The sequence below is a fragment of the Pseudomonas sp. B28(2017) genome (assembly GCF_002113025.1).
In the GTDB taxonomy this organism is placed as follows: domain Bacteria; phylum Pseudomonadota; class Gammaproteobacteria; order Pseudomonadales; family Pseudomonadaceae; genus Aquipseudomonas.
In genome coordinates this window covers 801794-859464 of sequence record NZ_NEJH01000001.1, presented here as the reverse complement: position 1 = coordinate 859464, position 57671 = coordinate 801794, and the positions used below count along the sequence as shown (strand labels likewise).

General features: G+C 58.0%; 46 protein-coding genes and 4 pseudogenes (2 of these 50 running past the window's edge). 21 read left to right on the top strand and 29 right to left on the bottom strand.

Translation table 11 applies throughout. The annotated features are described in order from the left end of the window. Both CAF65_RS03940 and CAF65_RS03935 read left to right on the top strand, forming a co-directional pair. Positions 1–1251: the 3' portion of an MFS transporter gene (locus CAF65_RS03940; protein WP_085715104.1), read on the top strand. 87 nt of this gene lie to the left of the window's left edge; 1251 of the gene's 1338 nt are visible here — the last part of the coding sequence; its start codon lies beyond the left edge, outside the window; the stop codon is at positions 1249–1251. Positions 1252–1353: 102 nt separating this feature from the next. Beyond that, positions 1354–3054, top strand: a complete 1701-nt coding sequence (locus CAF65_RS03935) for an aspartate:alanine exchanger family transporter (RefSeq protein WP_085715103.1) — start codon at positions 1354–1356, stop codon at positions 3052–3054. Positions 3055–3102: 48 nt separating this feature from the next. Here the strand turns inward: CAF65_RS03935 and CAF65_RS03930 are convergent, their stop codons facing one another. The 4 genes from CAF65_RS03930 to CAF65_RS03915 all read right to left on the bottom strand — a co-directional run bounded on the left by CAF65_RS03930 (position 3103) and on the right by CAF65_RS03915 (position 7413). After that, positions 3103–4008: an amino acid ABC transporter substrate-binding protein gene (locus tag CAF65_RS03930; RefSeq protein ID WP_085715102.1), complete on the bottom strand. Its 906-nt coding sequence runs from the start codon at positions 4006–4008 to the stop codon at positions 3103–3105. Positions 4009–4056: 48 nt separating this feature from the next. Beyond that, the gene (potE, locus tag CAF65_RS03925) at positions 4057–5397 is read right to left on the bottom strand and encodes a putrescine-ornithine antiporter (protein ID WP_085715101.1); all 1341 of its coding nucleotides are present in this window, start codon (positions 5395–5397) and stop codon (positions 4057–4059) included. A gap of 480 nt (positions 5398–5877) precedes the next feature. Beyond that, a complete protein-coding gene (locus CAF65_RS03920; RefSeq protein ID WP_085715100.1) occupies positions 5878–6750 on the bottom strand; it encodes a DNA/RNA non-specific endonuclease in 873 nt (290 codons plus the stop codon). A 225-nt stretch (positions 6751–6975) separates the two neighbouring features. Next, positions 6976–7413 (bottom strand): GFA family protein, encoded by a 438-nt coding sequence (locus CAF65_RS03915; RefSeq protein ID WP_085715099.1) that lies wholly within the window; start codon positions 7411–7413, stop codon positions 6976–6978. A gap of 291 nt (positions 7414–7704) precedes the next feature. Between CAF65_RS03915 and CAF65_RS03910 the strand changes: the two genes are divergently transcribed. From CAF65_RS03910 to CAF65_RS03895, 4 genes are all read left to right on the top strand, one after another. Continuing rightward, positions 7705–9213, top strand: a complete 1509-nt coding sequence (locus CAF65_RS03910) for a PLP-dependent aminotransferase family protein (RefSeq protein ID WP_085715098.1) — start codon at positions 7705–7707, stop codon at positions 9211–9213. 112 nt (positions 9214–9325) lie between these two features. Then, positions 9326–10396, top strand: a complete 1071-nt coding sequence (locus tag CAF65_RS03905; RefSeq protein WP_085715097.1) for a sugar phosphate isomerase/epimerase — start codon at positions 9326–9328, stop codon at positions 10394–10396. 51 nt (positions 10397–10447) lie between these two features. Then, the gene (locus CAF65_RS03900; RefSeq protein WP_085715096.1) at positions 10448–11713 is read left to right on the top strand and encodes a nitrate/nitrite transporter; all 1266 of its coding nucleotides are present in this window, start codon (positions 10448–10450) and stop codon (positions 11711–11713) included. 182 nt (positions 11714–11895) lie between these two features. Then, a complete protein-coding gene (locus tag CAF65_RS03895) occupies positions 11896–13383 on the top strand; it encodes a sensor histidine kinase (protein WP_085715095.1) in 1488 nt (495 codons plus the stop codon). Here the strand turns inward: CAF65_RS03895 and CAF65_RS03890 are convergent, their stop codons facing one another. Then, the gene (locus CAF65_RS03890) at positions 13384–14082 is read right to left on the bottom strand and encodes a response regulator transcription factor (protein WP_085715094.1); all 699 of its coding nucleotides are present in this window, start codon (positions 14080–14082) and stop codon (positions 13384–13386) included. It lies immediately after the preceding gene. Between the two features lie 593 nt (positions 14083–14675). Here CAF65_RS03890 and CAF65_RS03885 point away from each other — a divergent pair. Further along, positions 14676–14954: a DUF2790 domain-containing protein gene (locus CAF65_RS03885; protein WP_085715093.1), complete on the top strand. Its 279-nt coding sequence runs from the start codon at positions 14676–14678 to the stop codon at positions 14952–14954. 239 nt (positions 14955–15193) lie between these two features. Here the strand turns inward: CAF65_RS03885 and CAF65_RS03880 are convergent, their stop codons facing one another. The 7 genes from CAF65_RS03880 to CAF65_RS03850 all read right to left on the bottom strand — a co-directional run bounded on the left by CAF65_RS03880 (position 15194) and on the right by CAF65_RS03850 (position 22340). Further along, a complete protein-coding gene (locus CAF65_RS03880) occupies positions 15194–16792 on the bottom strand; it encodes a multiheme c-type cytochrome (protein WP_085715092.1) in 1599 nt (532 codons plus the stop codon). 345 nt (positions 16793–17137) lie between these two features. Next, positions 17138–17596 (bottom strand): MarR family winged helix-turn-helix transcriptional regulator, encoded by a 459-nt coding sequence (locus CAF65_RS03875; RefSeq protein ID WP_008019187.1) that lies wholly within the window; start codon positions 17594–17596, stop codon positions 17138–17140. 127 nt (positions 17597–17723) lie between these two features. Further along, positions 17724–18176 carry an Ohr family peroxiredoxin gene (locus CAF65_RS03870; RefSeq protein ID WP_085715091.1) on the bottom strand — a complete coding sequence of 151 codons (453 nt, stop codon included), beginning with the start codon at positions 18174–18176 and terminating at the stop codon, positions 17724–17726. 77 nt (positions 18177–18253) lie between these two features. Further along, positions 18254–18694 carry an Ohr family peroxiredoxin gene (locus CAF65_RS03865; RefSeq protein WP_085715090.1) on the bottom strand — a complete coding sequence of 147 codons (441 nt, stop codon included), beginning with the start codon at positions 18692–18694 and terminating at the stop codon, positions 18254–18256. A gap of 503 nt (positions 18695–19197) precedes the next feature. Further along, positions 19198–19815 (bottom strand): hypothetical protein, encoded by a 618-nt coding sequence (locus CAF65_RS03860; RefSeq protein WP_085715247.1) that lies wholly within the window; start codon positions 19813–19815, stop codon positions 19198–19200. 661 nt (positions 19816–20476) lie between these two features. Continuing rightward, a complete protein-coding gene (locus CAF65_RS03855) occupies positions 20477–21313 on the bottom strand; it encodes an alpha/beta fold hydrolase (protein ID WP_085715246.1) in 837 nt (278 codons plus the stop codon). Between the two features lie 235 nt (positions 21314–21548). Continuing rightward, entirely contained in the window at positions 21549–22340 is a 792-nt protein-coding gene (locus CAF65_RS03850) for a cysteine hydrolase (protein WP_178076651.1), read from the bottom strand. Between the two features lie 183 nt (positions 22341–22523). Here CAF65_RS03850 and CAF65_RS03845 point away from each other — a divergent pair, with 183 nt between their 5' ends. After that, complete coding sequence (locus CAF65_RS03845; protein ID WP_085715089.1) at positions 22524–23516, top strand: GlxA family transcriptional regulator; 993 nt, start codon at positions 22524–22526, stop codon at positions 23514–23516. A gap of 28 nt (positions 23517–23544) precedes the next feature. On the opposite strand, the gene CAF65_RS03840 is transcribed toward CAF65_RS03845, so the two are convergent. Together CAF65_RS03840 and CAF65_RS03835 are read right to left on the bottom strand one after the other, a co-directional pair. Beyond that, positions 23545–24240 carry a tRNA (adenine(22)-N(1))-methyltransferase TrmK gene (locus tag CAF65_RS03840; RefSeq protein WP_305880153.1) on the bottom strand — a complete coding sequence of 232 codons (696 nt, stop codon included), beginning with the start codon at positions 24238–24240 and terminating at the stop codon, positions 23545–23547. A 60-nt stretch (positions 24241–24300) separates the two neighbouring features. Beyond that, positions 24301–25257 carry a threonine dehydratase gene (locus CAF65_RS03835; protein WP_085715087.1) on the bottom strand — a complete coding sequence of 319 codons (957 nt, stop codon included), beginning with the start codon at positions 25255–25257 and terminating at the stop codon, positions 24301–24303. Positions 25258–25353: 96 nt separating this feature from the next. Here CAF65_RS03835 and CAF65_RS03830 point away from each other — a divergent pair, with 96 nt between their 5' ends. Next, a complete protein-coding gene (locus CAF65_RS03830; RefSeq protein WP_085715086.1) occupies positions 25354–26172 on the top strand; it encodes an AraC family transcriptional regulator in 819 nt (272 codons plus the stop codon). On the opposite strand, the gene ctlX is transcribed toward CAF65_RS03830, so the two are convergent. The 6 genes from ctlX to CAF65_RS03795 form a co-directional block, all read right to left on the bottom strand. Continuing rightward, positions 26117–27091 (bottom strand): citrulline utilization hydrolase CtlX, encoded by a 975-nt coding sequence (gene ctlX / locus CAF65_RS03825; RefSeq protein WP_085715085.1) that lies wholly within the window; start codon positions 27089–27091, stop codon positions 26117–26119. The genes CAF65_RS03830 and ctlX overlap by 56 nt on opposite strands. A gap of 924 nt (positions 27092–28015) precedes the next feature. Further along, a complete protein-coding gene (locus CAF65_RS03815; protein WP_007974731.1) occupies positions 28016–28495 on the bottom strand; it encodes an Lrp/AsnC family transcriptional regulator in 480 nt (159 codons plus the stop codon). Positions 28496–28507: 12 nt separating this feature from the next. Continuing rightward, a complete protein-coding gene (locus CAF65_RS03810) occupies positions 28508–29269 on the bottom strand; it encodes an ABC transporter ATP-binding protein (RefSeq protein WP_085715083.1) in 762 nt (253 codons plus the stop codon). 56 nt (positions 29270–29325) lie between these two features. Next, entirely contained in the window at positions 29326–30036 is a 711-nt protein-coding gene (locus CAF65_RS03805) for an ABC transporter permease (protein ID WP_085715082.1), read from the bottom strand. Then, positions 30033–30758, bottom strand: a complete 726-nt coding sequence (locus CAF65_RS03800; RefSeq protein WP_085715081.1) for an ABC transporter permease — start codon at positions 30756–30758, stop codon at positions 30033–30035. The genes CAF65_RS03805 and CAF65_RS03800 overlap by 4 nt, the downstream gene beginning before the upstream one ends. 59 nt (positions 30759–30817) lie before the next feature. Beyond that, positions 30818–31597: a transporter substrate-binding domain-containing protein gene (locus CAF65_RS03795; RefSeq protein ID WP_085715080.1), complete on the bottom strand. Its 780-nt coding sequence runs from the start codon at positions 31595–31597 to the stop codon at positions 30818–30820. 586 nt (positions 31598–32183) lie between these two features. On the opposite strand from CAF65_RS03795, the gene CAF65_RS03790 reads away from it, so the two are divergent. Continuing rightward, positions 32184–33257, top strand: coding sequence for an ornithine cyclodeaminase (locus CAF65_RS03790; RefSeq protein ID WP_085715079.1), 1074 nt, complete (start codon positions 32184–32186; stop codon positions 33255–33257). 7 nt (positions 33258–33264) lie between these two features. Beyond that, positions 33265–33463: pseudogene (locus tag CAF65_RS28645) on the top strand (NAD(P)/FAD-dependent oxidoreductase); the annotation flags it as partial. Positions 33464–33620: 157 nt separating this feature from the next. On the opposite strand, the gene nirD reads toward CAF65_RS28645, so the two are convergent. Both nirD and nirB read right to left on the bottom strand, forming a co-directional pair. Beyond that, positions 33621–33998 (bottom strand): nitrite reductase small subunit NirD, encoded by a 378-nt coding sequence (nirD, locus tag CAF65_RS03785; RefSeq protein ID WP_085715078.1) that lies wholly within the window; start codon positions 33996–33998, stop codon positions 33621–33623. Next, the gene (nirB, locus tag CAF65_RS03780) at positions 33998–36559 is read right to left on the bottom strand and encodes a nitrite reductase large subunit NirB (protein ID WP_085715077.1); all 2562 of its coding nucleotides are present in this window, start codon (positions 36557–36559) and stop codon (positions 33998–34000) included. Before nirB ends, nirD begins: the two co-directional genes overlap by 1 nt. Positions 36560–37134: 575 nt before the next feature. Between nirB and CAF65_RS03775 the strand changes: the two are divergent. Beyond that, a pseudogene (locus tag CAF65_RS03775) lies at positions 37135–37569 on the top strand (molybdopterin-dependent oxidoreductase); the annotation flags it as partial. 60 nt (positions 37570–37629) lie between these two features. Here the strand turns inward: CAF65_RS03775 and CAF65_RS03770 are convergent. Together CAF65_RS03770 and CAF65_RS03765 are read right to left on the bottom strand one after the other, a co-directional pair. Further along, the gene (locus CAF65_RS03770; RefSeq protein ID WP_085715076.1) at positions 37630–37983 is read right to left on the bottom strand and encodes a gamma-glutamylcyclotransferase family protein; all 354 of its coding nucleotides are present in this window, start codon (positions 37981–37983) and stop codon (positions 37630–37632) included. A gap of 23 nt (positions 37984–38006) precedes the next feature. Beyond that, on the bottom strand, positions 38007–38672 hold the full coding sequence (locus CAF65_RS03765) for a M24 family metallopeptidase (RefSeq protein ID WP_085715075.1): 666 nt from the start codon (positions 38670–38672) through the stop codon (positions 38007–38009). 333 nt (positions 38673–39005) lie between these two features. Between CAF65_RS03765 and CAF65_RS03760 the strand changes: the two are divergent. The 3 genes and pseudogenes from CAF65_RS03760 to CAF65_RS03750 all read left to right on the top strand — a co-directional run. After that, positions 39006–39279, top strand: a pseudogene (locus tag CAF65_RS03760) (bestrophin family ion channel); the annotation flags it as partial. Between the two features lie 598 nt (positions 39280–39877). Continuing rightward, positions 39878–40684: a lytic transglycosylase domain-containing protein gene (locus CAF65_RS03755; RefSeq protein ID WP_085715074.1), complete on the top strand. Its 807-nt coding sequence runs from the start codon at positions 39878–39880 to the stop codon at positions 40682–40684. Between the two features lie 89 nt (positions 40685–40773). Beyond that, a pseudogene (locus tag CAF65_RS03750) lies at positions 40774–41523 on the top strand (IS5 family transposase). Positions 41524–41548: 25 nt separating this feature from the next. Here the strand turns inward: CAF65_RS03750 and CAF65_RS03745 are convergent. After that, a complete protein-coding gene (locus CAF65_RS03745; protein ID WP_085715244.1) occupies positions 41549–42439 on the bottom strand; it encodes an N-acyl homoserine lactonase family protein in 891 nt (296 codons plus the stop codon). Positions 42440–42874: 435 nt separating this feature from the next. Next, positions 42875–44527, bottom strand: coding sequence for a gamma-glutamyltransferase family protein (locus CAF65_RS03740; RefSeq protein ID WP_085715073.1), 1653 nt, complete (start codon positions 44525–44527; stop codon positions 42875–42877). A gap of 905 nt (positions 44528–45432) precedes the next feature. On the opposite strand from CAF65_RS03740, the gene CAF65_RS03735 reads away from it, so the two are divergent. After that, positions 45433–45909: a RidA family protein gene (locus tag CAF65_RS03735; protein ID WP_085715243.1), complete on the top strand. Its 477-nt coding sequence runs from the start codon at positions 45433–45435 to the stop codon at positions 45907–45909. Between the two features lie 283 nt (positions 45910–46192). Here the strand turns inward: CAF65_RS03735 and CAF65_RS03730 are convergent, their stop codons facing one another. Continuing rightward, positions 46193–46492 carry a hypothetical protein gene (locus tag CAF65_RS03730; protein WP_085715072.1) on the bottom strand — a complete coding sequence of 100 codons (300 nt, stop codon included), beginning with the start codon at positions 46490–46492 and terminating at the stop codon, positions 46193–46195. Positions 46493–46701: 209 nt separating this feature from the next. Next, the gene (locus tag CAF65_RS03725; protein WP_085715071.1) at positions 46702–47343 is read right to left on the bottom strand and encodes a response regulator transcription factor; all 642 of its coding nucleotides are present in this window, start codon (positions 47341–47343) and stop codon (positions 46702–46704) included. 384 nt (positions 47344–47727) lie between these two features. On the opposite strand from CAF65_RS03725, the gene CAF65_RS03720 reads away from it, so the two are divergent. Continuing rightward, positions 47728–52590 carry a response regulator gene (locus tag CAF65_RS03720; protein WP_085715070.1) on the top strand — a complete coding sequence of 1621 codons (4863 nt, stop codon included), beginning with the start codon at positions 47728–47730 and terminating at the stop codon, positions 52588–52590. A 105-nt stretch (positions 52591–52695) separates the two neighbouring features. Beyond that, on the top strand, positions 52696–53829 hold the full coding sequence (locus tag CAF65_RS03715; protein ID WP_085715069.1) for a response regulator: 1134 nt from the start codon (positions 52696–52698) through the stop codon (positions 53827–53829). Positions 53830–54221: 392 nt separating this feature from the next. Here the strand turns inward: CAF65_RS03715 and CAF65_RS03710 are convergent, their stop codons facing one another. Next, the gene (locus CAF65_RS03710) at positions 54222–54920 is read right to left on the bottom strand and encodes an ion channel (RefSeq protein ID WP_085715068.1); all 699 of its coding nucleotides are present in this window, start codon (positions 54918–54920) and stop codon (positions 54222–54224) included. Between the two features lie 542 nt (positions 54921–55462). On the opposite strand from CAF65_RS03710, the gene CAF65_RS03705 reads away from it, so the two are divergent. The 3 genes in view from CAF65_RS03705 to CAF65_RS03695 are tightly spaced (at most 46 nt apart) and all read left to right on the top strand, a layout consistent with a single transcriptional unit that may run on beyond the window. After that, positions 55463–56314, top strand: coding sequence for a sugar phosphate isomerase/epimerase (locus CAF65_RS03705; RefSeq protein WP_085715067.1), 852 nt, complete (start codon positions 55463–55465; stop codon positions 56312–56314). A gap of 14 nt (positions 56315–56328) precedes the next feature. Next, the gene (locus tag CAF65_RS03700) at positions 56329–57399 is read left to right on the top strand and encodes an isopenicillin N synthase family oxygenase (RefSeq protein ID WP_085715066.1); all 1071 of its coding nucleotides are present in this window, start codon (positions 56329–56331) and stop codon (positions 57397–57399) included. A gap of 46 nt (positions 57400–57445) precedes the next feature. Continuing rightward, positions 57446–57671, top strand: the 5' end (the start) of a protein-coding gene (locus tag CAF65_RS03695) for an ABC transporter substrate-binding protein (protein ID WP_085715065.1). Its footprint extends 569 nt past the window's final position; 226 of the gene's 795 nt are visible here — the first part of the coding sequence; it begins with the start codon at positions 57446–57448; its stop codon lies beyond the right edge, outside the window.

Below are 57671 nucleotides of genomic sequence, written 5' to 3'. Positions count from 1 at the left end.
TTCGACTTCGCCGTCTATGGCTTTTTGGCCACGACCATTGCCCAGCAATTTTTCCCCAGTGGCGATGCCAGCGCCGCGCTGCTCAAGACCTTTGCGGTATTCGCCGTGGCCTTTGCGTTTCGGCCCCTTGGCGGGATTTTCTTCGGCATGCTCGGCGACCGGATCGGCCGCAAGCGAACCCTGGCGATAACCATACTGCTGATGGCCGGGGCGACGACCTTGATCGGTTTGCTGCCCACTTATGCGGCGATCGGAGTCATGGCGCCGGTTCTTCTGTCCCTGATCCGCTGCGCCCAGGGCTTTTCCGCCGGTGGAGAATACGCCGGTGCCTGTGCCTACCTGATGGAGCACGCACCGAGTGACAAACGCGCCTGGTACGGCAGCTTCATTCCGGTGTCGACATTTTCCGCCTTTGCCGCGGCAGCCGTGGTGGCCTACGCACTCGAGGCGTCACTGTCGGCCGAGGCAATGGGCAGTTGGGGATGGCGTCTGCCGTTCCTGATTGCCGCGCCTCTGGGCCTGGTAGGTCTTTACTTGCGCTGGAAGCTCGATGAGACACCGGCATTCCAGGCAGTGACCCAGGAACACGCAGTCGCACACTCCCCACTCAAGGAAACCTTGCGCAACCATGGTGCGGCTATCTGCTGCCTGGGCGCTTTTGTGTCACTGACAGCACTGTCGTTTTATATGTTCACCACCTATTTCGCGACCTACCTGCAAGTCGCCGGTGGCCTGAGTCGCGCCACGGCGTTGCTGGTGTCACTGATCGCATTGCTGTTCGCTGCAGCGATCTGCCCGTTGGCCGGGCTGTATTCGGACCGGGTCGGGCGTCGAATGACGGTGATGACGGCTTGCGCGCTGTTGATCGTCGCCGTGTATCCATCGTTCCTGATGGCCAGTTCCGGCTCGTTCGCAGCGTCCATCGTCGGCGTCATGCTGCTGGCGATTGGCGCGGTGTTGTGTGGCGTGGTGACGGCGGCACTGCTCTCGGAAACCTTCCCTACCCGTACCCGCTACACCGCCTCGGCGATCACTTACAACATGGCGTATACCATCTTCGGCGGCACTGCTCCGCTGGTGGCGACATGGCTGATCAGCACCACCGGCAGCAATCTGTCGCCGGCGTTCTACCTGATCGCTGTTGCATTGCTCGCGCTGGCGGGCGGGCTGGCATTACCGGAGACTTCAAGGATTTCCCTGCATGACGTTACGTCGCAAGAGAAAGACGCAAGTGTGAGCGCTGCTGCCTGAAAATGGCGTTGCGGGTCAACCACCCCGGATTCACACGCTACGCTACTGCCTGAGGTTTCCGGACATCAGGCATAAACGTAGCGAAAAAGGGGGAATCAACCGGTGCAGGCACTCTTTGCGTTTCTCAATGCCAACCCCTACATGCTGCTGTTCCTGGTGGTGAGCCTGGCGGTGCTGATTGGCCGTTTCACCATCAAGGGTTATGGGTTGGGTACGGTCGGCGGCGCCATCGTGGTTGGCTGTGGCGTGGCCATTGCCGCGTCCCTCTATGGCATCACGCTCAAGCTCGACACGTTCACCATGAACCTCTTCTACTACCTGTTCATGTATGGAGTCGGCTTGCGCGTCGGTCCCTCATTCCTCAATAGCCTGAAAGATGATGGGCTGAAGTTCACCCTCCTGGCGGTCATTTGCAGTGTGTTCAGTCTGGCCGTGGTGGTAGTGGGCACTCGTCTTTTGAACTTGCCGACAGGCGCGGCCGGCGGAATCCTCGCCGGGGCCACGACCATGTCCTCCGCCATCGGCTCGGCCGAACAGGCGGTGGCCTCAGGTGCCGTCCGCCTCGCACCGGGCGACACGGTCGAGGGGGTGTCCGCGATGATAACCCTGTCCTACGGCATTACTTACATCTGGGGCACCGTCGGCATCGTACTGATGTGCAAATACATGCCGCGCTGGTGGGGTGTCGATGCAAAGGCGGCAGCCCGTCGTTATGAGGAACAGCATGGGATGCATGATCTCGAGGACGATGGCCTCACTGCTGACAAGGCCTTCGGGTTGCGCGCCTATCGCCTGGATAACCGCACGACTGCCGGCCTCACCATCCGCGAGTTGCTCACCCGATTCCCTGAATACCGTGTCGTCAATGTGCATCGTGGCAATGAGTCGATAGGGGCAGATCCTGATATCCGGTTGCAGTTGGGGGATGTGATTACCCTTGGAGGCACACGTACGGGCCTCACCGCCAACATCGGCCTGATCGGCCCGGAGGTCGATCACGCCAGGGCGCTCGCGGTAACACTGGATCATGCGGAGATCCTGGTGACTGAGAAAGCCGTCATCGGCAAGAAACTCAGGGAGTTCCGCGGACTCGACCTGGCCGGACAGGTTCAGCTGACTCGCATCCAGCGCGGCGGTGTACCACTGCCCGCAGGGCCGGAGACCACGTTGCAACGCCGCGACGTGCTTTTCGTCACCGGCCTGTCCAGCGCAGTGCAACGCGCGGGCGAGTTGTTCGGCGTCATCGCCCGGCCCAGCAGCCTGACCGATTTGTTGACGCTGTTTGCCGGAATGAGCCTGGGGCTGCTGATCGGTTTTATCCAGTTCCCCGCCTTTGGCGCTTCTGTCGGCCTGGGTAGCGCTGGCGGTCTGATGGTATCGGGGATCATCGTCTCGTCACTGTCCTCGCGCCTGCGGTTCTTCGGTAATACGCCAAACGCTGCGCGTAACATCCTTGAGGACATGGGCCTGCTGGTGTTCGTTGCCATTGTCGGGATCAATGCCGGCGCCACCCTGCTCGCTCAACTGACGGGTACGCTCGCCGTGCAGATATTCCTGGTGGGCTTCGTCGCCTGCATGTTGCCGCCGTTCGCCGTCTGGGTGGTTGGTTATCACTTGATGAAAATCAATCCGGCGGTATTGATGGGCGGTATGGCCGGCGCCCGCAGTCATTCCGGACCGTGCCTGGAGGCCGCGGCGGAGATTGGCAGCAACGTGCCGTGGGTCGGTTTTCCCGTAGCCTTTGCAGTCTCGGGAATCCTGCTGACGGTCCTCGGCTACTTCGCCATGGTCTTCGCCAATTGACGCTGCTCACCTGTAGGAGCGAGCTAGCCCGCTCCTACAGAAAATCCATCAGGGCAACGCATACACCCTGAACAGTTTCTTCACGGTCGCGTTGGTCCCACCCAGATACTGGTCGTAGGCTTTTTCCACGAAGCCCGAGTAATAGGCCTCACTCAAGGCCGTATCGACCAGCAAGCGGAAGTCTTCGTCGTTGCGATCCACGATCATCGCCACCGGCGAGTACTCGAAGATACGGTCCAGGATCATCAGGTTCCTGGCCGCGCCTTCCTTCGCGATTTCGTTGCGAAGCAGCATGCGTTCGGAGAAGAAGGCGTCGGCCTTGCCGTCGGCGACCAGCTTGATGCCCTCGTCGATGTTGGCCACGGTCACCAGCGAAGCGATCACGTTGAGCAGGCGCATCTGCTCGCGAATCCAGTCTTCGGTCACCCCGCCCTCGAGCGTCGCGTAGGTATGATTGGCCAGACCATTGTTGATGCTGGCACGCCAGGTCGGGCCAGTATTGGCGACCTTGCCATTGAGCACATTGAGCAACGGTTCGGCAGCATCGTTGCGCACCACGACCGAGAGGCCTGCGGTGTAGATCGGTATGGAGTAGCTGATCATCTTGCGCCGTTCCAGGGTGGGCGGAGTCGGCGTGCAGAGGATATCCACCTTGCCCTGGCTCACGGCACTGACCTCGTCCGAAATCTTTACAGATTGGTAGTGCACTTGCAGGTCGGGCAGACCCAGTTCGCTCTTGAGCTTGTCCGCGACTTTCAGGCACAGGTCGATGGCATAACCGCTGGCCTTGTCCCCTTCCTGCTTGCTGAAGGGGGCCAGGTCAGGCAAGTAGCCCAGGGTAAAAGTGTGGCTGCTGCGCACACGTTCAAGGGTGTTGGCGCCGGCCACTAGCGGCAGCGTCAAGAGTGTGAAGGCAAGCAACAGTCTGGTGGTTGTGGCAAATGGTACGTTCATGTCCGGTTTCCCCGTATGCAGATGTCTGTGCAGTCCTGATGGCCACGCCTAAGGGTTGCCGGCCCTGGCCTGATTGGCCGATGGCGCATCGGTGAAGCGTTTGGCGAGGAATCCATAGAGCAGGTAGCCGACAGCGAGCACCAGGGTACCGCCCATCACTGCGTCCTTGCCGCAGGCATACAGGGCGTACAAGGCATACGTCATTGCAATCAGCAACACCACCACGTTACGCGAGTGTATGGCCGACGAGACCCCGGCCTTGTGCATGATCACCAGCAGGCCCGTGAGCGCAGTGATATAGGGGATCAGGTTGGTGACCGCTGCCAGGCTGACCAGCTTGCTGAACTGGGCGGCGGCGTCGGGCGAGATGGTCGACAGGGCCATGATTGTCTGCAGCACGCCGCAGACAATCATGCCGACGACGGGCGCATTCATCGAGTTGACCTTGCTGAACAGCTTGAGGAACAGGTTCTGGTCAGCCGTCATCTTCGCCGTTTGCGCCAGGGTGAATTGCCAGCCCAGCAGCGAACCGACGCAGGCCATGACCGCCAGGGCCATGACGATATGGCCGACCATCGGGCTGAATATCGTGGCGTAGACCAGCGCGAAGGGCGCCGTGGATTTGGCCAGGTCAGCATTGGGAATGATGCCCTGGATGACGGTGGTCGACAGCACATAGACCACGGCGGCGCCCAGGGTGCCGAACAGGCAGGCCAACGGCACGTTGCGCTTGGGGTCTTCCACGGCATCGGTGGCCTGGGCCGCCGATTCCATGCCCAGGAAGGCCCACAGGGTCAAGGGAATGGCTTTGGCGATGGCTTCGGAAATCGGCAGGCTGTTCGGGTTCCAGGCAGCGGCCAGCACATCGGGCTTGAACCAGAACCAGCCGATGATGCTCAGGCCCGCTACCGGGATGATCACGCCCCACACCGTGAATGCGCCGATCTTGCCGGTGATGCCCGGGCCACCGAAGTTGGCGAAGGTGGTCAGCCAGATCAGCGCGATCGTGCCGATGCACAGCGGAATGGCTCCCGTGCCCAGCCATGGCACGAAGGCCGTCATGTAGCCCACCGCCGAAATGGCCACAGCCACGTTGGCGATGGCCAGTGACAGGAAGTACAGGTACGAGCAGAGGAAAAAACCCGACTTTGAGTGGGCTTCTTCGGTATAGGCGGACAAGCCACCGGAGCGCGGACAGAAGACCCCACACTGGGCAAAGCAGTAGGCGATGGCCATCGAGCCGATCGCGGTGAAGATCCATGACAGCAGCGAGACGGCGCCCAGTTGCGCCATATTGGTGGGCAACATGATAATGCCCGAGCCCATCATGTTGACCGTGACCAGCGTCGTGAGCCCCATCAGGCCCATTTTCTTGCTTGAATCAGCCATCGCAAACTCCTTGCCTTGTTCAGAGTTTTGAACCTGGGCCCGGCGACATGCAGTACGCGGCCGGACAGGGGCTAATGCTCACTGCCTGACCAGGTAAACCTTGCTGGTTGGGTGCTGCGCAGGGGCATGCTGTCGTCGTGTTCCTGAGTCATGGACCCAAACAGGACGAAGAAGCGCTGCACCAAACAGGAAAATTACACGGGTGTCACGAAAGCAATCCCGGACCGCATCGCCGGCCGCGATTTTCAAAGCGTTCATAACCAGAATCTCTCGGTCTGCTTGACGTTGAAGTTCCTGGGACGAGTATCTGTGGAGGCATCATGTCCCGGGGTCAGGAGCGATTGCCCTATTGGGTATAGTTCAAAATTACAAACTGTTACTTCTTGCCGGATTTATTTTCCGGAACTTTTTGGCGTGGTTCATGGCGATGAAACACCCCATCGGTTGCATCCAACCTTTGGGGTGTTGCTCATCCAGCCATCAGGTGCGCCCTGCGGACCCCGTGACCGGCAGATCCCCCAGCAGCTTGAGCCCGGTACTCTTCACGAAAGTCTCATAGTCCATCGGCCTCTCGATACGGGTTTCGCCGTTAGGCAGCACGTAGGCCCAGGCACGTTTGGACGATGCGTCGTACACCAGCTTGAACAGGCGCGTCGGCACCCAGACCTGGTTGTCGCCGATGGTGGAGTGGCCAGGGTCAAACAGCGGGCCGGTAAAGACAAACACGTTGCCATTGGCTCGCTTGGCAAACTTCCTGACATCCGACTCGACCTTGCTCCAGATCTTGCGGTTGTTGGTCGGGTCTTGCGGCACCATGTTCGATAGCGCAAAGGATTGGGCCATGGCATTGGGGGTCGGTGCATCGGCGGCCGGGGATTGATGGCCACGGTCCACGGCCGGGTGCTGGCTGCGGTAGTCGCTCAACTCAGCGCGTCCACTTTTGGGGATACGTGGGTCCGGATAGAACTGGTTGGTGCGCTCTTCCCCTTTGGCATCCTGCAACTGGGCTGCATTCAGGCGTTCGACCACGACCAGCGGGGTCTTGCTGGTTTGCGAGTACAGCACCGCGAAGTTATCGGAACACAAAGCCAGGGGCTTCATGGTTGCCGGCACAGTGGCGGTGTTGATCGGTTTCGCGGCCGGGAACAGATCTGCGCAGCCGTCGAAAGATGCCTGTCTTTGTTTGTTCGAGTAGAGGTCCAGGGCCGCGCTCTGGCTGATCGAGCCCGAGCGGGATGTTTGTTCATGATGCGCGGCGGGCGGTTTGAGCAGGTCCAGCAGGCTGCGGGCTTCTGCCCCGGACGAGAGCAAAACAAGGGCCGACAGCCCAACTGCAATTTTGCGTAGGTACATGAGTTAAATCTTCGAGTGGAATGGAGGGGATAACCGTATGGCGAGTCCCGATTCACGGAACCAGGGAGAGGCTGTTGCTGATTATGTGGCGGCGAGCATGCATTCACTGTCCTTGATCAAATTGCCGATGCGGGGCCGGTCGGTTCCGGGCAGTTCGACCGCCAAAGGTCGAGCGCGGTTTATTGACCATGCCAGCACAGGTTAGTGCGGAGCAGTGTTCAGATTCTATTCGCCAGTGTCGACCTGAAGTTCGTTCAGAATAAACCCAAGAGAATCCGGGGCCGCGCGATGAGTTTTTTCCGAGCGTTGTTCATCCCATGGCATCGCGTCATCGGTGCAGAAATCGCCCACACACACCATGCTCAACTCGACATCGAGAAGTCCAAGCGGAATCCAGAAGTAAGGCGTCTCGCGCAGGGGATTGGGCACGGTCGAGCCACACTGCGAGCAAAAGTCATTCCGGTACCCGCTGGGTTTTCGCCAACTGGTGATCGCACCTGCCCCTTCGTCCCAGCGAAAGTCGCACGCCTTGACCAGCGTGGCGAGATTATGGCCAACCCCGGTTTGCTTGCGGCACAGGGAGCAATGGCAGCGATAAAAAAATCGTGGTTCAACCGTCAGGGAAAAACGTACAGCTCCGCAAAGACATTGTCCTGATGTCATGTGTCTCTCCATTGAAGAACGATTCACCGGGTTATTTGCCGGCTTGAATGCCGGTATCGGCAAAGAGGTGGCCGTCATGGTACTGGCCTTTCATTGCCATGGAAAATGCCGTCCCCGGTCGCCACTTCATTACGGCGCCGATCGTGGAGGCCAGCGCAGGGCGTGCCGGGTCTTGTGCGCTGTATCAATGCCCGAGGTGGATGACTTATCGAGTACCGCTCGATACCCTTTTACGTCCAGGTGCCTGACGGCCATTCAGGCCAGACCACACTCCATCCAGACGAACAAATAATGAAATCCTCCGCCGGTTTGCTGTTGTCGGGTATCGAGCTGGACCGTGCCAGTTCCATCCCCTTGTACCGCCAGCTCTACTTGCAGATTCGCAAACAGATTCTCAGTGGCAGGATTCAGGGCGGCGTACGCCTGCCTTCCACCCGGACCTTGAGCAAAGAACTGCAGCTTTCGCGAATCAGCATTCTCAATGCGTTCGATCAGCTGATTGCCGAAGGTTTTCTGACGTCGCGGACCGGGGCCGGGACCTATGTCGGCCATGAATGGGAAGGCCGCGGTATTGATGACGACAAGCACCAGCGCCAGCCTCCTCGCCTGTCCGATCTCAGCCAGTCCATGCTGTCGTTGCGCAGCGATCATTTCCGAGGCGTTTCCTATGCTGACTGGGCGACCGGGAGCCCGACCTCGTTCCTGCCCAGTCACAGCGCTTACGATGCGTTCCCGCAAACCGTATGGAAGCGTCTGTTGAACCGCCATCTGCACAAACCGACCAAGGCCATGCTCGGCTATGGCGAACTACAAGGACTGCTGGCCCTGCGCGAGGCGATTGCCGAATACGTCTTCGATGCCCGGGGTATCGACTGCAGTGCCGAGCAGGTGGTCATCGTTTCCGGCGCCCAGCAAGCCTTCAACCTGCTGGGCATGCTTTTGCTCAATCCGCAGGACAGCTTCTGGATGGAGGATCCGGGGCATATCGCGGCGCGAATTGCGCTTCAGGCCCAAGGCGGGCTGGTCGTGCCGTTGCGTATCGACGAACAGGGGATCGATATCCAGCAAGGCCTGGCTCAGTGTCCTGACGCCCGCCTGGTGTTTACCACCCCTTCTCGCCAGCACCCCTTGGGCATCACCATGAGTTACGCCCGGCGCCAGGAGCTCATCGACTGGGCCGCGCGCAATCAAAGCTGGATCATCGAGGACGACTGCGACAGTGAGTTTCGCTACAACGGTCGCCCCCTGCCGGCACTTTATGCCATGGACCAATGGGCCCGGGTCATCTACGCCGGAACGTTCAGCAAAGTGCTCTTCCCCTCGCTGCGGCTGGGTTACGTGATCCTGCCGAACGCCTTGATCGAACCCTTCTGCACCCTGCGCGCGGTCATGGATCGCAGCCCGCCCACACTGCTGCAGGCTGTCACGGCAGACTTCATGCGCGAAGGCCACTTTCTCGGTCATATTCGTCGAATGCGTGCGCTGTACCAGGCTCGCCAGCAAGCACTGGTCGAACAACTGCAGCAACAGCTGGGCACTTTCTTCAGGATCACGCCCGTGGAAGCCGGCATGCACCTGATCGCCTGGTTACCCGAGCATCTTGACGACGACACTCTGGCCAGGGAACTCGGCGAGCATGGCATTCATACCTATCCCCTGAGTGACTACTGCGTCGAGCATGCCTTGCCGCCGGCGCTGCTGATCGGTTTTGCCAGTACCCCTGAGGACCAGGCGCGCGCGCGCGTCGAAGCGCTTGCCCAGGCCTTGGGCAAAATGGGCTACCTGCAACAGGCCACTTGACGCAAGGCAAGTGGTCTTATGATTTAGCTGATAATGGATCTATCGAGAGTTCCTGACTGGCGCGATAAAGGCTGCGCCGGTAGACCCGGCGTCTGAACCAGGAACGACTCTAATGAACAACAAGATCCAGGAACGCTTCAACGCCTTGCTCAGCCACAAGGCTGTCGAGGCCGGGGCTCCCCCCGTACTGACCGAGGCACTGGCCCGCCAGTTACTCGACCGACTCGGGCAACTGCGCCTGTTTGCGCATGCCTACCCCTTGCTGACCAACCTGACCCACGGCCGTGTCACCCCTGGCGACCTGCTGGACTTCGCCTACCGCCACGAACTGCAGGGGCTGAGCCTGCACTTGCTCGACGGTGAAGCGAACAGCCTGAGTCAAATGACACCCGCACAGCTTCAGGCGTTCGCTGCCAAGGCCAGTGCACTCGGGCTGGATGTGCATCTGGAAATCAGCAGCACCCTGAAAAAAGACATCGATCAAGTAATCGCCATCGCCAAGGCGCTGGGCACCCGCAACATCCGCGTCTACTCACGCTACGAAGGGGCGCTGTCCCGGGTCATGGACCTGATCGAGACAGACCTCGACTACCTCGCGCAACAGGCAGACGAGCACGACCTGTTCTTCGACTTCGAGCAGCACGAAGAACTCAAGAGCGCTGAAATCGCGCAACTGCTGAACCGGCTGAACCACCCACGGCTGCATGCCCTGTTCGATTTCGGCAACATGATCAATGCCTGCGAACAGCCCCTTGCGGCACTGCGCACCCTGGCGCCGCACATACGCCAGACCCACCTCAAGGGTGTACGCATCGTCCCCGAGCAAAACGGGTTCGGGCATTACGGCGTGCTGCAGGGCTGTGCCGAAGACGACCTGCCCAACGCTCGCATGTTCTTCGAACTGCTGATGCTCGGCGAATCAACCCCGCAAGTGATCGCCTTCATTCTCGAGCAGGAAAACCACTACGTCGCTCCGGCGTTCCGTCAGCTTGACGAAGCTGCCGACCCATTCATTGCGTACCGGGAAATGAGTGAAACAGCGCTGCCGGAAGGCTACTCGCTGGAGCGAATGCTGGCCGATGAACACCGTTGGGCAAACAACCAGGTCGCCTACGTACGAAGCCTGTTGGCCGAGTTCCGGACACTGGCCGAGTTGACCCTGGCCCATTGCCCTGACGCCTGAACCTGATGTGCCGAGCGGCACTGCCTACCCAATTACGCCTGGAGAACAATAATGACATCCCATGACAAGGCCAAATGGCTCAGATTCCTGATTCTCATCCTCGGTGGTGGCACCATCTACAAGCTGGCGAATCTCAAAGACGCCTTCTACATCCCCATGCAAGAATTCATGGGGCTGTCCCACACTGAAATCGGCGTGCTGCTGAGCGCCAACGCCATCATCGCCACCGCGCTGTTCGTGGTCGGCGGCATGCTCGCCGACCGGTACGACACGCGCAAGCTGATCCCCCTCGGCCTGATCGGTACCGGCAGCCTCGGGCTTTACCTGGCGACCTTTCCGCCCTTCAGCAATCTGCTGGTTGTGTTCTGCCTGCTGGCCGTGTGTGCCGACTGCATCTTTTGGCCTTCGCTGCTCAAAGCCATCCGCAACCTGGGCGACGATCAGGAACAGGGCCGCCTGTTCGGCCTGCTCGAAGGCGGGCGTGGCGTCATTGATACCCTGGTCGCCTTCTCTGCGCTGGGTGTCTTCGTCGCCATGGGCTCCGGTGAAAACGGTCTGAAGTCGGCGATCCTGTTCTACTCGGTCATCGACATTCTTGCCGGGACCCTGACCTGGCTGCTGCTCAAGAGCGGCAATACCCAGTCGACCGCCAAGCCCAAGAACGGATTGTCCAACCTGCTCGAGGCCATCAAGGTGCCGGGTATCTGGCTGGTCAGCCTCAACGTATTCATGGTTTATATCGTGTACTGCGGCCTGACCTATTTCATTCCCTACCTCAAGGACATGTACCAACTGCCCGTGGCCCTGGTGGGCGCCTATGGCATCATCAACCAGTACTTCCTCAAGATCCTCGGCGGCCCTGCCGGCGGTTTCATTGCCGACAAGCAGTTCAAGAGTTCCAGCCGCTATCTGAAATGGGCATTCCTGGCGTTACTGCCGCTGATGGGCGCCATCATGCTCATCCCGAAAAGCCCGGGTTTCATATACGCCGGCATGGCCGCCACCCTCTCCTTCGCGCTGATCGTTTTTTCCATGCGCGGCGTGTTCTGGGCCCCCATGGGTGAAGTCGGCATTGCCCCGCACATCACAGGCTCGGCCTTTGGTATTGGTTGCCTGATCGGCTATGCGCCTGGCATGTTTGCCTACGTCATCTATGGCGCAATACTCGACCACTTCCCAGGTCAACAGGGCTACAACTACGTTTTCTCGCTAATGAGTCTGCTGGCCATTCTCGGGTTCATGGTATCCAGCCTGCTGTATCAGGCGGTGCGGAAAAATTCCACGGCCACTGGCAAGGTCAGCACAGCACAAGCTTGAACTTCGCCAGGGCAATGAACCTGACTATCATCCGAGGTGTGTAGTCCATCAGTGAAGCTGTCGGATCGCTATGCAGTGAACTACTGTCAGTCATGAGCATGGCGCCGACAGCCAATCTCCGGATATCCGTCGGGTTGCAGGGTTTCCAACCGACTTGTCACGATGATCAGGGAACCAGGGCGATGGCAAAAGATGCAAAAGCCGAATCGGAAAACCAGACTCTGATCACCCAGGAGACTGAGGTGTTGGTCGAACCAGCCCCGGTTTCCGACGTGGTTCGCAATGGAGTCTGGCACATACGGATCAGGGGCCAGGCGCGCAAGCTGAGTCACTCGACCCAGTTTGTGATTGCCGCTGCGGTGATCCTGGGACTGACCATGTTCTTCGTCGGCAATCTGGTCACCGAGCGAATAGAAAATGCCGCGGTACAAAGTGCAGCAGAAGCAGGCGCCCAGTACATGGATACGTTTCTGGAGCCCTATGTGCAGGAGATGAGCCGGGACAACGGCCTTTCGGCTGCAAGTGCCCAGTTTCTGGACCGCCTCACGGAAAGCCGTTCGCTGAAACATCACATTGTCTCGGTCAAGATCTGGCGAGCGGATGGCACGGTCATCTACGGCACGAATAAAGCCATCACCAACCGCAAGTTTCCATTGGATGAGATCGCCGAGGCGCTCAAGGGCAAAGTGGTCACCGACCTTAAAGACCTGGACGAGGATGAGAACGAGTTCGAGCGCGAGCTCAACGTGCCGCTCTATGAGATTTACGCGCCCCTGAGAGATTCCAGCTCCGGGAATATCATCGCGGTGGGCGAATTTTATGAAAAGGCCGATAGCCTCAAGCGCGAGGTTAATCGGGTCCGACAGGAGGTATGGGAGGTCGTTGGCGCAGCGACATTGGCCATGCTGACGCTGCTTTTCTTCATCGTGCGACGCGGTGACAAGATTATCCAGCAACAACAAGTGGCACTGCACTTACGGCTGCAGGAGCAAACCCGTTTACACATCAACAATGCCGAACTTCAACGCAAGATAGCGACGGCTACCCAGGAGTTTTCCCGTGTCAACGAACTCACCTTGAGGCGCATTGGTGCAGACCTGCACGATGGGCCGGCGCAGCTATTGACCTTGATTCTGATCCGGCTCGACGACCTGGCCGAAAACTGCTCCGCCGTCGATCAGGAATCACTGGAAACCATTCGTAGCGCCGCCACCGACGCATTGCGTGAGGTCCGCGATTTGTCACGAGGCCTGGCACTTCCGGAAATCAACGACGTGAGCCTGGTGGAAGAGTTGCAACTGGTGGCACAACGGCACGAGCAACGCACTGGCACCAAAGTCACACTAGCCCTGGGGCCGCTACCGAAGACCGCACCACTGCCGCTCAAACTCTGTTTGTACCGTTTTGTGCAAGAAGCCCTCAACAACGCTTACCGTCATGCCAACGGCGAGGGTCAGGTCATCCAGGCGCGATACCTAGATGATGTATTGAACATCAGCGTCAGGGACAGTGGCCCAGGCATGGCGGCGGACGCCATGCTGCAAGAGACATCCGGCAGAACCCGATTGGGGCTCGCCGGTTTGCGTTATCGCGTTGAATCTCTGGGCGGGTTGTTCAGCATCGACTCCGGCGCCACGGGTACGTCGGTCAATGCACAGTTCAAACTCTAGTCAGGAGCCGCTCCGGGAATCCATTGGTGTTTCCCCTGCGCCGATGTGCAGGCGCCCGACAGCTTCGTGTTCGGTATAACGCCGCAGAGCCGCGACCGCTTCGACACGATTTCGGGCGTGCAGTTTCTGCATCACGCAGCCCATGTGGTGCTTGACGGTTTTTTCGCTGATCAACAGCTTTGACGCAACTTCCCTGTTGGTCAGGCCTTTTGAAACTTCACGAATGACCTGCTCCTCGCGATGGGTCAGATCACCCTTGTGAATTTCCGCTTCGTGTTGCTTGCTGTTACTGCGCAGTTTGTTGGCAAACTCGGGGGTGATATACGTCTCACCCTTGGCAACCGACCTGATCGCCAGGACCAGTTCCGGTCCGCTGACACCTTTCAACACATACCCGCTAGCGCCGGCCTCCAGTGCCATAAAGGCGTCATCTTCGGATTCCGAAACCGTCAGCATCAGCACCTTTACACCCGATAGCCGGGTGGAAATGAAGCGCACCGCGGCAAAAACATCGCCCGGCATATTGACGTCCATCAACATCACATCCGGACGCACCCTCTGGGCAATATCCCTGGCATCGTCTGCATTGGCGCCCTGCTCCACGACCTGAAGATCCGCCCGTTTCCTCAATGTATTGGCAACACCCTCACGCAACATCGGATGATCGTCGGCAATGCCGATGCGGATGAATGGATTCATGACGCGCTCCCGAAAAAGATCAGCACTCGAGTACTCATTGATTAATAGCAGGGAACCGGGGACGCCGCCGGTCACGCATTGTATGTCCCAGTCTCCAGGCGTTCGGAAATAGGACTTAGGTCGGATGAAAATTCAAGCCCAAATATGCATTCATGATCACAAGACCCTGAACTTCACGCTCCAACCCATTGTTTTAAAAAGCTTCTGAAAACCTCAATGAACAGACTGATCCATGAAACCCGGATCCATCTTTCATCCGACCAACAGCCGCTCTCCTGCGCCCGGGCACATACAACCGGAGTACTGAAGATCCCCCCGTTTTCGGTTCATGAAACGTCACATCCACGCGTGAAACCTTTCGCGAAAATCCGTCATGACATGTTATGCCCTCATCCAAAAACGGCGTTTGGCCCAACAAATACGGCGTTTAAAGGACGAATGGTCGAGAGGCGTCAAGCACGGGGAATTGCCGGGAGCCTAAAGCCACTACAGGCGACTCGGATGGGTGCGTTCGTCGCGGTGAAGTGAACTTCACTTTCAGGGCGTGTCACATGAAGTCCTTGTCAACCGAACAAAAACAGAGGTACAGCCTTATGAACATTGCCACAGTAGTCAGTGCCGTGATTTCCAGTCTCGCACCCAGTGTCTTTGACCAGAACGGCCTGCAAGAACCCGGCGCGCATGTCTCGGCCGTCGAATACCACTACGGAATGGAAATCGATGTGAAGCGGGTACTGCAGCGCACCGATACATCCGACAAGACCGGTATGGTACCGGTGACCCTGGTCTACGAAGACAGCGAGGGTGAGGTTCACAAGATCCGCTTCCTCGAATGGGGCGCAAGCCCGGCCAGTCCCACGAGTGTGGCCTGATCCGCTCGTCGAAAGGGTTCTGGGCCTCGCCAGCGCGGCACAGGCCTGAACCCCGACTCGCTCCTGTCGCAGAAACTCGTCCACCGTCGTGGTGCCGATGTTTCGGGAGCAAGCCTGAAGGCGCTACCAATTGCACCTGGCTCAGCGCCGAAAAATAAATCCCTCCGATTTTCCACTTTTGCGAATTCAGGCAGGGTAATCCAGCCAAGGGTTCGGCTGCAGATCACACGGATAGGCCGCTATCGGCGGGACGCAGTGATCGGGGACAAGGGGACGCTCTGCGTGACTTTGGCCATCTGGGTGATTTCCACCTGCACCTTATCCTTGCCGAGCAGGTAGTCGGCCAGCTTCTGCGAAAACGGCCAGTAGTTCAGTTCGGCGGTCAGAGTCAACGGCCCGACGGCGTCGGCCGGCACCAGGAAGGAGAATTCCCGGATATCGTAGCCTTTGGGCAGAATGCGGTTGTCCGAGAGTATTTGCGTGGCATTCCACACCTCGACATCCAACGGATTGCCGTCCTTGTCGCCTATGTGCACTTTGAAATTTCGCGTGTCGAACTCGGTCTTGCCATCCTTGATCGCACCCAGTCGATAAAGCTCACCCCCCTTGGCATCCAGCACCCGGAAATCGATCCAGATCTCCCGGCCCTCCGGAAACCCGGTCGGCAGCTTGTGCCCGGCGCCGACATTGGTCACTTTAACCGCTACCGAGGTGTATTGCCCGGGAGTGATGGCTGCCGGCAGTTGCTGGAAGGTTATTTCCCCGGCGTGGGCGAGCATGTCGCGAGCGCGTTGCGCACCCTCTTCCTGACCGAGATGCTTGAGCATCATCGCGTTTGCGCCGCTGAACCAATGCGAGGAGACCTCCTCGCGATCTGGCCCCATGATCGCGGCCTTGCCCGCAAAAACCGGCATGTGGCAACTCTGGCAGGTAACACCGTTAAGGCTGTAGGCACTCTCCTGCCATTCGTCATAAGTGCGCTCGACCGCCACACTACTGAACGGGTGAGTAACGTTGTGGCAAGTACCGCAAAAGTCCGAGCGCGTGTGCAGAGCGGAATACACGGTATCGTGATAAGGAGAAACGGCATCTTCACGCGGACCGAACTTGGTCGGTTTACCATGCGCTCGGGGGCTCAGAACGTAGGCGCCGTTATCGAGGCCCGTACGGGAACTGATGTTGTGGCAGGTCTCACAATCGACCCCTGGCATCGGATGATTTTTCGCACTGTCCTCAATCGAGGAGCGGTTGACTTTCGAATTGATCTGCCCGGTCGTAAGACCGATCGGGGTATGGCATCCGGTGCAGAAGTTATCGACCTTGCCCTCGGTGGCCTTGCTCGCGCGCTTGAGCAAGGCCCGATAGATGGGTTCATCCCAAGCCTGGGACATCATCGACGAGCGCCATTGCCTGTAGATCTCCGTATGGCAAGCGCCACAGACCTGGGCGTTGTCGAAGTCCTTCACATTCAAGACCAGATTGCCGGGGGTATTGGCCCGGTGCGGAAAGAACGGCATTGCGCCAGTCACATGCATGATCCTGGAGCGTGCCGGCTCCAGCCACTTGTCGTTACTCTGATTGTCAGTGCCCTGAGGCTCGTCGGCCGCCACCAGCGTTACCGTCAGCAGGCAAATCAGAACACACAAAAGACGACGGACGAAAGGTCTGATCCGCAGAAAAAACGGTATGAACAATGCCGCCAGGGAACTATTCAAGTCGACAATGGCCAGCTTGAGGCCTGCCGGGACATTGAATAAGGTCATGTAAGAACGGGTGCGCGTCGTCCATAGAATGATCAATGCCGATAACCGCTGCAGCATTACCTTGGAGTGGCTCATGAGCATTTCCCCTGGACGGTCGCAGAGGATGACTGCAGCACTTCTATTGAGTAGCCAGGGTATTTCGTGATGCAAACCGATGGTTACATGCAATCTCTCAATGGAGTACTGACAGCTCCACAGCTGCCCGACTTTGCACCTTTCATGAATGGGACAACCTCACACAGCAATTACCCTGCCACCCTTGCAGCAATATATGGGCGATGAACTGAATGCCCCGCAAACATTGGCCGGATAATGAAATATTGTGCGAATGAAGAGGCGAATACTGCTGAGCAACACCACCCATTAGTGGGGGGGAGTTCACTCCGAAATCGGGGGACCACTCACTTTTCTCGATACGGCTTACTCTCTGTCTTTCGTCGACCGGATGAGATTGCCCCGCAACTTCACAATTGCCTTCTGCATTTGCACGAAGTCGTCGGGATCAAGACCGGTTTGCGGGAAGCCGTCTTCGGAGAGGTCTTCACGCAGTTTTCGTCCCTCTTTTGTGAGATTGATCCGCACCTGGCGTTCATCTTCCGGGTCGCGCTGGCGTAACAGATAACCCATCGCTTCCAGCTTCTTCAGAATCGGTGTGAGGGTGTTGGATTCGAGAAACAACTTTTCGCCGAGACTGCCAACGGTCTGGTTATCTTCCTCCCACAGCGCCACCAGGGTGATGTATTGCGTATAGGTCAGGCCGAGCCGTTCAAGCATCGGCTTGTAGGCCTTGCCGAACGCCAGGTTGGTGGAATAGACCGCAAAACACAGGAAGTCGGAGAGTTTGAGATCCAGGGCGGATATCTTGCCGGTGTTTTTCATGGGTGTTCTCTTGGGTCCAGCTTGCGAGACCGAGACTATACATCGTACGCGATGGTATCGGAAATGCGCATAAACACCGAAGGCCAGCTCACCTGGAAAATCCCCGGTGAGCCGGCCTTCGAGTGAGTCATGCCGTCAAGACATTGATGTCGACATCAATGTTGCCGCGTGTGGCCTTGGAGTACGGGCAGATTGCATCGGCGTTGTGGGCCAACTCAGTCGCCACCCCATGATCCAGCCCCGGGACGCGCAACGTCAGTCGGGCCTGGAGGAAGTACGCCGCGCCGGTCTGGCCCAGATCGACTTCAATGTCGACGGCCGTGTCGGCCGGCAGTGTCACCTTCAATTGTTGAGCGGCCAGCCCCACCGCTGCGATGTAGCAGGCCGACCACGCTCCGGCGAACAGTTGCTCTGCTTTCGGGTGCGGCTGGACGGCGGTGAGCACGTGTGCCGGTGTTTCACTGCCAGGGGACGACAGCACGATGTCGAGATTGCCGTTATGGCCGCGCGACGTGTTGCCTGCGTTGTTGTGAGTGGTGTGGGTTTTGCCGCTGGCCAGTACTTTTTCGATCTTGCTCATGATGATTTCCTCAGGATTACAGTCAGTTATATTCGTGTACGCTTGTATCGCATGCGATATTTTTAATACACCAGGCATCACGCCGTAATAACGTTCAGGGCAACATCGATATTGCCGCGTGTGGCTTTGGAGTAAGGGCAGATGGAGTCGGCGATGTGCGCCAGTTCGGTCGCGACATCCTGTGCCAGGCCTGGCACGCGCAGGGTCAGTCGGGCCTGAAGGAAATACGCCGGACCAGTTTGGCCCACGTCCACTTCAATGTCGACGGCCATGTCCGCCGGCAACACAATATTGCGTTCCTGGGCCACCAGCCCCACTGCCGCGGTGTAGCAGGCCGACCAGGCCCCGGCAAACAGTTGCTCGGCTTTCGGGTGTGGCTGGACGGCGGTAAACACGTGGGCCGGCCGGGCGGAACCGGGCGACGACAGCTCGATATCGAGGTTGCCGTTGTGACCACCGACACGGCTGTGAGTGGTGTGGGTTTTGCCGGTAGCCAGTACTTTTTCGATTTTGCTCATGGGGATTTCCTCAGGGCTTAATGTTTAGTGCGATTTAATCGCGTGCGATATTTGTGGCATTAAAAAGACAACGTCCATCAATTGGCGTTTGCAATGATCCAGTTGTTGCCGTTGTGACCATGGGAAGCTTGAGCGGTAGAGCTGATCATTTTGCGGCTGCTTCCGGTGTTCATGGCTGAATCTCCAAGCGGCAAGGGTTGTCGTTGTTTGTAATCGCACTCGACTTGATCGCATGCGATGTATTAATACTCAACCAAAGCCCCAATGATGTCAAAGCTTATTTTATGGCTTGGCGATGAGCGGTAGGCTCGTGGCCGACCTTGCTACCCTCCTCCTCGCCACAGGTTCAATGTCTCGGCTGAATTGACCAGCATTAGACAATCCTGCCGGTTTTCTTTGATTTCACAAAACCCACACGCACAAAAAACCCCCTCGCCAGGAGGGGGTCTGATGTTTGAAAGGTGCAAAGGGTTCTACCCGTCTTTGCCTGGGTTTGCGTCAGCTCACCGCGCAGGAATTCCTGCGAACATCCAGGTGGTCTCTTCAACAGGCGCTGCCGCGTTGCGCTTACGGGCCCACTGAGTCAACGCCACCATCATCGCAAAGCCGAGCACGATCAACACCGGATAGGCCATCAGCAGCTCGGTGAGCGAATATTTCCAGGCCAGCGGTCGACCGACACCGAGCATCGCGGCATACAGCCAGGACACGCCCGACAGTGCGCCGGAGAACAGGGCAAACATTCGCACATTGATCTGGAGATCAAGCAACGACCCGGCCTTCAACATTGCCGGCAATACATAGCGGTGCAACAACATGCCGTTGAATGTCAGCAACAACACAATAATGACTTTGGCTTGAAGTTTCGGATTGGCAAAATAGGCCATACCTTTATCAAGATAATCAATGCCAATAATCGCAGCGCCGGTCACCCACAAGAATATCAGCGCATTGGCAACAGACTTCTGAAGGCTGGCCATATGATCATTGTCGTGCCCCGACGACACTCGACCTTTCAATAAATCCTTGACCATTGCGGCATCGCTGGCAAACACCAGACCAATGGCTACGCAGCAAGCCAACAGGTGAACGTAAACAACTCCTAAACGCAAAAACTCCATGGATTCTTTCTGCCCGAACAGGCCGGTAATTGTATTAATATCCACGATTACATCTCCACTTATTGCAGCAGTGCAAATTGGCCATGTTCCAGGCATGCGAGTTAATTAATCGCGCCGACAAGATCAAATTCGCATTGATTAAAGCGATTGAATAATTTGGTCTTACAAGAGAGAGCGACTCGCCCAGCGAGTCAGTGATGACGGCATAATATCACTCCAGGTCTCAGGTAAAAAAAATCCCCATGTGCATTCCATTCGATGCAGATGAGGTATTCGTCCATTATTTTTCTAGTGAGTGCAACGCGAAATCTCAGAGGATCCGCATGCTGGAGCATAGGAGCGTTGCATTTCCCGATCGTTCACTTTTTAAGCAAAACGCTCGACAAACGGTACTGAATCCAGCCCCCCGGGGTACCTTTCCCCATCGCTGAAACCTGCGTAGCTACGCAGCTGAATCGCTTCAGTAATTACTCCTGAAGAAAATTGCCATCGAGTCACATTTACATCGACCGACCCGACCGATGGTAAACATTGCCGCCCGGTCACCGGCAAGTTTGAGTTGCACGCAGTGACGCTCATGCACTCAGGAAAGAAGAGTGACGCGACCGGTCCATGAACCCTGCCATGGCCCTGCGAGCAGCAGAACCATGGCTCGATCCGGTCAGCCGCGAATGAACTTCAGCAGATCCTGATTGACCACATCGGCATGCGTTGAGCACATCCCGTGCGGGTATTTCTCGTACACCTTCAGGGTTCCGTTTTTCAGCAGCTTGCTCGACAGCAGCGCGGAGTCGGCAATGGGGACGATCTGGTCGTCGTCACCGTGCATGACCAGAGTGGGTACGGTGATCGCCCGCAGGTCATCCGTGAAGTCGGTTTCAGAGAAGGCCTTGATGCACTCATAGTGAGCATTTGCCGCGCCGGTCATGCCTTGGCGCCACCAGTTCTGGATCATGCCCGGCGAAACAGCGGCAGCCGGACGGTTGAAGCCGTAGAACGGGCCACTGGCAACATCCAGGTAGAACTGAGACCGGTTGGCTGCCAGTTGCCTGCGCATGTCGTCGAACACCTCGATCGGAAGCCCGCCCGGGTTTGCCAGGCTCTTGACCATGACCGGCGGTACCGCACCAATCAGAATCAGTTTGGCCACGCGCTTATGCAACTGGCCATGCCTGGCGACATAGCGTGCCGCCTCCCCGCCACCGGTCGAGTGGCCGACATGCACAGCGTTACGCAGGTTCAGTTGCTGTACCAAAGCGGCGACGTCTGCCGCGTAGTGGTCCATGTCGTGGCCATCGCCTGTCTGAGAAGAGCGGCCGTGGCCGCGTCGGTCATGGGCGATGACACGATAGCCCTGGCCAATGAAGAACAGCGCCTGGCTATCCCAATCATCGCTGCTGAGCGGCCACCCATGGTGGAACATGATCGGCTGGGCGTTTTTCGGGCCCCAGTCCTTGTAGAAGATTTCAACGCCATCTTGGGTCGTCACTTTGCTCATGGTCATGTTTCCGCTGTTGGTGTCGGGAGAGTTGACGGACGTGAGTGCCAGACAAGGTGTCGAGGACAAGGCCACGAAGGCCGTGGCACTCAGACCCAGCAGCAGAAAATCCCGCCGGTCCGGGCTATCGAGCCCAAGGTTTTCGCTCTCGCTCATGGCTGATTCCGTGTCAGTCGGTTGATTCGGGAGCCGCAAGGGCTCCCTTGTCTGCTGATGAAATGGGTCATGCCCATGGTCAGTGCCCTTCCAGCTTTTTCACCACTTCGTCGGTGGTCATCACACCGTTGGCGATGTAGCGGAAGTTGACCAATGCACTACCGTATCCGTCGCCGTCAGGCAGCTTCGGGCCGGCGACGGCGTCACGTACGACAACCACCTCGAAACCGCGCTCCAGAAACTCGCGAAGGTGCGATTCGACGCACAGGTTGGAGGCCATGCCGGCCAGGACGATTTTGTCGATCCGCTGCTTGCGCAACTGCAGCATCAGGTCGTTGCTTTGCGGGCCGTACAACTTGTGCGGTGAGGCGACGAGGGTCTTGCCGTCTTCGATGAAGGGTTTGAATTCCTTCATGAAGTCGGCACCCGAATTGCGGAATCCATCCAGCGTCAGGGCGCCCTTGCGGTCGAACATACCCAGCTTGTGCTGAACGGTTTCCGCTGGCGCTTCAAACTCCCACTGATGATCCTGGGGATAGTAGTAGTGCGGCGAGATGGCGACGGTCGCTCCGGCCTGTTTGAACGCCGTGAAAAGTCGGGTCAGATTCGGCACCAGGTGCTGCTCGGTAACGCTCTGGCCGAAGACTGACCAGCCCGCACCCTCCGGGCTCATGAAGTCGATCTGCGGGTCGATCACGACCAGCGCGGTTCGACTGGAATCCCATTGAAAGGTGGAGGCCGGGAGCGCGGGTTTGGCCGGATCGGCATAGGGGTTCTCGGCGGCGAAACCGATGCCGGGCGCCATCAGGATAGCCCCCAGCAAGGTGGCACAGGAGATGAGTCTGCCGGGATGAATTCGGTTGAAGGTCATTTTGCACGTCCGTAATGTGGGGGGTGGTGCATTTACGGTATGGCGAGAAGGCACCATGAAATGGACATATATCCCTGGATTTCGGCCGACCTGCTCACTCACCTTGCATGAGGCGGATCGGCCCGTGACCTTCCAGAGAGCAAGCGCGTACTATGCCCCCATCAGACTGTGGATGTTCCGTGCATGCAGCGTCACATATGTTTCCTGGTCTACCCGGGCTTCGTGCTGCTCGATCTGAGCGGCCCGCTCGAAGCCTTCTCCAATGCCAGTCGTGCACGCCCTTCGGCCTATCGATTCACGGTCGCCTCGCTTGAAGGCGGGTTGATCAGCGCGTCGTGCGGACTGCAAGTCGCGACGCAAGCCCTGCAGGTTGTCGACCAGTTCGACACGCTCATCATCGTCGGCGCCCCCACCGCCCCGATCGATGACAGGATGATGCCGATGGCAGCGGCGATACGGCAGATGTCCCCGCGCGCGCGCCGCACTGCCAGCGTCTGCACTGGCGCCTTCCTGCTGGCCGAGAGCGGCCTGCTCGACGGTCGTGTCGCGACCACCCACTGGAACTACGCGCCGCAATTGCAGGCACGCTATCCGGCGCTGCGTGTCGACGGAGATCGAATCTGGACCGAAGACGGGAATGTCTGGACGTCCGCAGGCATGTCGGCCGGCATCGACATGGCCCTGGCGATGATCGAGCAGGACCTGGGCAAGGAAGTGTCACGCTCTGTCGCGCGCATGCTGGTGGTCTACTATCGGCGACCGGGTGGTCAGTACCAGTTCTCTTCGCTGCTGGATTTCGACCCGGGCTCGGACCGGATCCGCACCGTGCTGAGCTACGTACGCGATCATCTGCGTGATGATCTGTCGGTTGAACGCCTGGCAGACGTTGCCCATATGAGCGTGCGCCAGTTTGGCCGAGTGTTCGCGGCATCGGTCGGGGTGACGCCGGCGAAAGCTATCGAGCGCCTGCGTATCGAGTCGGCACGGCCACTGGTCGAGGACGGGCACCAGACGTTCGAGGAGATCGCCAGGTGCGTCGGATTCGGCGATGCCGATCACATGCTGCGCAGCTTCGTGCGAGTCGTTGGGCGCACGCCACAGGAACTGCGTCGCAACACCCGCCAGGCCAAAGGCAAGGCCGGGGTCGTGAACAAGGGAGATCCATCGCCCGCGTAAGCGCAGACGCGTACCTTCCGGAACGGGCTCAAGCCAGCAACCGGGTGATCCAACGGGCCTGCTGCGCGATATCCTGCACCTTGTCCTCGGGCACGGCCTGCCGCGCCCGGGCAAAGTGGGCCAGGGTCTTCTGCTTCTGGCGCAGCTTGCGCTGCCACTTGCCCAGGAACGCCGGGCTGCGGGCCTGCATCTGTAACGGGCCGAAGTACAGTTCCTCGGCGGTGTACATCACTGGCCCGGCGCGCTCGGCGACGATGATTTCGTAGTCGAAACGATTTTCCCTCAGCACTTCTTCGCAGAGGATGCGATAGCCATTTTCCATCAGCCATCGCCGCAGTGGCTGCTCACCGCCGTTGGGTTGCAGGATCAGGCGCTCCTGGCCGCTCAGGTACACCTTGCCGCTGTCGAGGATGTCGCGGATCGTTTCGCCGCCCATACCGCAGATGCTGATCGCCGTAATCCCGTCTCCCGGCTCGATAGCTGCCAGGCCGTTGGCCAGGCGCACGGTGATCTGCTGGTCCAGGTCGTTCTCGCGCACGGTGCGCTCGGCCGAACGGAACGGCGTCAACGCCACCTCGCCGGCCACCGCCGCGGTGATAGCGCCACGGCGCAACAACGCCACCGGCAGGTAGCCGTGATCCGAGCCGATATCGGCCAGGCGCGCACCGGCTGGCACATGTGCCGCCACGCGTTCCAGGCGCATGGACAATGTCTGTTCGTTCAACTGCGGCCCCTTTTCACCACCAACGTCCGGCGCCTTTGGCCGGATCGGGGCGCGATTCTGTCACGCAATCACTCGCGCATACACCGATCTGTCGACGTTTCCTCCGGATAGAATCACCCCCACCCTTCTCCCCGCCATGTCTTCACGCTCTGCAATAAGTGCTGCCAATGCCGCCGCACCGGCCCCTTCGACAAGGTTGTGGGTATCGGTGTAGTACACGCGCATGGCCTCGGCAATCTGCGCATCACTGACCGCTACGATCCGGGCCGCACCTGCCGCGTACACGGCAAAAGCTTCTGGCACTGGCTTGCGTACGGCCAACCCGTCGGCAAAGGTGGTTGCCGAGGCGGTTTCGCATAGGACTCCGGAATCAAACGATAACTGTGCGGCCGCCGCCTCTGTGGAAACCACGCCCACCACTCGGGTCTTCAGACCCAGCGCATCGCGGGCGGCGATCACCCCACTGATCCCCGATCCACAACCAATCGGTACATACACGGTATCCAGGTCTGGCGCAGCGTTGAACAATTCCAGCGCATAAGTGGCGACACCTTTGACCAACTCAGGGTGAAACGGCGGTACCAGGAACAGGTCATGCGCCTGCGCAAGGCGTGCAGCCTCTTCACGGGCTTCATCGAAATCGCGGCCGTATTCAACCACTTCAGCGCCAAAACCGCGCATGGCGTTGTTCTTTTCTACCGAGTTTCCTTCCGGCACCACGATCAACGCCTGCAAGCCCAGTGCGCCCGCCGCCAGCGCCAGGCTCTGGCCATGGTTGCCGCGGGTAGCGCTGACAATGCCCTTCGCGCCAGGGTGCTCGCGTTTGAGCCAGTGCATGAAAGTGATACCGCCGCGCACTTTGAAAGCACCGGTAGGCGTGTGATTTTCGTGCTTGACCCACACCGTGCAACCCAACCGTTGGGCCAGTAAGGGCCAAGGGTACTGGGCGGTGGCAGGCATTACCTGGTAGATGTTGCGGGCAGCCTGTTCGATATCGTCGCGAGTCAGTTTGTGCATGAGTTATCCCCCTGAGATTTTGCCCAGTCTGAACACGGGCACCGTCTTGCGGCTTTCAGAAAACTGACCTGACTTTTGCGCCTCACCTTCACTACTATGGTGTTCATGAATCATCGAAACCGCCTGCCGCCACCGCTCTTGTCCGAACCGATCCGCCGCATCGAGGCCGGGCCCTGGGCGATCGAATTGCTACCCGGCCGCGCCTACGCGACCCGGTATGTAGCGACCCAGGCGGGAATCGGCTTTGCCTTCGACAGCCAGCGAGGCCTGCACGCGATCGGCAGCGACCGGGTACAACCCTTCGATGCCATGCCCAACGGCCTGGCGTTCATCCCCGCCGGGTGTGACGTGCTGTCCGAATCAGCCAAGGGCGGTGAATATCTGCGGGTGATACGCACCGACGGCATTGCGTTGGTGGGGGATCGTGCCTTTAACAATCGCATCGATCAGCAAGCCACTGTCCTCGCCCGGCGAATGCGCGCCGCGCTGTTGCAGGCTTGCGTGGACGACGATTGGGAGGCTTGGGCACTCGCCTTGTCTGAGCGGGCGACGGGTAGCGAAGCCATGTCGACAGCGCCCCATGGCTCGATAACCGGCCACAGGATGCGCTTGCTCGATGAGTTCATTGATGCGGGCCTCGATGGCCCGTTGAGCGTATCGGCAATGGCGGGCCTGCTTGGATTGTCCGAAGGCTATTTCATGCGGGCATTCAAAAACGCCACAGGCAAAAGCCCGCACGGTTACCTGATCGAGCGACGCCTCGCCAAGGCCCGAGCCTTGATGCTCGATTCAACGGCCACGCTGACGGAAATCGCCTACGCCTGCGGTTTCAATTCCCAAGCGCACATGACGACCACCTTCAGGCAACGCCTTGGCGTGAGTCCGGCGCAACTGCGTCATCACACCCGCTCCTAGCCGGGGAACGTTTGGGCAGGAACACCTCGGCCAGCATGCAGCGTGCGCTGCCGCCGCCGATGCGCTCGATGGTGTCAATGTTCACCGGCAACGGGGTGGTGTGAGTTTCGATCAAACGGCGCTGATCGGCGTCCAGCGAATGCCAGGCGGTGCGCGACATCACCAGCAGCGGCTCGCCCGCTGCGTTGTGCACTTGCAGCATGTTGCCGGCAAAGGACTCCAGCTGTGCCCAGTTCAGGGCGACGACCTGTTTGCCGCTGGTTTCGAGCCGTTCACGCAACGCCGCACGTTCGCCCGGTTGAGGCACGGACGCCAGGCACGCCACCGCCAGGCGGGTGCCGACACTCATCATCACATTGGTGTGATAAATCGCCACGCCCTGGCGGTCCACGGCGTTGAACGCACACAGCTCATAGCCCAAATGGGTGACCAACTGATCCAGGGCCTGAGCGTGGGTGCGCGTGGAATACCCGGCGTAGCAAATCCGCTGCTGCCGATCCAGCACCATGCTGCCGGTGCCCTCGAGGAAAATCTCCTGCTCTTCGAGGCTGGACAGGTCCAGCACCTGCTCGATCCGGTATTCGTCCAGCAACCCGTCGAGTACACCTTTGTCCCGCTCCAGGCGCCGGTTGTGGCCCTGCATCGGGTACAGCACCAAGGTGCCATCCGGGTGGGTGCTCCACCAGTTGTTGGGGAAGATCGAGTCCGGGGTATGCGGCGCTTCGCGATCGTTATGCACCAGGACCTCTACGCCGTGCCGACGTAATGCATCGACATAGCCATCGAACTCGGCAAGGGCCTTGAGTTGTACGTCTTCGGCTATTGCTGCCGGACGCTGGAAACGGTTGTTTGCCGCCGTGTCCTGATTGAAGGAAAAACGTGTCGGGCGAATCATCAATACCGTATTGGTGGTTTGCATGGGCACAGACTCAATGAGGGTCGAGAGAGGCTCATTGTCTGTTTCCAAGCGGGAAAAACCCGGTTGATAACGGCTGTTGGGGTGATGAAAACGGTTGAAGATTCTGGGTTGTCCAGCCGATTCGGTGAGGCCGCAAAGGTGGCCTGGCAGCCGATCTGGATATTGTTGATTGAGTACATATCCATTGCTGCGGTAACGGCTACTTATGGTTCCGCTTTTACAGCGGGTTACTTGGAAGAGCCCCAAGTAACCAAGGGCTCTTGCCCCTTTCGTTCGGCCTCTCGAGGGGGCAAGCAGATCAAAAGCCAAAGCCAAAGCGAGGCGGCCTGACAGCCGGCCTGATCACAATTGAACGCCGTTCCCCTGTAGGAGAGAGCTTGCTCGCGAAAAATGTCTGAACAACGCGGGCATTCAGACAGCCCGCGTCATCGTTGACGTCCATCGTCGGAACGCCGCCCGGAGCAAGCTCGCTCCTACAGAAGAGCAGATCAGAGCAAAGCAAAGCAGGTCGGCGTACACCCGCCCCGCTCCTCACCACTCAACAGGCCGAGCGTTAGCTCGCCTGCCGCTCTTGATCTTGATCCACCCGCCCCCTCGGCAGGCTGAGCGGAGGTGTTCATCCGGGGATGGGCGCGGAGCGCCGTTCGACGCAGTCGAACCCATTGCATGTAGGTCGCGCGCAGCCGACCGGAGGGCAATGCCCCCCGGATGAATGCCGGAGCGAAGGAACCCCGAGCCCTGGCGAGGGGCCGGACGTTCGGGGCGAGCGCTTTTTTTGCTTACTTTTTTTGAGACGTTTGTCAAAAAAAGTGAGTCGCCGTAAGGGCGAAACCACCAGCCGCCGTTACCAAAAAAACGGATATTCACACCGACAACAAAAGACAGGCTGGCTATCAGGCCGCCTTCGCGAGCAAGCTTTTGATCTTACTCCATCGTGGTCTTGACCATCGCCAGCTCCGGGTGGCTGACCAGTTTGTCGATGTGCAAATCCGGGTCGTCAAACCAGACTTCGGTCAACACCCTGTAATGCTCCATGTCACGGCAGCGCATGCGCAGGCTGTAGTCGAATGCGCCACTGATCAGGCGACATTCCAGCACCTGCGGACAGGCGCGCACCTTGGCCTCGAAGGCCTTTTGCGCTGCGCGTCCGCTCTGGTTCGACAACGCCACCAGCACCAGCAACGACAAGCCCGGCGTCAGTTTCTTCTCATCGAGAATCGCACCATAGCCGCGAATGACCCCGAGCTGCTCCAGCTTGCGTACCCGTTCCAGGCAAGGCCTGGGGGTCAGGTGCACACGCTCGGACAGCTTTTGATAAGTGATGCGCCCTTCGTGGCGCAACACTTCAATGATTGCCTGGTCGATACGATCAAGCACGATCGACAGATCGCGGATATCCGCCATGTACGCTTTGCCTCACTTCAAACGACCCGATAGGAATTGCTGCAAACGTTCGCTGTTTGGCCGGTCGAGTATCGTAGCATCACCCTGCTCCTCGACCCGGCCCTGATGCAAGAACAACACCTGGCTGGAAACCTGCCGGGCAAACCCCATTTCGTGGGTCACCATCAACATGGTCCGGCCTTCTTCGGCCAGCGCCTGAATCACCTTCAGGACTTCACCCACCAGTTCCGGGTCGAGCGCCGAGGTGGGCTCGTCGAACAACAGGATTTCGGGTTCCACTGCCAGGGCACGGGCAATCGCCACCCGCTGTTGCTGCCCGCCCGACAGAAACGCCGGGTACTGATCGGCCACCCGTTGCGGCAGGCCGACCTTGTCCAGATACGCCCGTGCACTATCTTCAGCAGCCTTGCGGCTCATGCCCAGGACTCGACACGGCGCCAGCACGATGTTCTCCAGCACGGTCAGATGACTCCACAGGTTGAAATGCTGGAACACCATCGCCAGTCGCGTGCGCAAACGCTGCAACTGCTTGGGGTTGGCAACGCGCATGCCACCAACACCCTGACGGGTGAGGACCCGCTCGCCATCCAGGGCAATGGCACCTTCGTCCGCCCGCTCCAGAAAGTTGATGCAGCGCAGCATGGTGCTCTTACCCGAACCGCTGGCGCCGATCATGCTCACCACGTCCCCTGCCCGTGCGTTCAACGAGACGCCCTTGAGCACTTCGTTGTCACCGAAACGTTTATACAGATTTTCAACCGTGAGTTTGTACATGCGAATACTCCTGGAGCAGCACGTTTATCGACGCCGCTCTGGATTAAAGATGGAAGTCAGTGGGTCGGGCCGAGAAAGCTCAGCCAGCGTTTCTCCGCCAGCCTGAATGCTCCGACCAGCCCGAACGACAGCACGAGGTACAGCAGACCGGCGATGCCGAATGCCTGGAACGTCATGAAGGTCGCCGCATTGGCGTCCCGGGCGATTTTCAGGATGTCCGGAATCGTTGCGGTAAATGCCACCGAAGTCGCGTGCAGCATCAGGATCACTTCGTTGCTGTAGTACGGCAGCGCGCGGCGCAGCGCCGAAGGCAGGATCAGTTGCAGATACAGGCGCCAGCCACTCAGGCCATAGGCATGGGCCGCTTCGATTTCGCCGTAGGGAATACTGCGGATCGCCCCGGCGAAAATCTCCACGGTGTAAGCGCAGGTATTGAGGGTGAACGCCAGCAAGGTGCAATTCATTGCGTCGCGGAAAAACGCTTCGAGCAATGGCTGCGAACGGACCACGGCGATGCCGTAGATGCCGCTGTAGCAAATCAGCAACTGGATATACAACGGCGTGCCGCGAAACACGTAGGTAAACAGCTGGACCGGCCAACGCAAAACGCCCCAGCGCGACACGCGCAAGATCGCCAGGGGCAGAGACAGCATGAAGCCCATGGCAATGCTCGCCACCAGCAACCACAGGGTCATCGCCAACCCGGTGAGGCTTTCGCCATCGCTGAACAGGAAGGGTCGCCAGTATTCGGCAATCAACTCGATCATCGCGCCATCCCCCGTACACCCTGGTTGTAGCGCCGTTCCAACACGCGCAATACGTAGTTCGAAACGCTGGTGATCAGCAGGTAAAGCGCTGCGGCCAGCAGCAGGAAATCGAGCATGTTGAACGTACTTTTACCGGCTTCCTGCGCGACTTTGACCAGGTCCGACAAACCGATGATCGATACCAGTGCCGTGGCCTTGAGCAGCACCAGCCAGTTGTTGCCAAGGCTCGGCAAGGCGAAACGCATCATTTGCGGGAACACCACGAAACGAAAGCGCTGCCAACGGTTCAGGCCAAAGCACGCCGCAGCTTCCTGTTGCCCGCGTGGCACACTCAGAATCGCCCCGCGAAAGGTCTCGGTGAAATACGCACCGTAGATGAAACCAAGGGTGACGATGCCGGCCACGAACGGATCGATTTCCATGTACGCCCAGCCCATGGCTTCGGTCAGGGCGCTGAGCCAGCCTTGCAGGCTGTAGAAAATCAGCAGCATCAACACAAGATCAGGCACGCCACGGATCAGTGTCGTGTAAAAGGTCGCCGGCAGATTGAACAGCCTCAGCGGCGACAGCTTTGCCGCCGCGCCGAGCAGCCCCAACGCCATGCTCACCACAAGCGCGAGCGCCGACAGTTTGAGGGTGACCCAGGTGCCGTGCAGCAACAAAGGGCCATAGCCTTGCAGGGCCGAAAGGTCGAGCCCCAGGATATTCAGGAAGGAATTCACACCAGTCACCTGTCTTGATGCGCCCCGGTCGCTGCGACACAGCGGCCGGGGCACGAGGATCAGTTGTTGTAGAGGTCCAGATCACCGAAGTGTTTCTGCTGGATCTGCGCATAGATGCCCTTGTCGTGCAGGGCCTTGATGGCGGCATTGAGCATGCCTTTGAGCTCTTCGTTGTCCTTGCGCACCCCGATGGCGATTTCCGAAGGCACCAACGGGTCGCTGATGCCTTCGCTGTTCTGGAAGTCCGCTCCTTGCGGCGAGGTCAGGAAACTCATCTGCGCTTGCAGCTTGTCCTGGATCGACGCATCGAGACGGCCATACACCAGGTCGGCATAGACCTGATCCTGATTCTGATAAGCCCGCAGTTTCACCCCGCCCGGCGCCAGCTTGGCCTTGGCGTAGGTTTCCTGAATCGTGCCTTGCATGTAACCGATGGTTTTACCGCGCAGCGACTCGGCGGTGGGCAGCAGTCCGGAGTCTTTGCGGGTGACGATGGCGGTCGGTCCGGCGTACAGGCGATCGGTAAAGTCGATCTGTTTTTTGCGCGCGTCGGTCACGGTCATCGAAGATTCGATGGCATCGAACTTACCGGCCTTGAGCCCCGGAATCAGTCCGTCGAAGTCATTGCTGACCCACACGCAAGTCAGCTTCAACTCGGCACATATCGCATTGCCCAGATCCACGCCAAAGCCCTGAACCCCGCCATCGGCCGTGGTGGATTCAAAGGGCGGATAGCTTGGGTTGACGCCAAATCGCAGCTCCTTCCATTCCTTGGCGCTGGCGCCCGTGGTGCAGCACAGCAACGCGAGTGCCGGCAAAGTCAGCCATTTGATGTTCATCTTCTTGAGTCCCGGATTATTTGGATTTATCGCGATCCGGCGCCAGCGTCGGACCACACTTTTTTGACAGGGGCAGAGAGTCGATGCGGTCTTCACCGCAGCCGTTTTTGTTGTTGTTTTCGACCGCAAACAGCCAGTCGCCGGAGTTGCATTCCATCTCAAGCGGCTATCGACAAGCGCTTGAAACGGACCGCCAGAATGCCAATTGCGGGGAAGATGCTGGTGTCGTAACCCCAGGTTCAAACAGCGTGACTGTGCTGAACGAAGGGCTATCACAGCCGATTCTGTCGTCTGCTGTAAATCACCGTTTCTCCACTTAACGGGAGCGGCACAGGACGTGTGATGGTCTTTGCGGCCTTCTTTATCTGCATGACGATGCATCGTGAAGCACCAAGCCGATTCCGCTGTGCGTGCTCTGTTTTTCGACTTCTCTCGCTGTATCCAGGGTCGGTATTGGCCGAAATCTTCTCTCCATTGCCTCGACAATAGGTCCGTCGCAAATACATGGACCAGCTCCCGGGTCGCAGCCGCCAAAGCGAAAGGCAGCCCGGGCCTGCACACCCAAAAACGTCCAAAGGAACCCGATATGACCCGTTACATCGACGTCAATGATCTGAGCCGTCTCGTCCAGGAAAAAGGCTTGCCTCGATGCCTGACCGAAATGGCCGAGTACATCCGTCAGGATTACGTACGCTGGCCGGATTTCGAAAAATGCGCGCGCCTGGCGAACCACTCACCCGAGGGCGTCATCGAACTGATGCCCGTGTCTGATGCAGCGCTCTACGCCTTCAAGTATGTCAATGGACATCCGAAGAACACGCACAATGGCATGCTGACGGTCATGGCGTTTGGCGCACTGGGAGACGTCGATACCGGCAAGCCTGTGTTGCTGAGTGAAATGACCCTGACTACCGCCATTCGCACCGCTGCCACTTCTGCGCTCGCGGCCCGCTACCTCGCCCGGCCGGACAGTCGCCGAATGGCACTCATCGGCAATGGCTCACAGAGCGAATTCCAGGCCCTGGCATTTCATACCTTATTGGGCATTACTGAAATCAGCCTCTACGACATCGACTCTGCCGCGACAGCGAAGCTGGTAGCCAACCTGCGGGCCTACCCCGCCATTGCGGTGACCGTTGCCAAAACCGTCGCAGAAGCGGTACGGGGTGCCGATATCGTGACCACGGTCACGGCCGACAAGGCATACGCAACCATTCTGACGCCTGAAATGATCGAGCCCGGGATGCACCTCAACGCAGTGGGCGGCGACTGTCCCGGCAAGACCGAACTGCACCGGGACATCGTGGAGCGTGCACGGGTCATGGTTGAGTACGAACCGCAAAGCCGCATTGAAGGCGAAATTCAGCAGATGCCCGCCGACTCCCCGGTTATAGAGTTCTGGAAAGTCATCAATGGCCAGACTCAAGGTCGCCAGCACGCCGAGGAAGTCACCCTGTTCGACTCGGTCGGCTTCGCCCTCGAGGACTACTCTGCCTTGCGCTATGTGCTGGATGTAGCGAGAACGCTCAACATTGGCAGCGACATCCAACTGGTGCCAGAGCTGCAGGATCCCAAAAACCTGTTCTCGTTGCTGCAGCCTTCGGCAACAGCCGATGTGCATACCGTTCAACATGTGAGGTCCCCGGTGCTGGAGGTCTGATCCCGACAGCGATCACATCGCGTGTCCCCCGTCCCTCTACCGCCAGCCCGAATACGTGACCTGCCTGGGCCTGGGCGCGTGGGGCGCGGTGTACGCCGAAGGCAGGGATCGTCAGCTGAAGCAGGAACTCGAGTCGCAGAACAACACCGTGTGGATCCCCTGCCGCCGCCCTGGTGGCAGCCGATCCCCTGGTCCCGGTGGCCTGATTGCTTCGCGCCCTCCCTGCCGTCGCAAGCGCGACATTCGTCTGATGTATTCGACCCAAGCAAAAGGAGAACGAGCATGACCATGTCACTGACATTCCCTCCCAACAGTCTGCTACAGGAAAATGCCGCCCCACGCTCTGCCCCCTGGTCGTAAAGGTCAGTTGACAGCGATCTCCACAGACTCTGCGTTCAGCCTTACCGGCCACACACGCAAGCGCTGCTCCGGGTACTCCAGACAGCTGCCGTCCTCAAGGCGGAAATGCTGCTTGTAGATCGGCGATGCAACCACCAGATCACCCTTGATGCTGCCCACCAAACCGCGACCGATGACATTCGCACCGGATTGCGGGTCATGGTTGTCGATGGCGTAGAGGGTACGACCCTCGGCACCCGGTAGGTAGAACAGCGCCACTTGTGCGCCGTCGAGCCAGACGACGACGCCGGAGTTGCTGACCAGGTCCTGTTGCTCGCACACCGTTTGCCAGGCCTCAGGGCTTTCCAGGGAATCGATGCGTTGGGTATTGGACTGGCTCATCAGGCGATCTCCTCGGTGACAGGGATAAGGTTGAGTTCGGCGGCCATGATCGGGCGCCGCTGGCCGCGTTCCTGGACAAAGTGAATATCCGGGTCCGGGCGTTTGTCGTTGACGAAGGTGCGAAAGCGCTTGAGTTTTTCCGGGTCCTTGAGGACGTTGGCCCATTCGCATTCATAGCGGTCGACCACCAACTGCATCTGCGACTCCAGTTCGGCGCCGAGCCCGAGGCTGTCGTTGATGATCACGTCCTTGAGGTAATCAAGGCCGCCTTCCAGGCTTTCGCGCCACACCGAGGTACGCTGCAATTTGTCGGCGGTGCGGATGTAGAACATCAGGAAGCGGTCGATGTAGCGGATCAGGGTCGCATCGTCGAGGTCGGTCGCGAACAGCTCGGCGTGACGTGGGCGCATGCCGCCGTTACCGGCGATGTAAAGATTCCAGCCTTTCTCGGTGGCGATCACGCCAACGTCTTTGCTCTGGGCTTCGGCGCATTCCCGGGTGCAACCGGACACCGCGAACTTGAGCTTGTGCGGCGAGCGCAGGCCCTTGTAGCGGTCCTCGATGGTCAAGGCCATTTGCACACTGTCCTGCACGCCATAACGGCACCAGGTGCTGCCGACGCAAGACTTCACCGTACGGGTCGATTTCCCGTAGGCGTGCCCGGTTTCGAAACCCGCCTCAATCAGTTCGGCCCAGATGTCCGGCAGTTCATGCAACTGTGCGCCAAACAGGTCGATACGCTGGCCACCGGTGATTTTGGTGTAGAGGTCGTATTTCTTCGCCACCACACCGATCGCGATCAGTTTGTCGGCGGTGATCTCACCACCGGGGATGCGCGGCACCACCGAATAGGTGCCGTTTTTCTGCATGTTGGCCATGAAGGTATCGTTGGTGTCCTGCAGCGGCACCAGTGAAGCGTCCATGATCGGCTGGTTCCAGCACGAAGCGAGGATCGAGCCCACCGCCGGCTTGCACACGTCGCAACCGGTGTGGCCACGGCCATGCTTGGCCAGCAGTTCTTCGAAGGTGATCACCCCTTCTACCCGCACCAGCGCATAAAGCTCCTGACGGGTATAGGCAAAGTGTTCGCACAGGCTCTTGTCGATACTGACGCCACGGGCAATCAACTCATGTTCGAACACCTGCTTGAGCAACCCGGCACAACCACCGCAACCGGTGCACGCCTTGGTCTGCGACTTGAGCAGGCCGAGGTCGGTGCAACCACCGTCGATGGCCGAGCAAATGGAACCCTTGGTGACGTTGTGGCACGAGCACACCGTGGCCGCTTCGGGCAAGGCGCCCGGACCCAGGGTCGGCGCGCCTTCGGACGACGGCAGAATCAGGCTGGCGGGTTCCGCCGGCAGCGCAATCGCGTTCTGCATGTATTGCAGCAGCGTGTCGTAATAGCTGTTGTCACCCACCAGCACCGCACCGAGCACGTGCTTGCCGGTCGCGTCCACCACCAAGCGTCGATAGCTGGCCGTGGTTTCGTCGATGAACTGATAACTGCGCGCGCCCGGCGTGTTGCCGTGCGCGTCGCCGATGGAGCCGACATCGACGCCCAGCAGCTTCAGTTTGGTCGACATGTCCGCGCCCATGAACGGCTCGGCGGTTTCGTTGCACAGCAATGCGGCAACACCGCGCGCCATTTGGTAGCCCGGGGCGACCAGGCCAAAAATGCTGCCGTTCCACGCGGCACACTCACCGATGGCATAGATGTTCGAATCGCTGCTCAGGCATTGATCGTCAATCACCACACCGCCGCGCGGGCCGATTTCCAGTGAGCATTGACGGGCTAGTGCGTCTTGCGCGCGGATACCGGCGGAAAACACGATCAGGTCGGTTTCAAGAAATTCGTCATTGGCGAAGTTCATCCGATAGCGGTATTCCTCGCCTGCGCTGATCGATTGCGTGCCGCGCGACAGGTGCACACCGACGCCGAGGCGTTCGATCTGCGCCTTGAGCGCCAGGCCACCGTACTCGTCCAGTTGCACCGGCATCAGCCGCGGGGCGAATTCCACCACATGAGCTTCCAGCCCCAGGCTTTTCAGGGCGTTGGCCGCTTCCAGACCGAGCAAGCCACCGCCGACCACTACTCCGCGCCGGGCGTTGGCAGCCGCGGCACGGATGGCGTCGAGGTCTTCCAGGGTGCGATACACCAGGCGCGAATCGCCCTCGGCGCCGTCGATCGGCGGCACAAACGGATAGGACCCGGTGGCCAACACCAATTTGTCGTAAGAAACGCACCCTTGCGCGGTGACCACCTGGCGGCATGCGCGGTCGATTTCCAGGACCGGCACTCCCAGATGCAGCGTGACGCCCGGAGTCTGGTACAGCGAGGCTTCACCGAGGGCCAGCGACTCGGCATCACGGCCGGAGAAATATTCGGAAAGGTGCACGCGGTCGTAGGCACGCATCGGCTCCTCGCTGAAGACGTGCAGCCGATAGTGATCAAGGGCACCGCGTTCGATCAGTTGTTCGACACAATGATGTCCGACCATGCCATTGCCGATTACGATCAGCGTTTGCAGCTTGTTCAAAGTGGCAACATTGGAATTCATAAGAGACACCCGTCGATAGCTGTTCAAAAAGCAAAAAAAAACGCCTGAAACCTTGCGGTTCCAGGCGTCTTTGCCTGTTCATTTACGGTGCCAGGTCAGGCATCTATGCCGGATCCACCGATGTTGCCCACGACCTGCTCGGCCAATCGATCGTCGTTGACCGAGGGGGCTGCCCACTCGACTGCGTTCACAGTGGACCTGAACGGTGTCTTGCAGCGTTTGTGCCAGTTAGCGTCGGGAAGCTTCACCTATTTGGACATTCGGGCTCCAAAGCTATACCGGAATGCCCCGGCAACCAGGCTCCAGGGCGTGTTTCAGTTGGCGGGAGTTGCATTTGCAGGATAGTTATTCGATACGGGTCAAAGCACAAAATGCTGGAGTTCAGGAAGGTAAAAGCCGGGTTCACCTGCATTCGACTGGTGCATGCCATGACGCATAGCGCTATATAACGGTGCATATAGCCGTCAACTCTGAGTCTCTTTTGACTCCTGAGACCAATGTTCGCAACAAGCATTACCAGCCTTTCTGAAGGCCCTGGTGTGTACACGTCCCCTCATTACCCGGCTGGCTTCGTTCGACCGTGCACCAAAGGCAATACCTGCGGCCAGGCCATTGCCAAGTCGGGACGGATGGAATACGCCTACCTGCGTCAGGAGCGCAATCGAGACCCGGTACGGGTTGCCATGGACAAAGCCATCAGCGAGACCGCCAGGAGGCTGCGCGAGATCCTTGATACCCAAGGCCCCGACGCCCTGGCGTTTTACGTGTCCGGGCAGATGTCGCTGGAAGCCCAGCACCTGATCAACAAGTTGGCCAAAGGCTTTGTCCGGACCAACAACATCGAGTCCAACTCACGCCTGTGCATGGCCAGCGCGGGCAGCGGTTACAAGCTCTCGCTCGGCTCTGACGGGCCACCGGGGTCTTATCAGGACTTCGATCACTCGGATCTGTTCTTCGTGATCGGCGCCAACATGGCGGACTGTCATCCGATTCTGTTCCTGCGCATGATCAGAACATCATTAAGGTTAACGCTGCGCTCAACGCCTATTCACTTTCCAAGTCATCGGAATTCAGGCCTGCACGTAGACCCAGGCACTGGTTCCGGACTTCAGCAAGACCCCTACCCGCTGATAATCAGCCACCTCATACTCATCGGCCTCAGCCAACTCCTGCGCAGTGATCTCGAACACGGTGCCAGCGATCTCATCCGACGGGTCACCACTCGACTGCACGATGGGATGATGGGCTTTGCCGCTCGCCGCCAGCACTGCCGGATCGGTAATCTCGACCCAGTCCTGTCTGTAGCCCGGCAGGCTGTCCGGCCGTCCTTTCAATTCACGCCCGAAGGTGGATAGCTGGACGGCTGGGTCTTGCAGGGTGCCATAAGAGAACAGCAACACCCGTTGCTCGGTAGCGTGGGTCATTGGAACTCCTTGGTTGAAGTCGTTCAGATCAGCAAGTCTTCATAGAACGCGCCAAACGGACGCTCGGGATGGGCAAGCTGGATTTCCAGAATCCACAGGCCGGTGTTCGGGCATTGATCAAGATCCCCAAGGTCGCCGCCCCGGTAAATCGCATGGGGAAAATCGCTGACCCTGTGGCCTTTGATGTCGAGGTTGAGCTTCCATCCCATAGCCTGTGCCTGAGCGGCCGCAAAGTCATAAAGCGCCACCCCGGAAACACGCTCGCGGCGCCAGAAACTTTCGACCCGGTTGAACAGCTCCCTGGCCGCCGCCGCGCAGGCGAGCATTTGCGGATCGGAGCCGGTGGTGAAGGTCGCGCCGGCATCACCTTCGTGTCCTTGCCACACCACCCCCATGTCGATGAAGAAAATGTCTTCGGCCCCCAGCTCGGGGTCGCCATCGGAGCGCTGCTTGAAAGTCTTGAGCGTGTTGGCACCAAAGCGAACCAGCAACGGGTGCCAGATCCGGTCCATGCCCAGCTCCGCCAGAATCTCTTTGCCTCGCAACTGTGCCTCGGACTCGCGCATACCGGGCGTGATGACACGGGCAATCCGGTCGATGGCCTTCCAGGTCATCTGCTGTGCATGACGCATCGTTTCCAGTTCGTAACGCTCACCTACCGCTTCTTTGCTGCTCAAAACCGTACTCATCATTCATTCCCTTGCCAAGAAAGTGCAGGCTACACGCTATATAGTTTTGTATATTGCGATACTTGATTCCAAAGATAAAGCCATGCCCCATGCCTCGACCTCGTCTTATGACTACTTCCAGCACTCAAAACCGTAGTGAAGCCAAAAGTGGATGAGGCGGACTATGAAGCGGTTGTCGCCACCATTACTCAGCTGGTATTGCAAGACTCCGCACCTGAGACGCGCTCGATGCTCACGATTCGCAACCCTGTGAGTGGGCCGTTATGGCTGGTTGAATAAAGCATTCCCGGCGTTGATCCGAACCAGGCTGCCCTTTTCCATATCTGAGGCCCCATGATCACTCACCCGCAAAATCCCTCCATTCGGACTCTGCTGTTTTCGCTCAAGGGTTCGATCATTCCCGTGATCTGGAAAAGTGCTCTTCACCATGTTGATCAGTTCAGCGGTCGTGGCGATGCACGGCACGCTCTGTCACTTCAAGGTGCTCCTGACTGCCACACCGTTTACGCTCTGGGGGCTGACCCTGGCAATTTTCCTCGGTTTTCGAAATACGGTGGCTTATCAGCGTTTTTGGGAAGCCCGCACCCTATGGGGAGAGCTTCTGATTGGGTAGAAACCGGAGACATCGTTTACAGGTATGAAATGCGGTCAGGAGGTGCCTGACCATACCCTGGAATCGAGAGTCCCCAATGGATCAACGAATCAAACTCATAGACGATGTGCCGCAACACCGAAATCTCCGTCCTGGAACTGCTCGGCGAAACCACGCTGGCACCGCACCAACCGGTGGACGGCGTGCTGTTGTAGCCAAGCAGCCAAGTCTCAGGGCTACGTTTAACCAGCTTTTGGGGAAACCCTCTGCGCAAGGTGTATTTCATTCTCGGATGAATTCGGCCTGGGCGGATAACGATGACAACTTTGCCGTCGCCTGCCTGGGCCTGTCCCGCCCCGGCTCCGGGTCCGTCACCCGCGGATCGGACTTGCGCCCGGCCCTTGCAAGCCCGGATGACGCGTCGTGCGAGCAATCAGGCCTGCGCCTCGCCTGGGAACGCCGGCAGCCCGTACGTCAACGCAAGTTCCAAGGTCGGTTACAAGGGGTATAACTATCAGAACAAAAGGCGGGTCACCCGGACTAGGCCCTCCAAAGGCAACGCCCGAGCCAGGCGCCCCAGGCCTGATCGGCGCCTGCGGCGCGGAGCGATGTGATGAGTTCCAGAGCATGGCGATGGGCTCGCAAGAGCCTTCTTGGCTGCATCGAACTGGCCTTGCTGGTCGCTCCACTGTGCGCCAGCGCCATGTTCAAGTGCCAAGCCAGGGACGGAGCCATCAGCTACACCAGCCAAGCCATCGCCAGCGCCCGCTGCACTCGCCTCAATGGCATGGCGGGCGCCGGTGTCGGCGCCAAGGCAATGGCCCTGCCACGGCTTGTACGGGACGACGACTCAGGCGCGGTGCGGATCCGGGTGTGGACCTTCATTCACAAGGGTATTCGTCAATATGTGAGCCGGCGCCCCGTCGGGATCTCCGCACGGGTCGATGTCCTTGAGCTCTATTACATCAAGGGCTGCTATCTGTGCATGGCGCCGAAGGATTTCAAGGTCGCCTCACTGCGCCTGGACACCCATTCCTATCGGCGGGAGATCGAAGCCGCTTCGGGTCATTATGGTGTCGACAGGGCGCTGGTCCGCGCAGTGATACATGCCGAATCGGCGTTTCGCCCCAACGCCATTTCCGAAGCCGGCGCCCAGGGGCTGATGCAGTTGATGCCCGCCACCGCCGAGCGCTTCGCCGTGGACGATCCGTTCGACGCACGACAGAACATTCGTGGCGGCGTGCGCTACCTGGCCTGGCTGCTCAAGCGCTTCAACGGCAACCAGGTGCTGGCGTTGGCAGGTTACAACGCCGGCGAAGCGTCCGTGGTCGAGTACAACGGGGTGCCTCCCTACGCCGAGACGCAATCCTACGTCACCCGCGTGCAGTCCTTGACCGAACGCTATCGCAACCATCGCTAGGCTCTGTACGAAATCAGCCGAAAGCAATTTGAACGCCACCGACGCCGAGATTCAGTAAAGTCCACGTCCATCAAAGGCAGGAGCCCACGATGACCAAACGGTACGAACTCCCCCGACGCAGCCTGGGATTTGGTTGTGGACATTTTCAATGAACCGCGCCGTAGCGGGCGACCGCGAACAGATGATCGTCTGATGCTCAACGGTGTACTTTGGGTGCCCTGCTCCGGCGCCGCCTGGCGCGACATGCCTGAGCGCTTCGGCCCTTGGTCAACGGTCTATCAACGTTTTCGTGACTGGCGCAATCGCGGAACGTTTGACCAGATGCTCAAGCGGCTTCATATCAAGCTCAACGAGCAAGGGTTGATTGATCTGGAAACCTGGATGATTGACTCCACTGCAGTACGCGCAACTCGGGCTTCCTCTGGTGCCGGGAAAATCTATGGTCGGGCGGGCAAGCCAGCGACACCGCTTATGCCCAGCCGTTGCTGGATAAGGCACATATCCCAAGTTTGCGCGGTCGTCCCCGTAAACGCTGTCGGTGGTTGTTGGCAGATAAAGGCTATGACGCCGAAGCTTTGCGTCGTTACTGCGACCGGTATCGGATGCAGCCAGTGATTCCTCTGCGCAGCATCAAGCGCAAACCCAAACCGGGATTGCCGAGACTGTTCGATCGTCCCAAGTACCGCCAGCGCAATATCATCGAGCGTATGTTCGGCTGGCTGAAGGAGAACCGCCGCATCGTTACGCGGTGCGACAAGCTTGCGAAAGGTTATGCGGCGATGGTCTCGCTGGCCTGCACCATGCGGTGTTTACGACATTACTTTTCGTACAGCCCCTAACACCTTCTAACCAAGTTAACCCGCATCAATCGTAGGCATCTGGTAATAGCTTTAATGTACTCATTTGAGTTTTGTCGTGCCCCAAAAACAGCGTAGCCTTCTGTTCTGACAATAACGTTCTAATCCGCCGCATTGACTCAATGGAATCCTTTTTGTCAGTATTAAGGGTAGGAACTACATTATCAGAAAAGTTCCTGGCTAAATGAGCAACATCTCCAGCCAAAATAATAGAGCCAGTATTTTTCAGGTTGACCAATAAGGTTTGGTGGCCTGGTGTATGCCCTGGGGTAGAAATCAGCCTAACACTACCGTCTCCAAATATATCCATGTCTCCCTCGACGAGCATGAGGTGTTTCGGTGTTCCAATCAGTTCTCGTGCCAGCGCTTTCATTTGATCGGTATCTGTATTGGCTCCATCACCGGAGTTCATCCACTCATACTCAGCCCGTTGCATTAAAACCTTTGCGCCCGGGAACAGTTTCACATTACCAATATGATCGCCATGGATATGGGACAGGCCTAGATAAGTAATATCATTTGGAGTCAGGTTAATCTCGTCAAGTTGAGCTGCCAATGTTTTATCCAGGTAATACGTGTTGAATCTGGAAATAGTCCAACCCTTGGGATCGTTCGCAGAAGCATCGGGCACCCCCGCATCCCATAGCAGCCAGTCCTCTGCGTGCTTGACGAGCCAGCAACTTGATGAGAACTCCGCCGTTTTCCCGATGTTTTGGCCGGGGGTCCATATCGACATATCATGAGTAACCGAGCGTCCGCAATCCACTCGATATAACCGATCAGCCACACCGGTTGTATGTAGCACTGGAGCAGCGGTGATCAGTGATTTTTTACTTTCTGACTCTGCTATCGCAGGCAAATTAAAAACAAATAGAAGGGAGGCGATCAGCTTGGGCATAAATTTTGCTCTAACGGGCATACACTAAATTTCCCTGTTGAATTGAGGTCACATGTTCTGTCAAACAGCTAAAAACCACCACATTAATTTTATTGCTGGGTGCTACCGTATTGTAAGATCTTCTTGCCAGGAGTTCCCGAAGGCCTGCGGTGCAGATTGAATAGCGCATTGTTATTCTGTGCGCCAAATGCATTTTTATTGTTTATGGCTTGTAGGGGGCGCGATTATGTGAGCGTTAAGATATTTTATAGATCCTGCCCGGTGCTATTAAAATCAAATGGTCAGTGCTGAAGGAAGCTTTGAAAAAGACTTACATTTCTGGTGAAATCCCCCTATCACACGAATCGAACGGTTGAGCCCGATGAAACAGCAGTCCATCTCTCGCTGGAGAAGCTGAACAAGGCCAATCGAGATGCTGGTCCACGAGTCTCTACCCTATTGAATCACAGCCCATCCATCTCTTCTTTTATCGACGCCGACATCAAAGACCCGCTGCTTATTGGTATTCAGTAACCTCACGCCCATGACATTGCCAATTTTTCCGCTGAGCCCCAGATAACTTTCCAGGTTGTCATTCTGCACGGTATGACCTTTTTTTCGCAGAGCTGCCACTGTGGGTCCCGGGATATCTTTTTCAGTCACGACAAAATTTCCTTCCTCGATAAAGGCTATCTTTGGTGCGTCGATGGCCTCCTGCATCGTCATACCAAAGTCGATGAGATTGATGACGACCTGGGCAATATTCTGCGGGATCGTATGACCTCCGGGTGTACCGAGTGCCGCCCAAGGTTCTCCGCCCTTTTTAATAATGATGGGTGAGTTGCTGGATAGCTTGTATCTGCCCGGAAAAACATCCATGGGATTACCCTTGGGTTCAAAGGATGAAAAAGCCATGGAGTTGTTCATCCAGATCCCCGTACCTTCGATCATGGTCTTGCTGCCAAAACTCGTACCTAGCGTCTGAGTAGAGCTCACAATATTCCCCCATTGATCGACCACTACAAAGTGGGTGGTATTAACCCCCTCTCTGTTCGTTTGAGCATCGAAATGAGCGACTTTATTGGCATCAATGGATTGAGCGATTTTCGTAAAATTATCCTTGTTGAGGAGCGTATTCTCGATATAGGACCTTTCCTCCGCCGTTCCCGGGGTTGCCAATACGGTCTTGGCGGACCGCTTCAACACTTCGGCCGTTAGATGAAGATACTCAGGTTGGTCCCGTTTGGCTTTCTTCAAGTCGAACTGCCCCATTGCCCCCAGGGTCAGCAGTGCGGAAAAACCATTTCCCGGCATACCCATGGTATAGACCTCATACCCCTTGTATTCGATCTTGATCGGGCTCCACCATTCTGCAGCATCGGCACGCAGATCCTCGATGGAAAGGAAGCTCCCCGACGCCTTCATCTGAGTATCAATACGCTGGGCAATCGCTCCGCTGTAGAACACTTGCGGCCCTTGTGCAGCGATCAACTCATATGTCTTCGCCAGATCCTTCTGCACCAGGAGGTCACCTTCCAGCAGCGGGCTTCCTACCCGGCCGTAGATAGATTTCGAATAGTCGGAAAAGCCACTAAAGGCCGACTCGATGACCTTGGCAGTAAAAGGGGGAATGGGAAATCCGTTATGCGCATGATCTATGGCGCTACCGAACAGAGTTTCCCAAGGCAACTTGCCATAGGCGCGATGCATTTCGCTCCAGGCATTCAAGTTTCCGGGAGTAGAAATGGATTTAGCGCCGCGTCGGTTGCCGAGGTAATTCTCAGTGGGGGCTCGCATCAAATCGGAGTTGGTACTGAGGGGAAACTTTCCGCTGGCATTCAAATATTTTACTTCCCCGCTCCCAGCATTGTAGAGCAAGGTCGAACCATATCCTCCCAATCCTGACATTGCCGGTTCCACGACACTCAATGTGGCTGAAATGGCGACAGCCGCATCGAACGCATTACCGCCTTTCGCCAATATTTTCATCCCCGCTGCAGTTGCCAAAGGGTGCGCTGATGCAACTGCGCCAATAGAAGAGTCTTGGGTGGCTAAGGCTAGAGACGAATGAGAAAACAGCACAAAAGGCACAAGCCAGGTTTTACACATGGGGGACCCTCCATTTTGGTAATTTTTTATGCCCGTTATCCTCGACACCAGAGTGCGTGCATTACAGCAAAAAGTTGTACGCTTGGTAGAGCCCCACAAGGACTGGGCCGAACTGTTGCCCCTACCGGCCTATATACCAGAACTGAACTCGGGCTAACTGCTAAATGGCGACCTAAAGTAGAAGATTTGCAGTGGACGCACAGCTTGCAATCAGAGCGAACAGGAAAGTCGTGCACGCTAACTAATCCGGCAATTAAGCAGGCACATCAGTTCGCCAAAAATATTCCAGGCACCGTAAGTACAAGTTAACTTTCAGGGGTGTAAATAGACACATTTCATGACCCGGCATCTCAAGCAATCAATATAAGGAGGAGATATGCACATACAGAATTGATCAGCCTTTTCTTCATATAATATTACTCTTTCTCTGATCTCTGCTGCGTTACAGCCTGGACAGATTAAAGGTACTTCAGTAGCGCATACTCCCTGCATGGAAGATCGATGTTCGTAAATAATGTGCGCAGCGGTCACTCTGGCGGCAATGCTCGTCATAGCTACAGACTACTCTGAATCGACGACAGCCTGATACTTAGGAATACGGGGCACTACGAAGCTCAATCCAGCCGTCCAGAATCAAATGATCTTTGCCCAAATCGATTTCTAAAAGATAGTTGAAAATTCCGCAGTTCATGTCGGAAATTTCCGAGGCGATACGAAGCACCTACGACGCTCGGGCCGAGAAATTTCCTACAAGCGAGAGAGAGAGATGACCTATCCCTTAATGCCTTTTGCGGTGAAACAATCAACCCTGCAAAAGCCAGTTGATGGCCATTACTCAACGTTAAGAGTGCCCCACTTCACTCGAGAGTCCCCGCATGCCAAGCAAGCTTTCCTTAAGCGTCCTGATGGGCACCCTGGTCACCACGCTCGCAACCAGTAATGTCAACGCCGCTGATGTGATCCGCCACAAGATTCCCGACTCCGATTTTCCGATCTCGTTGGCCATCGAAATCCCGGCTGACGCTCAAGTGGTAAATTTCAGCGGAGTCGTGCCAGCAGTGATCAACAGCAAGGCAGATCCAAGTTCCATCGCTGCGTATGGCGATACCGAAACACAGACTGTCAGTGTGCTTAAGATCATCGAAGCCAACCTAAAGAACCTTAATCTAAGCATCGGCGATGTGGTCAAGATGCAAGTCTATCTGGTCGGTGTCACGGAACACGGAGGGAAAATGGATTTTGCAGGCTTCATGAAAGGCTATAGGCAGTTCTTCGGAACGGCGGCACAACCACTCCTTCCTACCCGATCTACTTTCCAAGTAGCGGCACTGGCCAATCCAGGTTTCCTGGTTGAAATCGAAGTCACTGCTGTACGCCGTTGACTCGGCTCGGGCCTCTTCGCGGCGTGATTCCGCCGCCCCTCCGAAGGCTGAAGATTAGCTGCTCAAGGCCAGGCTTCACCAGGGATGCCCCTTGCGCGACGAAGGCCAGACGTACAAGGGTTTGGAGGTCATCACGCCCTGAAAACAAACCACGCAGCACAAGCCGCAACCAGGGTGGCTGCGGCTTTTCAAATGCTGAGTTAAGCGCCTGAACGGGGGAATTTCCCTGCAGGCCGACGGTAGCGAAATATCAATTACCCGCAGTAGTCATTGAGCCAGGCCTCTAGCGTTTACCCTTTATGGAGACTACGGAAAGATAAGCACCCCAAAGCAGACCGCACACGGCAAGTATCAGCTCCGGGTTGAAAATGTTCTGATCGACCGGCGTCACCACGATTTCGCTATAAAGGCACAAGGCGCCCGCGATCAAGGCCATAAAGTAGTTGGTCCGGGTTCTGGTCCGGCGCAGCAACAGAACCTTTTTCAGACCCTCGTCTTTCCATTCTTGAAGGGGCATGCTCTGGATCTCCTCCAGCAGTACCACACCCCACAGCAACGCGCATAACCAATAGCCAATCATCATGTAGTCCTCCAGTTAGAACTTTGATTCAACATGAATGCAACGCGTACTTCGCGCTTAATCTACGAACTTTGCAGAGAGCTCAATATGCTTGAGTTGAACGGATACCACTATCGACGTTAGCTGGACTTCTTTGTGGAGATATCGGCCAAGAGTTTGTAGTGATTCCACTACAAGCAGGCTGGATCGGCTGCGTCGGATGGCAAGGCATTCTAGGTTAACAGGCCGTTTTCCAGTGCATAGCGGGCCAGTTTCGCATTGCTGTCCATCCCTGTTTTTTCCAGGATGCGTGCCCGGTACGTCGTGACGGTACTCGGGCTCAAATGCAATATCTGAGCGATGCGGACGATTCTCTCGCCTGCTGCGAGCAGCTTGAGTACTTCAAGTTCCCGGTCGGACAGTGCTTCGTGGGGTGCCGCGTCGCCTCTGCCGATAGCGTTGACCAGTTTTTCTGCCAGCTCAGGACTGACGTGCTTGCCGCCTGAGGCCACCTTGCGAACCGCCGCAACCAGGGTGGCTGCGGAAATATCCTTGGTGAGGTATCCCGCAGCGCCGTGCTTGATGGCGCGTAACGCATAGGCCTCGACCGAATGCATGCTCAACATCAGTACGGCGAGCCTGGGCTTCTCTGATCGCATGAGCTTGAGGAGCTGGAGGCCGGTCTTGTCGGGCAGCTGGATATCTACCAGCGCCACGTCGAAATCCTGCTCCCGGATCAGGAGCATTGTGTCCTGTGCCGTCCCGGCTTCACCCGTTACTTCGATCTCGCCGGCAGTCTCCAGCATGCGTCGCACACCGTTACGCACGATGCTGTGATCATCCACCAGCAAGACTCTGATTTTTTGCTCAGGCATCTGTATTTTCCATTCGTACCCGCAAGGCCCTGGCCGTATCGTGTCTTGCTGTACAGATGATGTTGAACCCGCTGGCACAGTGGTGCGCTCATGCATTCCCACACTAACCCTGCGGCCAGTGACCGACAAGCCATGGAACCTGCTGCAGGGTTTGACGTTAGCAGGCCGGGACTGCACTGCAAGATGACAATTTCTCCAGGATCCGGGGCATTTCGCCAACCTTGCTAGTATTTCGTAAGCTGACGCTCGGTTTTCAGCATGGGAAATACTGCAAGGCCGGCTCCCGCGGCAAGGGCAATCCTGGAGTCAATACCCGTGTGGGCATTCAGAGCGGGGGCATTTCCGGCCTCTGGTGCGTGGCATCAATTTTGACTGGACACAGACATGGCCACAGTAACGACACCGATCGAAGTTATCGACATGAAGACGTTGCTGGCAGCGCTGCAGTCGTTGCGCAAAGGTGACTTCACTACGCGTATGCCGGAAGACTGGACCGGCATGCCGGGCAAGATCGCCGACACGCTCAACGAGATCATCGACATGGCAGCCGACACCACCACCGAATTCGAACGCGTGGCGCGACTGATCGGCAAGCAGGGCAAGGTCGACGAGCGTATCGAATTGCCGATGATGAAAGGCTCATGGCAAAAGATCGTCAACTCGAGCAATACGCTCACCAGCGACCTCATCAGCCCGATGAACGAGATCATTCGCGTTGTCGGTTCGGTGGCCGAGGGTAATCTGAGCCAGCAGGTACCGCCGGTACTCAACGGCCTGAAACTGCGGGGCCAGTTCCTCAAATCCGCCGGGATCGTGAACACCATGGTGACGCGACTGGGCTCCTTCGCTTCCGAAGTGACCCGGGTGGCCCGCGAAGTCGGCACTGAAGGGATTCTCGGTGGTCAGGCCAATGTCAAAGGAGTGTCCGGCACCTGGAGAGATCTGACCGACTCCGTCAACGACATGGCCGCCAACCTGACCACCCAGATGCGCAACATCGCTTACGTGACGACCGCGGTGGCCAAAGGCGATCTGGGCAAGACGATTACCGTCGAAGCCAGGGGTGAGATTCTTGAGCTGAAAAACACCATCAACACGATGGTCGGCCAGCTCTCGAGCTTCGCTGCGGAGGTGACCCGCGTGGCGCTGGAAGTCGGTACCGAAGGCAAGTTGGGCGGCCAGGCGGAAGTGCGCGACGTATCAGGCACCTGGCGCGACCTGACCGAATCGGTCAACGGCATGGCGGCCAACCTGACCACCCAGGTGCGCAACCTCGCACAGGTGACGACGGCGGTGGCGCGTGGCGACCTCGGCAAGAAAATTACCGTTGAAGCCAAGGGCGAGATTCTCGAACTGAAAAACACCATCAACACCATGGTCGACCAGCTCTCCAGCTTCGCCGCGGAGGTGACACGCGTCGCGCTTGAAGTCGGTACCGAAGGCAAACTGGGCGGACAGGCCGAAGTGAGCGGCGTATCCGGAACCTGGAAGGACTTGACCAATTCGGTCAATGGCATGGCGGCCAACCTGACCACCCAGGTGCGTAACATTGCCGACGTAACGACGGCGGTGGCCAACGGCGACCTGTCGCGCAAGATCACAGCCGAAGCGAAAGGTGAAATTCTCCAGCTCAAGGAAACCATCAACACAATGGTGGACCAGCTCTCGACCTTTGCCGACGAAGTGACGCGCATGGCCCGCGAAGTGGGGACAGACGGCAAGCTCGGTGGCCAGGCCAAGGTGGCGGGCGTCGGTGGAACCTGGAAAGACCTGACCGACTCGGTCAACAGCATGGCGGCCAACCTGACCAATCAGGTGCGCAACATCGCCGACGTGACGACGGCGGTGGCCAAGGGCGACCTGGGGCGCACGATTACCGTGGAAGCCAAGGGCGAAATCATGGAGCTGAAGAACACCATCAACACGATGGTGGACCAGCTCAACAGCTTTGCTGCCGAAGTGACGCGAGTGGCGCGCGAAGTCGGCACCGAAGGAAAGCTCGGAGGACAGGCACAGGTGCAAGGCGTGTCCGGCACCTGGAAGGACTTGACCGAAAACGTGAACTTCATGGCGGCCAACCTGACCAGCCAGGTGCGAGGCATCGCTAAAGTGGTGACAGCGGTAGCCAACGGCGACATGAAGAAGAAACTGACACTGCAAGCCAAGGGCGAGATCGCCGAACTGGCCGACACCATCAACAGTATGACCGATACGCTGGCGCTGTTCTCCGACCAGGTGACCTCGGTGGCGCGTGAAGTGGGCGTCGAGGGCAAGCTCGGTGGCCAGGCCAACGTGCCGGGTGCTGCCGGCACCTGGCGCGACCTGACCGACAACGTGAACGGTCTGGCGGCCAACCTGACCAATCAGGTGCGCGCAATTGCCGACGTGGCGACTGCCGTGACCAAGGGCGATCTGACCCGTTACGTGGAGGTGGAAGCAAAGGGTGAAGTGGCGGAATTGAAGGACAACGTCAACGAGATGATCCGCAACCTGCGGGAAACCACGCGGCAGAATGCGGAACAGGATTGGCTCAAGACCAATCTCGCGAAATTTACCCGCCTGCTGCAGGGCCAGCGCGATCTGGCGGCGGTCTCCAAGATGGTGCTGTCGGAACTGGCTCCGCTGATCAACGCCCAGCACGGTGTGTTCTACATGATGAACGAGAGCCCGCCCGATCCTGCGAAACTCAAACTGCTGTCGGCTTATGCGTACAAGGGCAACATCAACGTGAACGATGAGTGGCGGCTCGGCGAGGGCCTGGTCGGGCAATGCGCTTACGAAAAGCGGCGCATTCTGCTGACCGATGTACCGGGAGATTACGTCGCGATTTCATCGGGACTGGGTGCGGCCGCCCCGCTGAATATCATCGTGTTGCCGATCCTGTTCGAGAACAAGGTCAAGGCCGTCGTCGAAATGGCTTCGTTCACTCGCTACAGCGTCATTCACCAAACCTTTCTTGATCAGCTAGCTGAATCGATTGGTATCGTGCTCAACACGATCGAAGCCAATATGCGTACCGAAGAACTGCTCAAGCAGTCGCAATCGCTGGCGCAGGAGTTGCAAAGGCAACAGGAAGAGTTGCGACAGACCAACGAGGAACTGGAGGACAAGGCTGGAATGCTGGCGGAGCAGAAAGCCGAAGTCGAGCGCAAGAACCGCGAAGTCGAAATCACCAAGCTGTCGCTGGAGGAGAAGGCGGAGCAACTGATGCTGACCTCGAAATACAAGTCCGAATTCCTCTCCAGCATGTCCCATGAGCTCAGGACGCCATTGAACAGCTTGCTGATCCTGGCCCAGCAGCTCAGCGACAACGTGGAACACAATCTCACTCCCCGGCAGGTCGAATATGCCAAGACCATCCGTAGCGCCGGCAAAGACCTGCTGGAGCTGATCGACGAGATTCTCTATCTGTCCAAGATCGAGTCGGGCACGGTCACACTGGATCTGAACGAGGCACTGTTCGCCGATCTGCACGACCAGATCGAACGCACCTTCCGCCCGGTCGCCGAAAGCCGGGGCCTCACCTTCACGATTGAACTGGCGCCTACCCTGCCCCCCGTCATCTGGACCGACGAAAAGCGCCTGCTGCAGGTGGTCAAGAACCTGCTGTCCAATGCCTTCAAGTTTACTGAGCAAGGCAGCGTCAAGATCAGCATCGCGCCCGCTGTGTCCGGGTGGAGCGTGGATCACAGCGAACTGAACCACGCCAATGCGGTGGTCGCCTTCGTGGTCACCGACACTGGCATTGGAGTCTCTGCCGGCAAGCAGAAACTCATCTTCGAGGCGTTCCAGCAAGCAGACACCGGAACCTCGCGAAAATACGGCGGCACCGGCCTCGGTCTGTCGATCAGCCGCGAGCTGGCACACCGGCTGGGCGGTGAACTGCGGCTGATCGCCGGTGAGATCGGCAAGGGCAGTATTTTCGCGCTGTACGTGCCCTTGCGTACACCGGATGCCCAGCGTCAGTTGCCAGACGAATCAGCGACAGAGACAGTAACTGACCTGGTCAGGCGCGACCTGATGCCAGGCCCTTCTGCACAGATACTGGACGACCGCGAGTCTGTCCAACCCGGGGACCAGGTGCTGCTGATGCTCGAGGGCGACGCCCGATTCGCCAGCATTCTGCTCGAGGCCGCGCACCAGAAAGGGTTCCGGGCTATCGTCACGACCCGTGGCACGGATGCGCTGGAGCTTGTCGAGCGCTTCAAACCCGCCGCGATCACGCTGGACCCGGGCCTGACGGACATCGATGGCTGGTTGCTGCTCGAGCAGTTGAAGCGAAACTTCGCCACGCGTCACATCCCGGTCCAGATCATCTCGAACGCTGACGACCGCACACGCGGGCTGCGCTACGGCGCTTTCGACTTTCTGCTCAAGCCGGTCACAGCCGACGAGATTCAAAATGCGCTGGTCGGCATCGTGGCATTCGCACGGCGCAAGACCAGGAGTCTGCTGCTCGTCGACGGCGACGAAGGCAGCCGCGCCCGCATCCTCGATCTACTCGGCAATACCGACGTGAAGGTCGCAACGACCGACAGCGGCGCTGAAGCCTTGAAGAAACTGGCAAAGCAACGCTACGACTGCATGGCAATCAACCTCAAACTGCCCAACGCATCCGGTATCAGGTTTCTCGAGGCGTTGCAGGAAGACCACGCAATGCGTGAATTGCCGATCGTCGTCTATGGTGCGCAGACACTGACCAAGCCGGAACACGAGCGATTCAGGACACTGCTCGGCAAGGGCGTCATCAAGGCGGTTCAATCCCCCGAGCGCATACTCGATGAAACCGCGCTGTTTCTACACCGCGTCGTAGCCAGGCTGACGCAGACCCAACGCAGGATGCTGGAAAAACTCTATGAGGGCTCGGACAGTCTGGAGGGCAAAAAAGCCCTGGTGGTCGACGATGACGTGCGCAATATCTTTGCCCTGACCAGCGTGCTCGAGCGCAACAAAATGCTGGTGGCCACGGCCGAAAACGGCCGAACCGCCATAGAACTGCTGCAGCAGCAGCCCGATACCGACATCGTCCTGATGGACATCATGATGCCCGGGATGGATGGCTTTGAAACCATGCGCCAGATCCGTACATTCAAAAGATTTGAAAGCCTGCCCATGATTGCGCTGACGGCCAAGGCGATGATGGGCGACCGTGAAAAGTGCCTCGAGGCAGGAGCATCGGACTATGTCAGCAAGCCGGTGGATACCGACCAGTTGCTGTCACTGATGCGCAAATGGCTCTATCGATGACGCTGTCCCACACACATTGCGCGACAGTAAAAGTGGCATTGTGCGCAAGTTTACCGGTGTTGCCGTCAAGGCTAGAGACGCCAGCGCAAACCGAGTGGCATAAACATGCAGCAGGAACCCCCGGTATTCAAAGAGAGAGCCCAGGTGCGGCAACCGCTCCCGCCTGATGGCGTGCCAGCATCCGTGTTGCTGGTGGATGACAATCCCGCCAAGCTTACGGCGCTGGCCGCGGTGATTGCCGACATGGGCCTCGATATTGCCACGGCGACTTCCGGGCGCGAGGCGCTGCGCCTGCTATTGCAGCGCGACTTCGCAGTCATCCTGCTCGACGTGAAAATGCCAGTGATGGACGGTTTTGAAACCGCGGCCCTCATTCACGGGCGCCCGAAGTCGGCCCACACGCCCATCATCTTCGTCACGGCCGAGGCCGATACGGATACCGAGCGTTTCCGCGGTTATACGTCCGGCGCAGTGGATTACATCTTCTCCCCGATAATGGCCGAGGTTCTTCGCGCCAAGATCCGGGTGTTCGTCGACCTGTTCTACCTGCAGCGCAAACTGACGATGCAGGCCGAAGAATTGCTGCAATCGAAGCTGCAACTGCGTGAACTGGCCGCCTATCAGGAGCACATCAAGGAAGAAGAGCGAAAGCGGATCGCACGCGACATCCATGACGAGCTGGGACAGAGTCTGCTGGCGTTGCGAATCGATGTCTCCATGTTGCAGGCGCGCACCAGTACCATGCACCCCAAGCTCAACGAAAAGGTCAGCGATGCGCTGAATCACCTCGATACAGCCATCCGCAGTGTCCGCAGTATCATCAATGAACTTCGGCCGCCCGTACTCGATCTGGGATTGCAGGCAGCGATCGAGTGGCAACTTGAAGAGTTCCGCCAGCGCAGCGCGGTCGATTGCACGATGTCGGTGAAAGACCCGGATTTGCGTTGTGAGCTGAGTGAAAAATCCGCCACGACACTGTTCCGCATCGTGCAGGAATCGCTATCGAACATTGCCCGGCACGCGCAAGCGACACAGGTGCATGTCGAACTCTACAGGGACGGTCGCCGACTCTACCTGCAGATCAAAGACAATGGCGTAGGCATGACCGATCGCAAAAAATCCAACTCGTTCGGACTGGTGGGGATGAAAGAACGCATCAGCATGCTGGGCGGGGAGTTCACGATCGACAGCGCACCGCACAAAGGAACGAGATTGACGATATCGCTGCCACTCGACTGACCCGGATGGCATGGAAATGCTATGGCCTGGTCTGTTGCCGCCGACGCATTTTTCACCCACACGCCGGAATTTCATTGACCTGGTGTCGAACTCCGAACTCGTTGTTGAGTTTCGCTTTCAGACTGCTGGGGTGGGTCAGAATAGCGTCGGCACCTGGGTCAAAAATGCATTGGCGGTAACAGCTACATATCACCAGGCGCACGGCAAGCGTGCGCTGGTTAATAATCGACCAAATCGTGCGCGGCGGATGTTTAGCGCACGAAGCCTCATTATGAGCCTTGGAGGCCTCTATGAAATCCCGGGCGATTCAATTAGCAGTCGCTCGGAGATGTCCACTCAATCAGGGGCGACTCAATCACTAATACCCGGAGATGGCTCAGGCAAATCGAGAGTCACTTAGTCTGATTCGACGGATAAAGACCGGCAAGCCGCGCTATCACAACACCAACATAAAAGACACCTGAAAACTCTTCGACCATCACCAGTGAGCGGGCGTGGTTGGTCAACGGGATAACATCACCGTAACCGGTAGTTGTGAGCGTCGTGAGGCTAAAATAGATCAGTTTGAAGAAAGTGCCGGGCTGTCCGAAGTCGAGGTGGCCAGGGCCGAATGAGCCAGCGCTGGATAACTCGACCAGGGCATAGACGAAGGACCAGACGAAGGCCAGCATGATGTAACCCGCAAGCGCGCCATGCAGCTTGTCGGCTGTAATCGGCCCGCGTTTGAGAATATAGCGAAGCACTCCGATGAACGAGACTGCAAGAGATGCCGCATAAGATATCCCGGCAAGCTCAAGAATCGCGATACTCTCAGTCCACAACGCCGCCCATTGAAGACCAACCCCAAGCAACGCCAGGCCCAGTTTGAGGATGAACCCCTGCCGAGTCTGCCTGGTGGCGAAAGCGCCCACGAGCAGCACGATTGAAAACAGAGTGCCGAGCAACGTGCGAGCAAATATACCTTCCTCAAGAAAGGGAAACAGGAGGATCAATCCTAGTAAGAGCAGCATTAGATAGGTGCAGGGCCCTCGCCCTATTACCATCTGAGCTAAATCCTCGTCGGATTCGGCTTTATCTTGCGGATTTGTCATACCGGTTTCCCATAGACCGAAACAACGCTCGAGAGCTGACGCTGCAAGTTTGAAATCTGGCTTGGCTTTAGAAGTGTCGGCAGTGGAATTCTAGTCGCGAATGCATCTGAGAGGCTTCAGCCGGACAGCTATAGGTCGATTTTTACCCTTCACGACAGACAGAAGTCGGCCAGGAGCGCCCCCTAAGCAACCCGTTGTCGCTTGGGACTCTTCAAAATGATGCCGTAATGCAGGCACACCTCGCTAGTAGCCAGCGTAGACACGTACTCGCCGCAAAAAACCCTCCTGACAAGCGCGATAATTAGCCAGCTAATTGTTAACGAAAATATGAAGTATTCATTTGAGTTTTCAGATTCTTTCGTCGTGCGGCCTGTGCCTAACATCGACTCCACAGCGAACCAGACTCGGTATCGCTCAGTGGGATCAGATGACGCAGAGACCCGGATCCAAAGTCCCCTGCTGCCGCTGACCATTGATCGCCAAGCCGTCTGGTGCCGTCGAAGTGCTTTTGCGCCAGGCCCTGGGATTTTTGAGGATCACCGATGAAGCTGGAAATTTTTCGCACGCTGTGGGGTTACACCGCCAGCAAGGCTCAGGCACTCGATGAGTTGCTGCGGGCGGGCTTTGATGGCATGGAAGCACGCCTGCCACTGGACGCCGGTGAACGGGCCGAGTTTGGCGCGTTTCTCCAGGCCAATTGCCTGGGCTATATCAGCACCGTCTTCACCGCGTACGACGTACTGCCCGACCAGTCGGCAACACCTGCCGTCCACCTCAATGACCTGGACCGCAAACTCGCCTTGGCCGCCGAACTCGGTCCGCGCTTCGTCAACGTACTGGCGGGCAACGACCGCTGGTCCTTGCCAGAACAAGTGGACTTTTTTGGCCAGGCGCTGGATCTGGCGCGCAAGCACGGCCAGGTCTGCAGTTTCGAAACTCACCGCTCACGTTCGCTGTTCAACCCCTGGGTGACCCTGGAGTTGATCCGGCAACTGCCCGATCTGTTGTTCACCAGTGACATCAGCCATTGGGTCGTGACTTGCGAGCGTCTGCTGAATGACCCGGCCGATGACCTGAGTGCTTTCATCGAGCGGGTTCACCATATCCAGGCTCGGGTCGGTTACGACCAAGGCCCGCAGGTTCCACACCCGGCGGCTCCCGAATATGCAAAAGAACTGGCTTTCCATCAGCAGCACTGGGAAAGCATCTGGCGCTCGCAACAAGCCCGCGGTTACCAGGTCAGCACCCTGACCCCGGAATTCGGCGCCGACGGCTACCTGCATCATTTGCCCTTCACCAATGTCCCGGTCGCCGACCTGTGGTCATTGAACGTGTGGATGGGCCAGACCGAGCGCGAACACTTCGAGCGATTCCACCACTCAAGCCATCCTTAGGGAGCCGATGCGTCATGCCTGACAATAAAAACAACAGCGCCAGCACTGACACACACAAAGCCAACTTCAATAGCATCCCGGTGGTCAACATCGCCGGTCTGTTCAGCTTTGAACTGGAACATCGCCTGGCCGTGGCCGAACAATTGGGGCGCGCCGCCAGCGAAGTCGGGTTTCTCTATATCACCCATCACGGCATCGACCCGCAACTGATCGCCAACCTGCGCAAGGCGGCCAAGGACTTTTTCGAGCAGCCCTTCGACACCAAGATGCGGCACTACATCGGTACTTCGCAAACCCACAAGGGCTTTGTACCCGAAGGCGAAGAGGTCTATTCCAAAGGCAAGCCGGACCATAAGGAGGCCTTCGACGTCGGCTACGAAGTCCCGGCCGATGACCCGCTGGTGCTGGCCAACACGCCATTGTTGGGGCCCAACGACTGGCCACAGCTGGCAGGTTTCAAGGCATCGGTGCAGGCCTACTATGAAGCGATCTTCGCCTTGGGCCGGCGCCTGTTCGGCGGCTTCGCCCTGACCCTGGGCCTGGAAGAAAACTATTTCGACAGCCTGGTCACCCGTCCGCCGTCCAAGCTGCGCCTGATCCACTACCCCTACGACGGTGCGGCCCATGACGCACCGGGTCTTGGCGCCCATACTGACTACGAGTGCTTCACCATCCTCCTGGCCGACAAACCTGGGCTTGAGGTGATGAACAACCTTGGTCAATGGATCGATGCCCCACCGATTGCCGATGCCTTTGTGGTCAACATCGGCGACATGCTGGAAGTGATGACGGCAGGCGCATTCGTTGCCACAGCGCACCGGGTACGCAGCGTGAAGGAGGAGCGTTATTCCTTCCCGCTGTTTTATGCCTGCGACTATCACACCCAGATCAAACCGCTGCCCGGGTTCGCCCAGGCCGGCAACGACTACGAAGAAATCACGATCGGCGAACACATGTATGGCCAGGCGCTGCAGACCTATCAGTATCTGCGCCAGAGGGTGGCCAATGGGGAAGTTCAACTGCCAGGCAAGGCACGCAAGCCCGCCAGTTTCGGACATTTGAAAAATCAGGCTCAACCGTCCTGATTGAAGTTTTCAGTTAAACCCTTACCTACGCCGGAGTCAGTAAAAGATGAAAAACAATAAAAAAAACCTGTTGAGCCTGGCTGTATTGGCAGCCGGCATGCTCGCTGCCTCGATGAGCATGGCCGCGTCAGACACGTTCAAGGTCGGCATGGAAATCACTTACCCCCCTTTCGAGTCCTATGACAAGGACAAGAACGTGGTGGGTTCGGACCCCGAGTTGGCAACGGCACTGGCCAAGCACATGAGCGCCAGGGTGGAGTTCGTCGACACCA

What these genes read in the sequence shown, in the direction of transcription:
- CAF65_RS03870 (WP_085715091.1), bottom strand. Translation starts at nt 18,176, where the DNA reads ATGAGCAAGATCGAAAAAGTACTGGCCAGCGGCAAAACCCACACCACT.
- CAF65_RS03885 (WP_085715093.1), top strand. Translation starts at nt 14,676, where the DNA reads ATGAACATTGCCACAGTAGTCAGTGCCGTGATTTCCAGTCTCGCACCC.
- CAF65_RS03700 (WP_085715066.1), top strand. Translation starts at nt 56,329, where the DNA reads ATGCCTGACAATAAAAACAACAGCGCCAGCACTGACACACACAAAGCC.
- CAF65_RS03815 (WP_007974731.1), bottom strand. Translation starts at nt 28,495, where the DNA reads ATGGCGGATATCCGCGATCTGTCGATCGTGCTTGATCGTATCGACCAG.
- nirB (WP_085715077.1), bottom strand. Translation starts at nt 36,559, where the DNA reads ATGAATTCCAATGTTGCCACTTTGAACAAGCTGCAAACGCTGATCGTA.
- CAF65_RS03740 (WP_085715073.1), bottom strand. Translation starts at nt 44,527, where the DNA reads ATGTGTAAAACCTGGCTTGTGCCTTTTGTGCTGTTTTCTCATTCGTCT.
- CAF65_RS03875 (WP_008019187.1), bottom strand. Translation starts at nt 17,596, where the DNA reads ATGAAAAACACCGGCAAGATATCCGCCCTGGATCTCAAACTCTCCGAC.
- CAF65_RS03730 (WP_085715072.1), bottom strand. Translation starts at nt 46,492, where the DNA reads ATGATGATTGGCTATTGGTTATGCGCGTTGCTGTGGGGTGTGGTACTG.
- CAF65_RS03895 (WP_085715095.1), top strand. Translation starts at nt 11,896, where the DNA reads ATGGCAAAAGATGCAAAAGCCGAATCGGAAAACCAGACTCTGATCACC.
- CAF65_RS03705 (WP_085715067.1), top strand. Translation starts at nt 55,463, where the DNA reads ATGAAGCTGGAAATTTTTCGCACGCTGTGGGGTTACACCGCCAGCAAG.
- CAF65_RS03715 (WP_085715069.1), top strand. Translation starts at nt 52,696, where the DNA reads ATGCAGCAGGAACCCCCGGTATTCAAAGAGAGAGCCCAGGTGCGGCAA.
- CAF65_RS03805 (WP_085715082.1), bottom strand. Translation starts at nt 30,036, where the DNA reads ATGATCGAGTTGATTGCCGAATACTGGCGACCCTTCCTGTTCAGCGAT.
- CAF65_RS03855 (WP_085715246.1), bottom strand. Translation starts at nt 21,313, where the DNA reads ATGAGCAAAGTGACGACCCAAGATGGCGTTGAAATCTTCTACAAGGAC.
- CAF65_RS03865 (WP_085715090.1), bottom strand. Translation starts at nt 18,694, where the DNA reads ATGAGCAAAATCGAAAAAGTACTGGCTACCGGCAAAACCCACACCACT.
- CAF65_RS03725 (WP_085715071.1), bottom strand. Translation starts at nt 47,343, where the DNA reads ATGCCTGAGCAAAAAATCAGAGTCTTGCTGGTGGATGATCACAGCATC.
- CAF65_RS03900 (WP_085715096.1), top strand. Translation starts at nt 10,448, where the DNA reads ATGACATCCCATGACAAGGCCAAATGGCTCAGATTCCTGATTCTCATC.
- CAF65_RS03915 (WP_085715099.1), bottom strand. Translation starts at nt 7,413, where the DNA reads ATGACATCAGGACAATGTCTTTGCGGAGCTGTACGTTTTTCCCTGACG.
- CAF65_RS03930 (WP_085715102.1), bottom strand. Translation starts at nt 4,008, where the DNA reads ATGAACGTACCATTTGCCACAACCACCAGACTGTTGCTTGCCTTCACA.
- CAF65_RS03810 (WP_085715083.1), bottom strand. Translation starts at nt 29,269, where the DNA reads ATGTACAAACTCACGGTTGAAAATCTGTATAAACGTTTCGGTGACAAC.
- potE (WP_085715101.1), bottom strand. Translation starts at nt 5,397, where the DNA reads ATGGCTGATTCAAGCAAGAAAATGGGCCTGATGGGGCTCACGACGCTG.
- CAF65_RS03790 (WP_085715079.1), top strand. Translation starts at nt 32,184, where the DNA reads ATGACCCGTTACATCGACGTCAATGATCTGAGCCGTCTCGTCCAGGAA.
- CAF65_RS03745 (WP_085715244.1), bottom strand. Translation starts at nt 42,439, where the DNA reads ATGCCCAAGCTGATCGCCTCCCTTCTATTTGTTTTTAATTTGCCTGCG.
- CAF65_RS03755 (WP_085715074.1), top strand. Translation starts at nt 39,878, where the DNA reads ATGAGTTCCAGAGCATGGCGATGGGCTCGCAAGAGCCTTCTTGGCTGC.
- CAF65_RS03905 (WP_085715097.1), top strand. Translation starts at nt 9,326, where the DNA reads ATGAACAACAAGATCCAGGAACGCTTCAACGCCTTGCTCAGCCACAAG.
- CAF65_RS03910 (WP_085715098.1), top strand. Translation starts at nt 7,705, where the DNA reads ATGAAATCCTCCGCCGGTTTGCTGTTGTCGGGTATCGAGCTGGACCGT.
- CAF65_RS03850 (WP_178076651.1), bottom strand. Translation starts at nt 22,340, where the DNA reads ATGACCTTCAACCGAATTCATCCCGGCAGACTCATCTCCTGTGCCACC.
- CAF65_RS03880 (WP_085715092.1), bottom strand. Translation starts at nt 16,792, where the DNA reads ATGAGCCACTCCAAGGTAATGCTGCAGCGGTTATCGGCATTGATCATT.
- CAF65_RS03920 (WP_085715100.1), bottom strand. Translation starts at nt 6,750, where the DNA reads ATGTACCTACGCAAAATTGCAGTTGGGCTGTCGGCCCTTGTTTTGCTC.
- CAF65_RS03765 (WP_085715075.1), bottom strand. Translation starts at nt 38,672, where the DNA reads ATGAGTACGGTTTTGAGCAGCAAAGAAGCGGTAGGTGAGCGTTACGAA.
- CAF65_RS03770 (WP_085715076.1), bottom strand. Translation starts at nt 37,983, where the DNA reads ATGACCCACGCTACCGAGCAACGGGTGTTGCTGTTCTCTTATGGCACC.
- nirD (WP_085715078.1), bottom strand. Translation starts at nt 33,998, where the DNA reads ATGAGCCAGTCCAATACCCAACGCATCGATTCCCTGGAAAGCCCTGAG.
- CAF65_RS03720 (WP_085715070.1), top strand. Translation starts at nt 47,728, where the DNA reads ATGGCCACAGTAACGACACCGATCGAAGTTATCGACATGAAGACGTTG.
- ctlX (WP_085715085.1), bottom strand. Translation starts at nt 27,091, where the DNA reads ATGCAAACCACCAATACGGTATTGATGATTCGCCCGACACGTTTTTCC.
- CAF65_RS03830 (WP_085715086.1), top strand. Translation starts at nt 25,354, where the DNA reads ATGGTGTTCATGAATCATCGAAACCGCCTGCCGCCACCGCTCTTGTCC.
- CAF65_RS03735 (WP_085715243.1), top strand. Translation starts at nt 45,433, where the DNA reads ATGGGCACCCTGGTCACCACGCTCGCAACCAGTAATGTCAACGCCGCT.
- CAF65_RS03710 (WP_085715068.1), bottom strand. Translation starts at nt 54,920, where the DNA reads ATGACAAATCCGCAAGATAAAGCCGAATCCGACGAGGATTTAGCTCAG.
- CAF65_RS03845 (WP_085715089.1), top strand. Translation starts at nt 22,524, where the DNA reads ATGCAGCGTCACATATGTTTCCTGGTCTACCCGGGCTTCGTGCTGCTC.
- CAF65_RS03860 (WP_085715247.1), bottom strand. Translation starts at nt 19,815, where the DNA reads ATGGAGTTTTTGCGTTTAGGAGTTGTTTACGTTCACCTGTTGGCTTGC.
- CAF65_RS03795 (WP_085715080.1), bottom strand. Translation starts at nt 31,597, where the DNA reads ATGAACATCAAATGGCTGACTTTGCCGGCACTCGCGTTGCTGTGCTGC.
- CAF65_RS03890 (WP_085715094.1), bottom strand. Translation starts at nt 14,082, where the DNA reads ATGAATCCATTCATCCGCATCGGCATTGCCGACGATCATCCGATGTTG.
- CAF65_RS03835 (WP_085715087.1), bottom strand. Translation starts at nt 25,257, where the DNA reads ATGCACAAACTGACTCGCGACGATATCGAACAGGCTGCCCGCAACATC.